Annotated in this window: 50 protein-coding genes, 1 tRNA gene and 1 riboswitch (1 of these 52 running past the window's edge); of the genes, 39 read left to right on the top strand and 12 right to left on the bottom strand. The window is 72.6% G+C overall.

Features of this window, described 5'->3' with window-relative positions:
* Positions 1-497, top strand: partial view of a hypothetical protein gene (locus QWM81_RS07445; RefSeq protein ID WP_290110842.1) — the 3' portion only. Its footprint begins 1 nt before the window's first position; the window shows 497 of its 498 coding nt (coding positions 2-498); its start codon straddles the left edge of the window (only 2 of its three bases are visible, at positions 1-2); it ends in the stop codon at positions 495-497.
* A gap of 25 nt (positions 498-522) precedes the next feature.
* Here the strand turns inward: QWM81_RS07445 and QWM81_RS07440 are convergent, their stop codons facing one another.
* Entirely contained in the window at positions 523-1,356 is an 834-nt protein-coding gene (locus QWM81_RS07440) for an aldo/keto reductase (RefSeq protein WP_290110841.1), read from the bottom strand.
* 217 nt (positions 1,357-1,573) lie between these two features.
* Between QWM81_RS07440 and pqqA the strand changes: the two genes are divergently transcribed.
* From pqqA to QWM81_RS07410, 6 genes are read left to right on the top strand one after another with little or no spacing between them, the layout of a single operon-like run.
* Complete coding sequence (gene pqqA, locus QWM81_RS07435; protein ID WP_290110839.1) at positions 1,574-1,702, top strand: pyrroloquinoline quinone precursor peptide PqqA; 129 nt, start codon at positions 1,574-1,576, stop codon at positions 1,700-1,702.
* Positions 1,703-1,713: 11 nt separating this feature from the next.
* The gene (gene pqqB / locus QWM81_RS07430; protein WP_290110838.1) at positions 1,714-2,610 is read left to right on the top strand and encodes a pyrroloquinoline quinone biosynthesis protein PqqB; all 897 of its coding nucleotides are present in this window, start codon (positions 1,714-1,716) and stop codon (positions 2,608-2,610) included.
* The gene (gene pqqC, locus QWM81_RS07425) at positions 2,607-3,296 is read left to right on the top strand and encodes a pyrroloquinoline-quinone synthase PqqC (RefSeq protein ID WP_290110837.1); all 690 of its coding nucleotides are present in this window, start codon (positions 2,607-2,609) and stop codon (positions 3,294-3,296) included. Before pqqB ends, pqqC begins: the two co-directional genes overlap by 4 nt.
* On the top strand, positions 3,293-3,559 hold the full coding sequence (pqqD, locus tag QWM81_RS07420; RefSeq protein ID WP_290110836.1) for a pyrroloquinoline quinone biosynthesis peptide chaperone PqqD: 267 nt from the start codon (positions 3,293-3,295) through the stop codon (positions 3,557-3,559). The genes pqqC and pqqD overlap by 4 nt, the downstream gene beginning before the upstream one ends.
* A complete protein-coding gene (pqqE, locus tag QWM81_RS07415) occupies positions 3,556-4,638 on the top strand; it encodes a pyrroloquinoline quinone biosynthesis protein PqqE (protein WP_290110835.1) in 1,083 nt (360 codons plus the stop codon). Before pqqD ends, pqqE begins: the two co-directional genes overlap by 4 nt.
* Complete coding sequence (locus QWM81_RS07410; protein ID WP_290110833.1) at positions 4,635-5,711, top strand: PQQ-dependent sugar dehydrogenase; 1,077 nt, start codon at positions 4,635-4,637, stop codon at positions 5,709-5,711. The genes pqqE and QWM81_RS07410 overlap by 4 nt, the downstream gene beginning before the upstream one ends.
* A 27-nt stretch (positions 5,712-5,738) precedes the next feature.
* Here the strand turns inward: QWM81_RS07410 and QWM81_RS07405 are convergent, their stop codons facing one another.
* Positions 5,739-7,538 (bottom strand): AMP-dependent synthetase/ligase, encoded by a 1,800-nt coding sequence (locus QWM81_RS07405; protein ID WP_290110832.1) that lies wholly within the window; start codon positions 7,536-7,538, stop codon positions 5,739-5,741.
* Between the two features lie 538 nt (positions 7,539-8,076).
* On the opposite strand from QWM81_RS07405, the gene QWM81_RS07400 reads away from it, so the two are divergent.
* Positions 8,077-8,463, top strand: coding sequence for a (2Fe-2S) ferredoxin domain-containing protein (locus QWM81_RS07400; protein ID WP_290110831.1), 387 nt, complete (start codon positions 8,077-8,079; stop codon positions 8,461-8,463).
* Here the strand turns inward: QWM81_RS07400 and fdhD are convergent.
* Positions 8,429-9,313: a formate dehydrogenase accessory sulfurtransferase FdhD gene (fdhD, locus tag QWM81_RS07395; protein WP_290110830.1), complete on the bottom strand. Its 885-nt coding sequence runs from the start codon at positions 9,311-9,313 to the stop codon at positions 8,429-8,431. The two genes, QWM81_RS07400 and fdhD, sit on opposite strands and share 35 nt — an antisense overlap.
* A gap of 244 nt (positions 9,314-9,557) precedes the next feature.
* Here fdhD and QWM81_RS07390 point away from each other — a divergent pair, with 244 nt between their 5' ends.
* From QWM81_RS07390 to QWM81_RS07285, 22 genes are all read left to right on the top strand, one after another.
* Positions 9,558-10,496, top strand: coding sequence for a beta-ketoacyl-ACP synthase III (locus QWM81_RS07390; RefSeq protein WP_290110829.1), 939 nt, complete (start codon positions 9,558-9,560; stop codon positions 10,494-10,496).
* 146 nt (positions 10,497-10,642) lie between these two features.
* The gene (locus tag QWM81_RS07385; protein ID WP_290110828.1) at positions 10,643-11,824 is read left to right on the top strand and encodes an ROK family transcriptional regulator; all 1,182 of its coding nucleotides are present in this window, start codon (positions 10,643-10,645) and stop codon (positions 11,822-11,824) included.
* Positions 11,825-11,921: 97 nt separating this feature from the next.
* Positions 11,922-13,448, top strand: coding sequence for a sugar ABC transporter ATP-binding protein (locus tag QWM81_RS07380; protein ID WP_290110827.1), 1,527 nt, complete (start codon positions 11,922-11,924; stop codon positions 13,446-13,448).
* Positions 13,445-14,461: an ABC transporter permease gene (locus QWM81_RS07375; protein WP_290110826.1), complete on the top strand. Its 1,017-nt coding sequence runs from the start codon at positions 13,445-13,447 to the stop codon at positions 14,459-14,461. The genes QWM81_RS07380 and QWM81_RS07375 overlap by 4 nt, the downstream gene beginning before the upstream one ends.
* 53 nt (positions 14,462-14,514) lie before the next feature.
* The gene (locus tag QWM81_RS07370; RefSeq protein WP_290110825.1) at positions 14,515-15,552 is read left to right on the top strand and encodes a substrate-binding domain-containing protein; all 1,038 of its coding nucleotides are present in this window, start codon (positions 14,515-14,517) and stop codon (positions 15,550-15,552) included.
* Positions 15,553-15,599: 47 nt separating this feature from the next.
* Positions 15,600-16,781, top strand: coding sequence for a Gfo/Idh/MocA family protein (locus QWM81_RS07365; RefSeq protein ID WP_290110824.1), 1,182 nt, complete (start codon positions 15,600-15,602; stop codon positions 16,779-16,781).
* Between the two features lie 10 nt (positions 16,782-16,791).
* The gene (locus QWM81_RS07360) at positions 16,792-17,796 is read left to right on the top strand and encodes a sugar phosphate isomerase/epimerase family protein (protein ID WP_290110822.1); all 1,005 of its coding nucleotides are present in this window, start codon (positions 16,792-16,794) and stop codon (positions 17,794-17,796) included.
* A gap of 653 nt (positions 17,797-18,449) precedes the next feature.
* Positions 18,450-22,136 (top strand): ThuA domain-containing protein, encoded by a 3,687-nt coding sequence (locus QWM81_RS07355; protein WP_290110820.1) that lies wholly within the window; start codon positions 18,450-18,452, stop codon positions 22,134-22,136.
* An 88-nt stretch (positions 22,137-22,224) separates the two neighbouring features.
* Complete coding sequence (locus tag QWM81_RS07350; RefSeq protein ID WP_290110819.1) at positions 22,225-23,343, top strand: inositol-3-phosphate synthase; 1,119 nt, start codon at positions 22,225-22,227, stop codon at positions 23,341-23,343.
* Positions 23,340-24,650, top strand: coding sequence for an SCO3242 family prenyltransferase (locus tag QWM81_RS07345; protein ID WP_290110818.1), 1,311 nt, complete (start codon positions 23,340-23,342; stop codon positions 24,648-24,650). The genes QWM81_RS07350 and QWM81_RS07345 overlap by 4 nt, the downstream gene beginning before the upstream one ends.
* On the top strand, positions 24,647-25,540 hold the full coding sequence (locus QWM81_RS07340) for a sugar phosphate isomerase/epimerase family protein (protein WP_290110817.1): 894 nt from the start codon (positions 24,647-24,649) through the stop codon (positions 25,538-25,540). The genes QWM81_RS07345 and QWM81_RS07340 overlap by 4 nt, the downstream gene beginning before the upstream one ends.
* A complete protein-coding gene (locus QWM81_RS07335) occupies positions 25,537-26,157 on the top strand; it encodes an EboA domain-containing protein (protein WP_290110816.1) in 621 nt (206 codons plus the stop codon). Before QWM81_RS07340 ends, QWM81_RS07335 begins: the two co-directional genes overlap by 4 nt.
* On the top strand, positions 26,157-27,005 hold the full coding sequence (locus tag QWM81_RS07330) for a TatD family hydrolase (RefSeq protein WP_290110815.1): 849 nt from the start codon (positions 26,157-26,159) through the stop codon (positions 27,003-27,005). The genes QWM81_RS07335 and QWM81_RS07330 overlap by 1 nt, the downstream gene beginning before the upstream one ends.
* Before the next feature lie 12 nt (positions 27,006-27,017).
* On the top strand, positions 27,018-28,187 hold the full coding sequence (gene eboE, locus QWM81_RS07325) for a metabolite traffic protein EboE (RefSeq protein ID WP_290110814.1): 1,170 nt from the start codon (positions 27,018-27,020) through the stop codon (positions 28,185-28,187).
* Positions 28,184-29,578, top strand: coding sequence for an alkaline phosphatase family protein (locus tag QWM81_RS07320; RefSeq protein WP_290110813.1), 1,395 nt, complete (start codon positions 28,184-28,186; stop codon positions 29,576-29,578). The genes eboE and QWM81_RS07320 overlap by 4 nt, the downstream gene beginning before the upstream one ends.
* 43 nt (positions 29,579-29,621) lie before the next feature.
* A complete protein-coding gene (locus QWM81_RS07315; RefSeq protein ID WP_290110811.1) occupies positions 29,622-30,674 on the top strand; it encodes a sugar phosphate isomerase/epimerase family protein in 1,053 nt (350 codons plus the stop codon).
* 210 nt (positions 30,675-30,884) lie between these two features.
* Positions 30,885-30,972 (top strand) — tRNA-Leu (locus QWM81_RS07310).
* 377 nt (positions 30,973-31,349) lie between these two features.
* Positions 31,350-31,434, top strand: a riboswitch (cobalamin riboswitch).
* Between the two features lie 195 nt (positions 31,435-31,629).
* Entirely contained in the window at positions 31,630-32,652 is a 1,023-nt protein-coding gene (locus tag QWM81_RS07305) for a FecCD family ABC transporter permease (protein ID WP_290111030.1), read from the top strand.
* On the top strand, positions 32,652-33,563 hold the full coding sequence (locus QWM81_RS07300) for an ABC transporter ATP-binding protein (protein WP_290110810.1): 912 nt from the start codon (positions 32,652-32,654) through the stop codon (positions 33,561-33,563). The genes QWM81_RS07305 and QWM81_RS07300 overlap by 1 nt, the downstream gene beginning before the upstream one ends.
* Positions 33,560-34,564: an ABC transporter substrate-binding protein gene (locus QWM81_RS07295; protein ID WP_290110809.1), complete on the top strand. Its 1,005-nt coding sequence runs from the start codon at positions 33,560-33,562 to the stop codon at positions 34,562-34,564. The genes QWM81_RS07300 and QWM81_RS07295 overlap by 4 nt, the downstream gene beginning before the upstream one ends.
* A 54-nt stretch (positions 34,565-34,618) precedes the next feature.
* Complete coding sequence (locus tag QWM81_RS07290; RefSeq protein WP_290110808.1) at positions 34,619-35,206, top strand: TetR/AcrR family transcriptional regulator; 588 nt, start codon at positions 34,619-34,621, stop codon at positions 35,204-35,206.
* Complete coding sequence (locus tag QWM81_RS07285; RefSeq protein ID WP_290110807.1) at positions 35,203-35,580, top strand: hypothetical protein; 378 nt, start codon at positions 35,203-35,205, stop codon at positions 35,578-35,580. Before QWM81_RS07290 ends, QWM81_RS07285 begins: the two co-directional genes overlap by 4 nt.
* Positions 35,581-35,625: 45 nt before the next feature.
* Here QWM81_RS07285 and QWM81_RS07280 read toward each other — a convergent pair whose 3' ends face one another.
* Positions 35,626-36,060, bottom strand: a complete 435-nt coding sequence (locus QWM81_RS07280) for an Asp23/Gls24 family envelope stress response protein (protein ID WP_290110806.1) — start codon at positions 36,058-36,060, stop codon at positions 35,626-35,628.
* A gap of 234 nt (positions 36,061-36,294) precedes the next feature.
* Between QWM81_RS07280 and QWM81_RS07275 the strand changes: the two genes are divergently transcribed.
* The 6 genes from QWM81_RS07275 (at position 36,295) to rbsD (ending at position 43,391) form a co-directional block, all read left to right on the top strand.
* Positions 36,295-37,251, top strand: coding sequence for a DUF8832 domain-containing protein (locus QWM81_RS07275; protein ID WP_290110805.1), 957 nt, complete (start codon positions 36,295-36,297; stop codon positions 37,249-37,251).
* Positions 37,252-37,461: 210 nt separating this feature from the next.
* Positions 37,462-38,553 (top strand): LacI family DNA-binding transcriptional regulator, encoded by a 1,092-nt coding sequence (locus tag QWM81_RS07270; protein WP_290110804.1) that lies wholly within the window; start codon positions 37,462-37,464, stop codon positions 38,551-38,553.
* Positions 38,550-40,073 carry a sugar ABC transporter ATP-binding protein gene (locus QWM81_RS07265; protein WP_290110803.1) on the top strand — a complete coding sequence of 508 codons (1,524 nt, stop codon included), beginning with the start codon at positions 38,550-38,552 and terminating at the stop codon, positions 40,071-40,073. The genes QWM81_RS07270 and QWM81_RS07265 overlap by 4 nt, the downstream gene beginning before the upstream one ends.
* Complete coding sequence (locus QWM81_RS07260) at positions 40,063-42,021, top strand: ABC transporter permease/substrate-binding protein (RefSeq protein ID WP_290110802.1); 1,959 nt, start codon at positions 40,063-40,065, stop codon at positions 42,019-42,021. The genes QWM81_RS07265 and QWM81_RS07260 overlap by 11 nt, the downstream gene beginning before the upstream one ends.
* Positions 42,022-42,096: 75 nt before the next feature.
* Positions 42,097-43,005 (top strand): ribokinase, encoded by a 909-nt coding sequence (locus QWM81_RS07255; protein ID WP_290110801.1) that lies wholly within the window; start codon positions 42,097-42,099, stop codon positions 43,003-43,005.
* Positions 43,002-43,391 carry a D-ribose pyranase gene (gene rbsD, locus QWM81_RS07250; RefSeq protein ID WP_290110800.1) on the top strand — a complete coding sequence of 130 codons (390 nt, stop codon included), beginning with the start codon at positions 43,002-43,004 and terminating at the stop codon, positions 43,389-43,391. Before QWM81_RS07255 ends, rbsD begins: the two co-directional genes overlap by 4 nt.
* 111 nt (positions 43,392-43,502) lie before the next feature.
* Here rbsD and QWM81_RS07245 read toward each other — a convergent pair whose 3' ends face one another.
* The 6 genes from QWM81_RS07245 to QWM81_RS07220 all read right to left on the bottom strand — a co-directional run bounded on the left by QWM81_RS07245 (position 43,503) and on the right by QWM81_RS07220 (position 52,423).
* The gene (locus QWM81_RS07245) at positions 43,503-46,436 is read right to left on the bottom strand and encodes an NHLP bacteriocin export ABC transporter permease/ATPase subunit (RefSeq protein ID WP_290110799.1); all 2,934 of its coding nucleotides are present in this window, start codon (positions 46,434-46,436) and stop codon (positions 43,503-43,505) included.
* Position 46,437: 1 nt separating this feature from the next.
* Positions 46,438-48,651 (bottom strand): NHLP family bacteriocin export ABC transporter peptidase/permease/ATPase subunit, encoded by a 2,214-nt coding sequence (locus QWM81_RS07240; protein ID WP_435372338.1) that lies wholly within the window; start codon positions 48,649-48,651, stop codon positions 46,438-46,440.
* Positions 48,648-49,454, bottom strand: coding sequence for an HlyD family efflux transporter periplasmic adaptor subunit (locus QWM81_RS07235; protein ID WP_290110798.1), 807 nt, complete (start codon positions 49,452-49,454; stop codon positions 48,648-48,650). The genes QWM81_RS07240 and QWM81_RS07235 overlap by 4 nt, the downstream gene beginning before the upstream one ends.
* Before the next feature lie 103 nt (positions 49,455-49,557).
* Entirely contained in the window at positions 49,558-49,779 is a 222-nt protein-coding gene (locus QWM81_RS07230) for a type A2 lantipeptide (protein ID WP_290110797.1), read from the bottom strand.
* 458 nt (positions 49,780-50,237) lie between these two features.
* Positions 50,238-51,377, bottom strand: a complete 1,140-nt coding sequence (locus tag QWM81_RS07225; RefSeq protein WP_290110796.1) for a polyprenyl synthetase family protein — start codon at positions 51,375-51,377, stop codon at positions 50,238-50,240.
* The gene (locus tag QWM81_RS07220) at positions 51,374-52,423 is read right to left on the bottom strand and encodes a tetratricopeptide repeat protein (RefSeq protein ID WP_290110795.1); all 1,050 of its coding nucleotides are present in this window, start codon (positions 52,421-52,423) and stop codon (positions 51,374-51,376) included. The genes QWM81_RS07225 and QWM81_RS07220 overlap by 4 nt, the downstream gene beginning before the upstream one ends.
* Before the next feature lie 330 nt (positions 52,424-52,753).
* On the opposite strand from QWM81_RS07220, the gene QWM81_RS07215 reads away from it, so the two are divergent.
* Positions 52,754-53,527, top strand: a complete 774-nt coding sequence (locus tag QWM81_RS07215; protein WP_290110794.1) for an HAD family hydrolase — start codon at positions 52,754-52,756, stop codon at positions 53,525-53,527.
* Complete coding sequence (locus tag QWM81_RS07210; RefSeq protein ID WP_290110793.1) at positions 53,524-55,929, top strand: glycoside hydrolase family 65 protein; 2,406 nt, start codon at positions 53,524-53,526, stop codon at positions 55,927-55,929. Before QWM81_RS07215 ends, QWM81_RS07210 begins: the two co-directional genes overlap by 4 nt.
* A gap of 20 nt (positions 55,930-55,949) precedes the next feature.
* On the opposite strand, the gene QWM81_RS07205 is transcribed toward QWM81_RS07210, so the two are convergent.
* Together QWM81_RS07205 and QWM81_RS07200 are read right to left on the bottom strand one after the other, a co-directional pair.
* On the bottom strand, positions 55,950-56,645 hold the full coding sequence (locus QWM81_RS07205; protein ID WP_290110792.1) for a helix-turn-helix domain-containing protein: 696 nt from the start codon (positions 56,643-56,645) through the stop codon (positions 55,950-55,952).
* A gap of 241 nt (positions 56,646-56,886) precedes the next feature.
* Positions 56,887-57,351 carry a MarR family winged helix-turn-helix transcriptional regulator gene (locus tag QWM81_RS07200; protein WP_290110791.1) on the bottom strand — a complete coding sequence of 155 codons (465 nt, stop codon included), beginning with the start codon at positions 57,349-57,351 and terminating at the stop codon, positions 56,887-56,889.
* A gap of 194 nt (positions 57,352-57,545) precedes the next feature.
* Between QWM81_RS07200 and QWM81_RS07195 the strand changes: the two genes are divergently transcribed.
* A partial coding sequence (locus tag QWM81_RS07195) for a CoA-transferase (protein ID WP_290111028.1) occupies positions 57,546-57,671 on the top strand: 126 nt, incomplete at its 3' end.

The raw sequence follows: 57,671 nt of genomic DNA, 5'->3' as shown, positions 1-57,671 counted from the left end.
TGCAACGCGAGGACATACCCGAACCCGGCGAGAGCGGCCTGTCCACCGAGGACATCGCCCAGCCGGGCGGCGCGGGCGAAGCCGCCGGCGAGCGGCCCGGCGCCCCCGCCTTCCCGTACGAGAGCCAGGAGAGTGAGGAGCGCCGGGAGGGCACCGCGGAGCCGGCCGAATCGGCCCCGCCCACGTCCCCGGAAGTCGCCGTCCCCGCCGGGCGCGACGAGGACGAGACACCGCAGCTCCTGGCCCCCGAGGACGAGGAGGGCTTCCGGGACCGCTGGCAGGGCATCCAGGCCAAGTTCGTCGACGACCCCCGCGAGGCCGTGCACGAGGCCGACGCCCTCGTCGCCGACGTCATGCAGCAACTGGCCTCGACCTTCGCCGACCACAAGCGGGAGCTGGAGGGCCAGTGGAACCGCGGCGAGGAGGTGGACACCGAGGAGCTTCGCAAGGCACTGCGTCAGTACCGGTCGTTCTTCAACCGGCTCCTGACCACCTGATCCGCCCCCGCGGCCGGCCGGAGGTTCAGGCGTAGTCGAAGGTGGCCGGGTCCGGGCCCAGGCGCTTGCCCTCGTCGAGGGCGGCGAGGGCCGCCATGTCGTCGGTGTCGAGCTCGAAGTCGAAGACGTCGATGTTCTCCCGGATCCGCGACGGGGTCACGGACTTGGGGATGACCACGTTGCCGAGCTGGAGGTGCCAGCGCAGGACCACCTGCGCGGGGGTGCGGTCGTGCTTGCGGGCGATCGCGACGACCGCCGGGGCTTCCAGCAGGCCCTTGCCCTGGCCGAGCGGTGACCAGGCCTCGGTGACGATGTCGTGGCGGGCGTGGAACGCGCGGGACTCGGCCTGCTGGAGCTGCGGGTGCAGCTCGATCTGATTGAGCACCGGCACGACGGAGGTCTCGCCGAGCAGGCGTTCCAGGTGCTCGGGCAGGAAGTTGGAGACGCCGATGGCCTTGGCGCGGCCGTCCGCGTAGATCTTCTCGAAGGCCTTGTACGTGTCGACGTAGGCGTCCTTCGACGGCAGCGGCCAGTGGATCAGGTACAGGTCGACGTAGTCGAGGCCGAGCCTGGCCAGCGAGTCGTCGAAGGCGCGCAGCGTCGAGTCGAAGCCCTGTTCGCTGTTCCACAGCTTGGTGGTGACGAAGACCTCTTCGCGGGGGAGGCCGGAGGCGGCGATGGCCTGGCCGGTGCCCTTCTCGTTCTCGTAGATCGCCGCGGTGTCGATGCTGCGGTACCCGGCCTCCAGGGCCGTGCCCACCGCCTTCGCCGCCTCGTCGTCGGGCACCTGCCAGACGCCGAAGCCGAGCTGCGGCATGGAGACGCCATTGTTGAGGGTGATGGAGGGGACCTTGCTCACGAGCGATCGATCCTTACGTGGTTCGGTTGATACTCCAGTGTTCAACGATCGCATACCCGGACCGTGTTCCTGGATGCAGGCATTGACCGCGTCCCGTCAACGCGGGCACTCTGTTGCACGTCGCTGAACGCGATGCACGCATCTGAACGGTTGAATAGCCCTGTTCGGCACTCCTGAACCCCCACCTCTCAGGAAAGCAGGTCCGGTCATGCGTGAAATGTCCGTATCCTACCCCCACGAGAACGCCGAGGAGACGGCCGCCGCCCCGGTTGTCTGGCAGACCCCCGCATACACGGTCGTCGAGACCGGCCTCGAAGTCACCGCCTATTTCCTCGCCGACCGGTAGACCCCGCCGCCATGCTGCTGCAGGTGCTCGGCACCGCGGCGGGCGGCGGACTGCCCCAGTGGAACTGCGCGTGCCCCGGCTGTGCCGGGGCACGCGCCCACCCCGAACGGCGCCGCCGTCACGCCTCGCTCGCCCTCCGCGCCGACGAGGGCTCCTGGTACCTCGTCAACGCCACTCCCGACCTCGGCGAACAGATCGAGGGCTGCCGCGAGTTGTGGCCCGGGCCCGGCCCCCGGGACACGCCCCTGGCGGGGGTCGTCCTCACCGACGCCGAACTCGACCACACCCTCGGCATCGCCCGCCTCCGCGAGGCCGACGGCTTCGAGATCCTCGCCACCCCGCCCGTACGTACCGCGCTCCTCGGCCTGATCCGCCTCGGCGACACCCTCGGCCCGTACACCCGCGTCACCTGGCGCGAACTCGGCGGCAAACCCCAGCCGCTCACCGCCGGCGGAACCGTCGAGATCCAGGCGGTACCCGTTTCGGCCAAACGGCCCCGCTACGCCGCCGGAACGGGTGAGGACGACCCCGCCTGGGTCGTCGCCCTCCGGCTGCGCGAGACGGCCACCGGCCGCACCCTCGTCTACGCGCCCGCGCTCGCCGCCTGGACCGAGGAGTTCCAGTACGCCGTCGAGGACGCCGACCGCGTCATCGTCGACGGCACCTTCTGGGACGACGACGAGCCCGTACGCACCGGGATCTCCGCCAAGACCGCCACCGGTATGGGACACCTGCCCATCACCGGACCCCACGGCACCGCCGGCCGGCTCGCCGCTCTGCGCGCCCGCTGCCTCTACACCCACCTCAACAACACCAACCCCCTCACCGACCCCGACGCCCCCCAGCACGCCGTGCTCGCCGGCCAGGGCCTCGGTGTCGCCGCCGACCGGATGGTGATCGAACTGTGAACCCCTGGAGCCGGGAGGAGTTCGCGGCACGGCTGCGCGCCGTCGCCACCGACCGCTACCACGACCGCCACCCCTTCAACGTACGCATGCACCAAGGCGCCCTCAGCCCCGACGAGGTACGCCGCTGGATCCTCAACCGCTTCCACTACCAGCGCCACATCCCCGTCAAGGACGCCCTGATCCTCGCCAAGCTCGACACACCCGCGCTGCGCCGGGCCTGGCTGCGGCGCATCCAGGACCACGACGGCGAAAAGGACGGCGGGGGAGGCATCGAGCGCTGGCTACGGCTCGGGGAGGCCGCCGGGATCGACCGCGCCCGGCTCGAAGGGGGCGAGGAGGTGCTGCCCGGCGTACGGCTGGCCGTCGACGGCTACGTCAACTTCTGCCGGCTGCGGCCCCGCCTGGAAGCCGTCGCCGCCTCCCTCACCGAACTGTCCGCGCCCACCATCATGCGCACCCGCATCCAGGCGTTCGAAACCCACTACTCCTGGATCGAGGCGGACGGACTGGCGTACTTCCAGGGCCGCATCGGACAGGGCGGCCGTGACAGCACCGAAGCGCTCGGCCTGGTCCTCGACTGGGCCCGCACCCGCGAGGAGCAGGAGCGGGCCGTGGCGGCGCTCGCCTTCAAGTGCGATGTGCTGTGGTCGCTGCTCGACGCCATCGAGGCGGGAGGCCGGCCATGAGCGGCGGCGGTCCGTGGCGGCCGGCACTGCGCCGGTCCGTGATGCTCCGTCACGATCCGGTGCGCGACGCCGACCTGCTTCTGCTGCCCGAACGCGTCGTCGTGCTGCACGGCAGCGCCGGGTCCGTCGTCCGGCTCTGCGACGGCGAGCGGGACGTCGACGCCATCGTGGCCGAACTGGCGGCGCTCCACCCGGGTGCGCCGGTCGCGGAGGAGGTGCCGGCCTTCCTCGGACGGCTGCGGGCGGAGGGCTGGCTCACATGACAGCGCCTCCATGGGCTCTGCTGGCCGAACTGACGCACGGCTGCCCGCTGCGCTGCCCCTACTGCTCCAATCCGCTGGAACTGACGGCGAGGTCGGCGGAGCTGACGGCCGGGCAGTGGGCGGACGTCTTCCGGCAGGCCGCCGCCCTCGGCGTCGTCCAGACGCATCTGTCGGGCGGCGAGCCGCTGCTGCGCCGTGACCTCGACGCGATCGTGGCCGCCGCCGACGGGGCCGCCATCCACACCCAGCTCGTCACCAGCGGCGTCGGCCTGAGCGCCGGAAGGCTGCGCGGCCTGGTGGCGGCCGGGCTGCGCAGTGTCCAGCTGTCCGTACAGCACGCGGACGCGGCCGCCTCCGAACGGATCGCGGGCGCCCGGTCGTTCACCGCCAAGGAGCGCGCCGCCCGCCTCGTACGCGAGGCGCGGCTGCCCCTGGGCCTCAACGTCGTCCTGCACCGGGCCAACCTCGACGCCCTCGACGCCCTCGTCGAACTCGCCCTCGCGTGGGGCGCCGAGCGGGTCGAACTGGCCAACACCCAGTTCTACGGCTGGGCGCTGCGCAACCGCGACGCCCTCCTGCCCGACCGGGCCCAGGTCGCCCGCGCGCACGCCGCCGTGGAGCGGTGGCGCGAACGCCTGGCCGGGCGCCTGGATCTCGTCTGGGTGGTGCCCGATTACGTGGACGGCACCCCCAAGCCCTGCATGGGCGGCTGGGGCGCCGTGTCGATGACCGTCGCACCGGACGGCACGGTGCTGCCCTGCCCGGCCGCCGCCGCCCTGCCGGGGCTCGGCGCGCCCAACGTCAAGGACCACGCCCTGGAGTGGATCTGGCGCGAGTCGCCGGCCTTCAACGCCTACCGGGGCGAGGAATGGATGCGCGAGCCGTGCCGCGGCTGCGCCCTGCGCGCCACCGACTTCGGCGGCTGCCGCTGCCAGGCGTACGCACTGACCGGCGACGCCACCCGCACCGACCCCGTCTGCCCCAAGTCCCCCGACCACGGGCTCGTCACCGCCCTCGTGGACGCGGCACGCCCGGATCCCCGGCCCGGCTACTCCTACCGCACGGAAGGACCCCGATGACCCCCACACGCAGGACCGTTCTCGCGGCCGCCCTCGGCACCGCCGCGCTGCTCACCGGACTGGTACAGCCCTCGTCCGCGACGCCGCTCGCGAGCGAGCCCACCGGCGTGGCCACCCTCTCCACCGGCTGGACCATCCCCTGGGGCACCCACTGGCTGCCCGACGGCTCGGCCGCACTGGTCACCGAACGCGACACCTTCACGGTCTACAAGGTCACCCCGTCCGGCGCCCGCACCCAGGTCGGCAGCGTGCCCCACTCCCAGACCACCGGCGGCGAAGGCGGCCTGATGGGCATCGCCGTCGACCCCGACTGGGCCACCAGCAAGCGCGTGTACGTCATGCACACCTCCTCCGAGGGCAACCGCATCGCCCGTATGACCTTCGACGGCACCCGCCTCTCCGGCTACACCTCCCTCGTGCAGGGCATCAGGAAGGCCCGCTACCACAACGGCGGCCGGCTCGCCTTCGGCCCGGACGGCTTCCTGTACGCGTCGACCGGCGACGCCCAGAACACCGCGCTCGCCCAGGACCGCGCCTCCCTCAACGGCAAGATCCTCCGCATGACCAAGGACGGCAGGCCCGCCCCGGGCAACCCCTTCGGCACGCTGGTCTACAGCCTCGGCCACCGCAACCCGCAGGGCCTCGCCTTCGATCCGCAGGGGCGGCTGTGGGAGGCCGAACTCGGCCAGAGCTCACGCGACGAGCTCAACCTCATCAAGCCCGGCGCCAACTACGGCTGGCCGGCCTGCGAAGGCACCTGCACCGTGGCCGGCATGACCAACCCCAAGAAGACCTGGAGTGTCGCCGAAGCCTCCCCGAGCGGCATCGCCGTCGCGGACGGCGCCGTCTACATGGCCTCCCTGCGCGGCGAACGGCTGTGGCGCATCCCCATCTCCGCCGACAACGAGAACGTCGGCACCGCGACGGCGTACTACGTCGGTACGTACGGCAGGCTCCGCACCGTCACCAAAGTGCCGGGTGCCCCTCAGCTGTGGGTCACCACGACCAACGCGGACGGCAACGGCGGGCAGCCGGCCGGCTCCGACCGGATTCTCAAGGTCACGATCGGCTAGCGGGCACTGCGGCGGCGCGGCGGGCGGTCACCGGTACAGCGCGTCGACCTCCGCCGCGTACGCCGCCTCGATGGCCTTCCGCTTGAGCTTCAGCGACGGCGTCAGCAGCCCGTGCTCCTCGGTGAACGGGTGCGCGAGGATGCGGAAGGTGCGGATCGACTCGGCCTGCGACACCAGTGTGTTCGCGGCCACCACGGCCCGCCGGATCTCCGTCTCCAGCGACGGGTCCCGCACCAGTTCGGCGGGCGGCAGCGGCGGCCGGTTCTGCAGGGCCAGCCAGTGGTCCACGGCCTCCAGGTCGAGGGTCACCAGCGCCGCGATGTACGGCCGGTCGTTGCCGACCACGACGCACTGCGCCACCAGCGGATGCGCCCGTACCCGTTCCTCCAGGCCGCCCGGCGACACGCTCTTGCCGCCTGACGTCACCAGGATCTCCTTCTTCCGCCCCGTGATCGTCAGATAGCCGTCCTCGTCCAGCGCGCCCAGGTCACCGGTCGCCAGCCAGCCGTCCTTGAGGACGGCGGCGGTCGCCACCGGGTCGCCCAGGTACCCGGCGAAGATGTGCGGGCCGCGCAGCCACACCTCGCCGTCATCCGCGATGTGCACGGTCGTCCCGGGGATCGGCGGGCCGACCGTGCCGTACTTCGTCCGCTCCGGCGGGTTGGCCGTGGCCGCGGACGCCGACTCGGTCAGGCCGTACCCCTCGTACACGGTCACGCCCGCGCCCTCGAAGAACAGCCCGAGCCGCCGGGCCATCCCCGACCCGCCCGACATGGCGTGCCGTACCCGCCCGCCCAGCGCGTCGCGCACCTTGCCGTACACGACCTTGTCGAAGAACTGGTGCCGCACCCGCAGCCCCGCCGACGGGCCGGGCCCCAGCCCGAACGCCTTGGTCTCCAGCGCCTCCGCGTACCGCACCGCCACCTCGACGGCCCGGTCGAAGGCGCCCGCCCTGCCCTCCGCCTCCGCCTTGCGCCGTGCCGCCTGGTAGACCTTCTCGAAGATGTACGGGACGGCCAGCACGAACGTCGGCCGGAACGCCGCCAGGTCCGGCAGCAGCGTGCTCGCCGCGAGCACCGGCTGGTGCCCGAGCTTCACGCGTCTGCGGACCGCCGCGACCTCCACCATCCGCCCGAAGACATGCGCGAGCGGCAGGAACAGCAGCGTCGACGCCTCGTCCCCGGGCTTGGAGCGGAACACCGTCTGCCAGCGGCTCACCAGGGTGTCCGCCTCGAACATGAAGTTCCCGTGGGTCAGTACGCAGCCCTTGGGACGGCCCGTCGTGCCCGAGGTGTAGATCACCGTGGCGATCGACTCGGGCGTCACCGCCCGCCGGTGGCGCTGCACGACTTCCTCGTCGATGTGCGTGCCCGCCTCCACCAGCTCGGCGACCGCGCCGGCGTCCAGCTGCCACAGCCGCTTCAGCCGGGGCAGCCGGTCGACCACCGAGCCGATGGTCATGGCGTGGTCCTCGTGCTCCAGCACGCACGCGGTCACCCCGGCGTCGTGCAGCATCCAGTGGACCTGCTCGGCGGAGGAGGTGGGGTAGACGGGCACGGACTGGGCGCCGACCGTCCACAGGGCGAAGTCGAAGAGGGTCCACTCGTAGCGGGTACGCGCCATGATGGCGACCCGGTCCCCGAACCGTACGCCGTGCGCGATGAGCCCCTTGGCCAGGGCCAGCACCTCGTCCCGGAACTCCGCGGCCGTGACATCGGCCCACCGGCCTGCCGCGTCCTTGCGGCCGAACGCCACCCGGTGCGGATCGTCCGCGGCGTGCTCGAACACGGAGTCGGCCAGTCCGCCGACCAGGGGAGCCGCCGCCATGGGGGGGACACTGAATTCGCGCAATGGCCTGCTCCTTGAGGGGTGGCGATCGCACCGCGGGGGGTGACGGTACCCCACCCGGAAGTCGGGCGGCAGGCCCTTCGGCCACCCCGCCCGGCACCCTGGCTCACACGGCATCGCCACAGGTCAGAGGCAAGGTCGCCGCCCCGGGGCAGGTGGCCGTCCACGTTCCTGACGCGCGAGTAAGGAGCGGGCGCCGAAATCTCCACCGAATCTGTACGCCGCGCTCACGAGAAGCGGCGGGGGAGGGCCGGCCGGGACGCGGGTTTCCCCGTCGACCCGGTCGCGTGGACGATGGACAGCCGTTCGGCCCGTACCGAGCAAGCGGAGCACTGGAGCCCGCCGACCCCGCGCCCGCCGATCGGTCCCCTCGTCCACGCCGCAGCCCGCCCGCCGCTGACCGCCGCTGACCCGGCTTCCTGCGCGGGGGCCCTCGAAGTGAAGATCATCCCGGCCGGTAACGTGACGCCATGCCCGCTCCCGCCGCCCACGCCCGCCCCACCCCGGACGCCGCCCCGTGACCCGTACCTGGATACGCCCCGGCGCCAGCCGCCCCTGCTCGCTCGTCGTCTGCCGCGGCTGCTGCTGCGGCGACGCCCGCAAGCACCCCGGCACCGACCACGCCGGTCAGCTGGCCCGCCTCCGTGCGGCCGCGGCTGCCTCCGGCGGGCGGCTCGCCGTCCGCACCAGCGACTGCCTCGGCCCGTGCGGCCAGGCCAACATCGTGGTCGTCCAGCCCTCCACCGAGGGCCGCAGGCGCGGCGCCCGCGCCGCCTGGATCGGCTGGGCGCTGGACGACGACTGCCTGGACGACATCCTCGCGTGGGTCGACGCGGGCGGCCCCGGCATCGCCGAGCCCCCGGACACGCTCACGCTCCAGATGGTCGACCCGCCCCGGAGGTAGGGGCGCCCTGCCAGGCCCCCGCCGCCAGGGCGATACGGTGCTCACCCGCGTACACGTTCATGTTCTCGCCGCGCAGGAAACCGACCAGCGTCAGACCCGTCTCGGCGGCCAGGTCCACGGCGAGCGACGACGGCGCGGACACCGCCGCCAGCACCGGGATGCCCGCCATCACCGCCTTCTGGGCCAGCTCGAACGACGCCCGGCCCGACACCAGCAGCACCGTCCGGTCCAGCGGCAGCCGATCCTCGCGCAGCGCGCGGCCGACCAGCTTGTCCACCGCGTTGTGACGGCCCACGTCCTCCCGTACGTCCAGCAGTTCGCCGGTCTCCGAGAACAGCGCCGCCGCGTGCAGGCCGCCCGTCCGGTCGAACACCCGCTGCGCCGCCCGCAGCCGGTCGGGCAGCCGCGCGAGCAGCCCGGGCTCGATCCGCAGCGGGGGAGCGTCGGCGATCGGGAAGCGGGCGGTGGTGCGCACGGCGTCCAGGCTCGCCTTGCCGCACAGCCCGCACGACGACGTCGTGTAGACGTTGCGCTCCAGCGTGATGTCCGGCACCGGGACCCCGGGCGCCAGCCGCACGTCCACCACGTTGTACGTATTGGTGCCGTCGTCCTTGGCCCCGGCGCAGTACACGATGTTCCGTACGTCCGCCGCCGCGCCCAGGACCCCTTCGCTGACCAGGAAGCCCGCGGCGAGCGCGAAGTCGTCGCCCGGCGTACGCATGGTGATGGCGAGCGGGCGGCCGTTCAGCCGGATCTCCATCGGCTCCTCGGCGACGAGCGTGTCGGGACGGGCGGAGGCGGCCCCGTCCCGGATGCGGATGACGCGGCGGCGCTCGGTGACCCGTCCCATGGCTGATCAGTCCCGGTTCTTCAGGTGGGTGTCGCTGGCGTCCCATTGTCCTGCACACGGTCGCGGACACGCGCCGTGGCGTCCCCCGTGGCATTTCACGCACGGTCCGCCGGCCACCGGTGATGTTGCGGACTCTCCAAGAGGCGGGCGTGATTCCTGTTGGTTCACCTGACCGGTTACTCATCAGTCGCTGGCGAGACTGGAGGGCTCCTGCACACGAACCGACACCAAGGGGGTCCCGAGCATGACGGGCACTCGTATCGCCGCGCTCGGGCACTACCAGCCCGCCAAGGTGCTCACCAATGACGACGTGGCCGCCCTGGTCGACACCAGCGACGAGTGGATCACCACCCGGGTGGGCATCAAGACCCGCCATGTCGCCGGCCCCGACGAGCCGGTCGACGAGATGGCCGCCCACGCGGGCGCCAAGGCGCTCGCCTCCGCCGGGCTGACCCCGGCCGACATCGACCTGGTGCTGGTCGCCACCTCCACGGCGATCGACCGCTCCCCGAACACCGCCGCACGCGTCGCCGCCCGGCTCGGCATGGGGTCACCCGCCACCATGGACCTCAACGTCGTCTGCGCGGGCTTCACCCACGCGCTGGCCACCGCCGACCACGCCGTACGAGCCGGCTCGGCGGCCCGGGCGCTGGTGATCGGCGCCGACAAGATGACCGAGGTCACCGACTGGACCGACCGGACCACCTGCGTCCTGGTCGGCGACGGCGCGGGCGCGGCGGTCGTCGAGGCCGCGCCCGACGCGGGCATCGGGCCCGTCCTGTGGGGTTCGGTCCCCGAGATGGGCCACGCCGTCCGCATCGAGGGCACCCCGCCGCGCTTCGCCCAGGAGGGCCAGGCGGTCTACCGGTGGGCCACCACCCAGCTGCCGCCCATCGCCCGCACGGTGTGCGAGCGGGCGGGCGTCGCGCCCGAGGAGCTGGCCGCGGTCGTGCTCCACCAGGCCAACCTGCGCATCATCGAGCCGGTCGCCCGGAAGATCGGCGCGGTCAACGCGGTGATCGCGCGCGATGTGACCGAGTCGGGCAACACCTCCGCCGCCTCGATCCCCCTGGCGCTCAGCAAGCTGGTCGAGCGCGGCGAGGTCGCGTCGGGCGCGCCCGCCCTGCTCTTCGGCTTCGGAGGCAACCTCTCGTACGCCGGGCAGGTCGTCCGCGTCCCCTGACGCGCCGGGCTTTGTCCTGGCTGTGGAGAAAGTTGGCACGGATTGCCGCGCAACTTCTTCCCCCTGTGGGAAAGCGCTGCTACGTTCCCCCTCGACAGCAGGACGCCAAGGCCGGACACGACGGCGGGGAGGGGCGCGTGAGACGTATGACGGCTCGACCCGCCAACGCGCACCAGGCGCGGCTGCTGCGGCTGTTGCGCGACGGCGGCCCCAACTCCCGCGCGCAACTGGGCGATCAGGTCGACCTGTCCCGCTCCAAGCTGGCCGTCGAGGTCGACCGGCTGCTGGAGACCGGCCTGGTGGTGGCGGACGGGCTCGCCGCCTCGCGCGGCGGACGGCGCTCGCACAACATCCGCCTCGCGCCCCAACTCCGCTTCCTGGGCATCGACATCGGCGCCACCTCGATCGACGTGGCCGTCACCAACGCCGAACTGGAGGTCCTGGGACACCTCAACCACCCCATGGACGTACGCGAGGGCCCGGTCGCCGTCTTCGAGCAGGTGCTCACCATGGCGGCCAAGCTCAGGGCCTCGGGCCTGGCGGAAGGCTTCGACGGCGCCGGGATCGGCGTACCGGGGCCGGTCCGCTTCCCCGAGGGCGTGCCCGTCGCCCCGCCGATCATGCCCGGCTGGGACGGCTTCCCGGTCCGCGAGGCGCTCAGCCAGGAACTGGGCTGCCCCGTCATGGTCGACAACGACGTGAACCTGATGGCCATGGGGGAGCAGCACGCGGGCGTCGCCCGCTCCGCGCGCGACTTCCTCTGCGTCAAGATCGGTACGGGCATAGGCTGCGGCATCGTCGTCGGCGGCGAGGTCTACCGCGGTACGACCGGCAGCGCCGGCGACATCGGCCACATCCAGGTCGTACCCGAAGGCCGCCCCTGCGCCTGCGGCAACCACGGCTGCCTGGAGGCCCACTTCAGCGGCGCCGCGCTCGCCCGGGACGCCGCGGACGCGGCCCGCGCCGGACGGTCCGAGGAACTGGCCCGGCGCCTGGAGGCGGCCGGGAGGCTCACCGCGGCCGACGTCGCCGCCGGCGCGGCGGCCGGGGACGCCACCTCGCTCGACCTCATCCGGGCGGGCGGCAACCACGTCGGCCAGGTCATCGCGGGACTCGTCAGCTTCTTCAACCCGGGCCTGGTGGTGATCGGCGGCGGGGTGACCGGCCTCGGGCACAACCTGCTCGCCAGCGTCCGCACCCAGGTCTACCGCACGTCGCTGCCCCTGGCGACCGGCAACCTGCCCATCGTGCTCGGGGAGTTGGGGGCGATCGCCGGGGTCATCGGCGCCGCCCGGCTCATCAGCGACCACCTGTTCTCCCCGGCCTGACCCCCAGGCACGGGACCGCACCACCCCTTCCGTACACCGCACACCCTGGTACCTCGCCCTGCCCGCTCACCGGCCGCACCCGCCGAGGGGATTCGTCATGGCAACACCGGAACCACCGCTCCTCACCATGTCCGGCATCACCAAGTCGTTCCCCGGCGTACGCGCCCTCGACGGCGTCGACCTGGAGGTACGGGCCGGCGAAGTGCACTGCCTCCTCGGCCAGAACGGCGCCGGGAAGTCCACGCTCATCAAGGTCCTCGCCGGCGCCCACCAGCCCGACGACGGCACCATCACCTGGCGCGGCGAACAGGTCACCCTCACGTCGCCCGTCGCCGCCATGCGGCTGGGCATCGCCACCATCTACCAGGAACTCGACCTGGTGGCAGGGCTGTCGGTGGCCGAGAACGTCTTCCTCGGCCACGAGCCCACCACCGCCGGATTCGTCGTACGCCGCACAAGCGCGCGCACCGCCACCGCCGCCCTGCTGCGCCGCCTGGGCCACCCCGAGATCGACCCGGCCCGGGCGGTCGGCGAGCTGCCCGCCGCCCAGCGGCAGATCGTCTCCATGGCCCGCGCGCTCTCCCACGACGTACGCCTCATCGTGATGGACGAGCCGTCCGCCGCGCTGGACCCCGACGAGACCGCCAACCTCTTCCGGATCGTCACCGACCTGACCGCGGACGGCGTCGCCGTCGTCCACATCTCCCACCGCCTGGAGGAGATCCGGCGCATCGGCGACCGGGTGACGGTCCTCAAGGACGGGCGGGCCGTCGCCGGCGGGCTGCCGGCCAAGGACACCCCGACACGCGACATCGTCGCCATGATGACGGGCCGGAACGTCGAGTACGTCTTCCCCGAACGGCCCTCGGTGCCCGCCGCCCCCACCCGACCGCCCGTACTGAGAGTGGAAGGCCTCACGCGGCAGGGCGAGTTCGCGCCGGTCGACCTGAAACTGCGGCCCGGCGAGATCGTCGGCCTGGCGGGACTCGTCGGCTCGGGGCGCTCGGAGATCCTGGAGACCATCTACGGGGCGCGCAGGCCGACCGCCGGGCGGGTCCTCGTCGACGGCCGTCCGCTGCGACCCGGCAGCGTCCGCGCCGCCGTACGCGCCGGACTCGGCCTCGCCCCCGAGGAACGCAAGGCCCAGGGCCTGCTGCTGCTGGAATCCGTCACCCGCAACGTCTCGGTGTCGTCCCTGTCCCGCTTCTCGCGCGGCGGCTGGCTCGACCGCACCGCCGAACGCGCCGCCGCCCGCACGGCCACCCGTGAGCTGTCCCTGCGGCCCGACAACCCGGACGCCCGTATCCGCACCCTCTCCGGCGGCAACCAGCAGAAGGCCGTGCTCGCCCGCTGGCTGCTGCGGGGCTGCCGCGTCCTGCTCCTCGACGAACCGACCCGGGGTGTGGACGTCGGCGCCCGCGCCGAGCTGTACGCCGTGATCCGGCGGCTCGCCGACGACGGGCTCGCCGTCCTGCTCGTCTCCAGCGAGGTCCCCGAAGTGCTGGGCCTGGCCGACCGGGTGCTGGTGCTCCGGGAGGGGCACGTGGTGCACACGGCGCCCGCCCGGGAGCTCGACGAACACCGCGTACTCGACCTTGTGATGGAAGGGAGCCCGACGCCATGACGCAGCCCGCTCCGGTCACGACCGCCGAACCACCCGTCGGCGAAGCCGCCGGCCGGCCGCCCCTGGGGCTGCGGGCCGACGTCCGCAACCTCTCCCTGCTCGGTGTGCTCGCCGTACTGATCGCGGTCGGCGGCATCACCAGGCCCGACCAGTTCCTCGACACCTCCAACCTCCAACTGGTCCTCACCCAGGCCTCCGTCATCGGTGTCGTCACCGTCGGCATGACCTTCGTCATCACCAGCGGCGGCATCGACCTGTCGGTCGGCGCCATCGTCGCGCTGGCGTCCGTGTGGGCGACCACCGTCGCCACCCAGGAGTACGGCTTCGCCGGCATCCTGTTCACGGCGGTGGTGGTGGGCCTGGGCTGCGGACTGGTGAACGGGCTGCTCATCGCGTACGGGGGGATGGTGCCGTTCATCGCCACCCTCGCCATGCTCGCCTCGGCGCGCGGCCTGGCCCTCCAGATCACCGACGGCAAAACCCAGATCGTCACCGTGCAGTCGGTCCTCGACCTCGGCGTCCCGGACGCGTACATCCTCGGCATACCCCCGCTGGTGCTCGTCTTCGCCGCCGTCACCGTCATCGGCTGGCTGCTGCTGAACCGGACCACCTTCGGCCGGCGCACCGTCGCGGTCGGCGGCAACGCGGAGGCGGCCCGGCTCGCCGGCATCGACGTACGCCGCCAGCGCCTCTACCTCTACCTCCTGTCCGGGCTGTGCTGCGGCATCGCGGCCTTCCTGCTGATCGTCCTGGCGGGCTCCGGCCAGAACACCAACGGCAACCTCTACGAACTCGACGCGATCGCCGCCGCGATCATCGGCGGCACGCTGCTGAGCGGCGGGCGCGGCACCATCGTGGGCTCCGTGCTCGGCGTCCTCGTCTTCACCACGATCACCAACATCTTCGCCCTCAACAACCTCCAGAGCGACGTCCAGCAGATCGCCAAGGGCGCGATCATCGTCGCCGCCGTCCTGGTCCAGCGCCGCACCGCGCGCGGCGCCGCCGAAGCCTGACACTCCAGCCCAGCCCGTCCGCCCATCCCCCCGACCGGAAGGGTCCCACCGCCATGCCCCCAACCAGCCGCAGAGGACTGCTGTTCGGTACCGCCGCCGTCTCCGCCGGCGCGCTGCTGACCGCCTGCACCAGCAACGAGCCCAAGAACTCCGCCCCCGCCACCGACAACGTCCCGGCCGCCGCCGACAAGCCCGGTACCCCCGTGACCATCGGCTTCGCCGGGCCGCAGGCCGACCACGGCTGGCTCAACGCGATCAACGAGAACGCCAAGGCACGGGCGGCGAAGTACGCGGAGGTGACGCTGGAGATCACCGAGGGCTCCAACGACACCGCCGCCCAGATCGGCCAGATCCAGACCCTGATCAACAAGAAGGTCGACGTCCTGGTCATCCTGCCGGCCGACGGCAAGGCCCTGACCCAGGTCGGCCTCCAGGCCATGAAGGCCGGCATCCCGGTGATCAACCTCGACCGGGTCTTCGCCTCCCCGCAGGCGTACCGCTGCTGGATCGGCGGCGACAACTACGGCATGGGCCTCAACGCCGGCCGCTACATCGGCGAACAGCTCAAGGACAAGCCGAACGCCAAGGTCGTCGAGCTGGCCGGCATGGACAACCTGGAACTCACCAAGCAGCGCACCCAGGGCTTCGACGACGCGCTGAAGAACTACCCCAACATCAGAAAGGTGGCGCGGCAGGCCGCCGAGTTCACCGTCGAGTCCGGCCAGGCCAAGATGGCCCAGCTCCTCCAGGCGCAGCAGCAGTTCGACGCGCTGTGGAACCACGACGACGACCAGGGCGTCGGCGCGCTGCGCGCCATCCAGCAGGCGGGCCGCGACGACTTCCTGATGGTCGGCGGAGCGGGCGCGAAGTCGGCGATGGACGCCATCAAGGCCGGCAACAGCGTCCTCAAGGCGACCGTGCTCTACCCGCCGACCATGGCCGCCTCCGCCATCGACCTGGCCCGCGCACTGGGCCAGAAGAAGGGCGTCAGCGGAATGTCGGAACTGGAGATCCCGGCGTCGATCACCCTGTACTCGGCCGTGGTGACCAAGGAGAACGTCGACGACTACCTGCCCACGGGCTTCAGCTGACCCGGCTCTGCCCGCCCCCACCGAGCAACCGACGAGGAGGACCCCGTATGGCGCAGCACGAACGGACAATCGGCATCGGCATGGTCGGATACGCCTTCATGGGCGCCGCCCACTCACAGGGCTGGCGCTCCGTGGGCCGGGTCTTCGACCTGCCGCTGCGGCCGCGGCTCGCGGCGGTCTGCGGCCGGGACGCGGCCGCCGTGCGGGCCGCCGCCGACAGACACGGCTGGGCCGCCGCCGAAACCGACTGGCGGGACCTCGTCGCGCGCGACGACGTGGACGTCGTGGACATCTGCACCCCGGGTGACAGCCATGCGGAGATCGCCGTCGCCGCCCTGGAGGCGGGCAAGCACGTGCTGTGCGAGAAGCCCCTCGCCAACACCGTCACCGAGGCCGAGGCCATGGTCGCGGCGGCCGAGCGGGCGCGCGGGCGCGGCCAGGCCGCCATGGTCGGCTTCAACTACCGGCGGGTGCCCGCCATGACGTACGCGCGCGGGCTCATCGCCGACGGGCGGCTGGGCGCGCTGCGCCACGTACGGGTGACCTACCTTCAGGACTGGCTGGTCGACCCCGACTTCCCGCTGACCTGGCGGCTGGAGCGCAAGCACGCCGGGTCCGGGGCGCTGGGCGACCTCGGGGCGCACGCCGTGGACCTCGCGCAGTACCTGGCGGGGGAGCGGCTGGTGGGCGTGTCGGCGCTCACCGAGACCTTCGTACGGGAGCGGCCGCTGCTCGCGGGCGCGTCCGCCGGGCTCTCGGCGCCGGGGGGCGCCGAGCGCGGGGCGGTGACGGTGGACGACGCGGCGCTGTTCACGGGGCGGCTGGCGTCGGGGGCGCTCGTGTCGCTGGAGGCGACCCGGATGGCGGCGGGCCGCAAGAACGCGCTGCGCCTGGAGATCAACGGTGAGCGGGGGTCGCTCGCCTTCGACCTGGAACGGCTGAACGAACTCTCCTTCTATGACGGGGACGACCCCGCCGAGTCGGCCGGCTTCCGCCGCATCCTGGTCACCGAGCCGGGTCACCCCTACCTGGAGGCGTGGTGGCCCCCGGGCCATGCCCTCGGCTACGAGCACACCTTCGCCCACCAGGCCCGTGACCTGGTGCACGCCATCGCGTCGGGCACCGAGCCCGCACCGTCGTTCGCGGACGGCCTCCAGGTGCAGCGCGTGCTGGCGGCCGTGGAGGAGAGCGCCGAGAAGAACGCCGTCTACACCCCCGTATCGCTGTAGGAGGTTCGCCGTGCCACGTCCCTTCACCCTCTTCACCGGCCAGTGGGCCGATCTGCCGCTGGAGGAGGTCTGCCGGCTGGCCCGCGACTTCGGCTACGACGGGCTGGAACTCGCCTGCTGGGGCGACCACTTCGAGGTCGACAAGGCGCTGGCCGACCCCTCGTACCTGGACGGGCGGCGGGCGCTGCTCGACAAGTACGGGCTGAAGTGCTGGGCCATCTCCAACCACCTGGTCGGCCAAGCCGTCTGCGACCATCCGATCGACGAGCGCCACCGGGCGATCGTGCCGGGGCGGATCTGGGGCGACGGTGACCCCGAGGGCGTACGGCAGCGGGCGGCGCGCGAGCTCGCGGACACCGCGCGGGCGGCCGCGGCTTTCGGCGTACGGACCGTCGTCGGGTTCACCGGGTCGTCCATCTGGCACCTGGTGGCGATGTTCCCGCCGGTGCCGGAGCGGATGATCGAGCGCGGTTACGAGGACTTCGCCGAGCGGTGGAACCCGATCCTGGACGTGTTCGACGCCGAGGGTGTGCGGTTCGCCCATGAGGTGCACCCCAGTGAGATCGCCTACGACTACTGGACCACGCAGCGGGCGCTGGAGGCGGTGGACCGGCGCCCGGCCTTCGGGCTCAACTTCGACCCGAGCCACTTCGTGTGGCAGGACCTGGACCCGGTCGGTTTCCTGTACGACTTCCGCGACCGGATCTACCACGTGGACTGCAAGGAGGCCCGGCGGCGGCTGGACGGCCGCAACGGCCGGCTCGGCTCCCACCTGCCGTGGGGCGACCCGCGGCGCGGCTGGGACTTCGTGTCGGCCGGGCACGGGGACGTGCCGTGGGAGGACGTGTTCCGGATGCTGCGGTCCATCGGGTACGACGGGCCGGTGTCGGTGGAGTGGGAGGACGCCGGGATGGACCGGCTGACCGGCGCTCCGGAAGCGCTCGCCACGCTGAAGCGGTACGACTTCGACCCGCCGGCGGCATCCTTCGACGCGGCCTTCGGCGGCGCGGACTAGGTCGTGTCGTCAAAGTCCCGTCTGACCGGCGACGCCTGGCACGCGCTCCCCCAGAGCTTCGCCTGGGGGTACCCCCAGCTGCGTTGTCGTCAGTCGCCACTGTCCCCCGTAGCCCTTCGGGCACGGGAGGTGCCCCCACCGCAGTGGCTCCTTCCTCCGCCTTGCATCTGCACGCACCAGACGCCGCCGGCCCCGCCCTTCGGGCGGACGACGCTACTTTGACGACACTCCCTAGGACACCGGGGGAGGCACCGGGCCGGTGGCGGTCGCCGCCACCGGACGGTCCGGCCTGCCCGCCCCCCGCTTTGTCCAGCGCCGGGAAAAAGTTCAACCCGAGTCGTGCACAAGGGCTTTCGGGCCAGGACCAACCCGGCTAACGTCCCTCCCGTGTACGTCCCTGAGGTGTACAGGACACCGACTTCGGGACACCGGCTTCAGGACTTCAGGACACCACTCAGGCTGTGGACCCGACCAGCGTGACGGCGCACGCCGGTCCCCGGACATCCCGGCGCGGCACCCCTGGGAGCCGCCCGCTCAAGGCACCCGCCCTTACCACCGGCCTTCTCCGGAGGACATCCGTGCACAGAAATCGCAGCACAGATCGGAACACAGATCGCAGCACAGATCGGAACGGACATCGGAACGGGCATCGGATGGGAGCGCGACGCGCACTCGCGCTCCTCACCGGCGGCCTGCTCGCCGTGACGTCGTTCACCCTCGGCGCACCCCCGGTCGTGGCCGCCGACGACGGCGCCGCCGTCGAAGAGCAGTTCCAGCAAGTCACCCTCGCCAAGGGCGGCGAGGAGGTCGGTGAACCGATGTCGCTGGCCGTGATGCCCGACCGCAGCGTGCTGCACACCTCGCGCCGCGGCGAGCTGCGCCGTACCGACGCGGTCGGCAACACCAAGGTCATCGGCAGCGTCCCGGTCTACTCCCACGACGAGGAGGGCCTCCAAGGCGTCGCCCTCGACCCGGACTTCGCCCGCAACCGGGCCGTCTACCTCTACTACGCGCCCCCGCTCGACACCCCGGCCGGCGACGCGCCCAGCGACGGCACCGCCGCCGACTTCGCCAGGTACGAAGGCGTCAACCGGCTCTCGCGCTTCGTACTGAAGGCCGACGGCACCCTGGACAACTCCAGCGAGAAGAAGGTCATCGACATCCCGGCGACGCGCGGCATCTGCTGCCACGTCGGCGGTGACATCGACTTCGACGCGCAGGGCAACCTGTACCTGTCGACGGGTGACGACTCCAACCCGTTCGCCTCGGACGGCTACACCCCGATCGACGACCGGCCGGGCCGCAACCCCGCCTACGACGCCCGCCGCACCTCCGGCAACACCAATGACCTGCGCGGCAAGATCCTCCGCATCAAGGTCGCCGACGACGGCTCGTACACCATTCCGGACGGCAACCTCTTCGCGCCGGGCACCGCCAGGACGCGGCCCGAGATCTACGCGATGGGCTTTCGCAACCCGTTCCGGTTCAGCGTCGACAAGAAGACCGGTGTGCTGTACGTCGGCGACTACGGCCCCGACGCGGGCGCCGCCGACCCCCGGCGCGGCCCGGCCGGACAGGTCGAGTTCGCCCGCGTGACCAAGCCGGGCAACTTCGGCTGGCCGTTCTGCACGGGCGACAACGACCCGTACGTCGACTACGACTTCGCCACCAGGACCTCCGGCGCCACCTTCGACTGCGCGGCGCTGAAGAACGACTCGCCGCACAACACCGGCCTGACCGACCTGCCGCCGGCCGAGCCCGCGTGGATCCCCTACGACGGCGGCTCGCTGCCCGAGTTCGGCTCCGGCTCGGAGTCGCCGATGGGCGGGCCGGTGTACCGCTACGACGCCGCTTCCACCTCTCCGGTGAAGTTCCCCGAGGCCTACGACGGGGACTTCTTCGCGGGCGAGTTCGGACGCCGCTGGATCAAGCGCATCGAGCACGACGCCGAAGGCACCGGCGCCGTCCGGTCCATCAACCCGGTTCCGTGGGCCGGCACCCAGGTGATGGACATGGCCTTCGGTCCCGACGGGGCGCTGTACGTCCTCGACTACGGCACCGCCTGGTTCGGGGGCGACGAGAACTCGGGCCTGTACCGGATCGAGAACGCCACCGGGGGCCGCTCGCCGGTCGCCGAGGCCTCCGCGAACAAGACCTCCGGGCAGGCGCCGCTGCGGGTCGCCTTCTCCTCGGCGGGCACGACGGACGCCGATGGTGACGCCCTGACGTACAGCTGGGACTTCGGCGACGGCGTCGGTACGTCGACGGCCGCGAACCCCACGTACACCTACCGGAAGAACGGCACCTACACCGCGACCGTCACCGCGAAGGACCCGACCGGACGGACCGGATCCGCCAGCGTCCATGTGGTCGTCGGCAACACCGCGCCCACGGTCACACTCGACCTGCCGAAGGAGGGCGCACTGTTCGACTTCGGCGACGAGATCCCCTTCAAGGTCAGGGTCACCGACCCCGAGGACGGCACGATCGACTGCGCCAAGGTGAAGGTCACATACATCCTCGGCCATGACAGCCACGGCCACCCGGTCACGTCCGCCAACGGCTGCTCCGGCACCATCAAGACGTCGGCGGACGGCGGGCACGACCCGAACGCCAACATCTTCGGGGTGTTCGACGCCGAGTACACGGACGGCGGAGGCGGCGGCCAGGCCGCGCTGACCAGCCACGACCAGGCGCAGCTCCAGCCCCGGCACCGGCAGGCCGAGCACTTCACCGCCTCCTCAGGCATCCGTACCTACGACAAGGCCGCCGCGCACGGCGGCAAGACCGTCGGCGACATCCACGACGGCGACTGGATCTCCTTCAAGCCGTACCTGCTGGCCGGCTCCACCAAGCTGACCGCCCGCGTCTCGTCCGGCGGCACGGGCGGCTTCCTGGAGGTACGGGCCGGATCGGCGACCGGCACGTTGCTGGGCTCCGCCCCGGTACCGGTGACGGGCGGCTGGGAGACCTTCCAGGACATCGACGTCCCGCTGCGGGCCGCGCCGAGGAAGACCACGGAACTGTTCCTGGTCTTCAAGGGCGGGGCGGGCGCCCTGTACGACGTGGACGACTTCACCCTGTCCCACACGCCCGTCGACCGGACCGCCAAGCGGGTGCTGGTCTTCTCCAAGACCGCCGGCTTCCGGCACGACTCCATCCCGGCCGGTATCGCGGCGCTGAAGGAACTGGGCGCGGGCAGCGACATCACCGTCGACGCGACGGAGACCGCCGCGCAGTTCACCACCCAGAACCTCGCCCGGTACGACGCCGTCGTCTTCCTGTCGACAACGGGTGATGTGCTCAACACCGACCAGCAGCAGGCCTTCGAGAACTATGTCGCCACGGGCGGCGGGTACGTCGGGGTGCACGCGGCCGCGGACACCGAGTACGACTGGGAGTTCTACGGCGGACTCGTCGGCGCGTACTTCGCCTCGCACCCGCACATCCAGCCCGCCACGGTGCGGGCCGAGGACCACGATCACCCGGCCACCGCGCATCTTCCGGCGGCCGGCTGGGAACGCACCGACGAGTGGTACAACTACCGCACCAACCCGCGCGGCCAGGCCCGTATCCTCGCCACCCTCGACGAAACCACCTATCAGGGCGGCACCATGAAGGGTGACCACCCGATCGCCTGGTGCCAGTCGTACGAGGGCGGGCGCGCCTTCTACACCGGAGGCGGCCACACCGCCGCGTCCTACGGCGAGCCCGCCTTCCGCCGGCACCTGCTGGGCGGCCTGCGCTACGCCACCGGGCAGGTGAAGGCCGACTGCACGCCACGGACCGGCTACCGGCCCCTCTTCAACGGCCACACCCTGGAGGGCTGGAAGCAGGCCGGACCGGGGAGGTTCACCGTCGTGGACGGAGAGCTGCGCACCGAGGGCGGCATGGGAATGCTCTGGTACCAGGCCAAGGAGCTGGGCTCGTACTCGCTGAAGCTGGACTGGAAGATGGCGGGCGACGACAACTCCGGTGTCTTCGTCGGGTTTCCCGCCTCCGACGACCCCTGGTCGGCCGTGAACAACGGCTACGAGGTGCAGATCGACGCGACCGACGCCCCCGACCGCACGACCGGAGCCGTGTACGGCTTCACGTCGGCGAACATCAAGGCCCGCGACCAGGTGCTGCGGCCGCCCGGTCAGTGGAACACCTACGAGATCAAGGTCCAGGGGGAGCGGCTCCAGGTCTTCCTCAACGGAGTGAAGATCAACGACTTCACCAACACCGACCCGGTCCGCAGCCTGAAGGACGGCTACATCGGCCTCCAGAACCACGGCGCCGAGGACCAGGTCTCCTTCCGCAACATCCAGCTCAAGGAGCTGCCCTCGACCGCGTAGGGCCGCGCCCGAAAAGCCGGCGGCGGGCGGGGAGGCGCCGTACCCCCCGCCCGCCGTCTCCACCGCACCACACCCAGGGAGGCTGGCCATGTTCGCTGATCGTCGTGTCGGGGTCTGGTTCATCGGAGCCCGGGGCTCCGTCGCCACCACCGCTGTCGCGGGGTGCGCGGCGGTGGCCGCCGGGCTGCACCCGCCGACGGGCATGATCACCGAAACGCCGCCGTTCGCCCCGTGCGGGCTTCCCGCCTTGCCCTCGCTCGTCTTCGGCGGCCACGACACGGCGGCGTGCCCGCTGCCCAAGCGCGCGGAGGAACTCACGGCGGCGGGCGTCCTGCCGCACGGCCTCGCCCCGGCGGTACGCGGCGAACTCACCGCGGCGGACGCGGAGATCCGCCCCGGCGGCCCGCTCCCCGGCGACACGCGCACCGATGAGGAGCTCATCACCTCCTTCGCGGCGGACATCAGGCGATTCACCGAGCGCAACCAGCTGGCCCGCACGGTCGTGATCAACGTCGCCACCACCGAACCCGCTCCCCGCGCGGACGATCCGCGCCTCCCGCCGAGCTCCCTCTACGCCGCCGCCGCGCTCCGGGCCGGCTGCCCCTACGTGAACTTCACCCCCTCCACCGGGCTGCGCACCGCCGCCCTCGCGGACGCCGCCGGGAAGTGCGCGCTTCCCCACGCGGGCCGGGACGGCAAGACCGGCCAGACGCTGCTGCGCTCCGTGCTCGCCCCCATGTTCGTCCAGCGTGCCCTGTCCGTACGGGCCTGGTCGGGCACCAACCTGCTGGGCGGCGGGGACGGGGCGGCGCTGGCCGACCCGGCCGCGGCGGCCGCGAAGAACGCCGGCAAGGAACGGGTGCTGGCGGATGTGCTGGGCCACACCCCTGAGGGCGAGGTGCACATCGACGACGTCCCCGCGCTCGGTGACTGGAAGACCGCCTGGGACCACATCGCCTTCGACGGTTTCCTCGGCTCCCGGATGGTGCTCCAGACCATCTGGCAGGGCTGCGACTCGGCGCTCGCCGCGCCGCTGGTCCTGGACCTGGCCCGCCTGGTGGCGCGCGCCCACGAGGCCGGGCTGTCCGGCCCGTTGCCCGAACTCGGCTTCTACTTCAAGGACCCGGACGGCGGCGGCCCGGCGGCGCTCCCGGACCAGTACGCCGCGCTCCTCGCCTTCGCCGCCCGCCTCCGGGACGCCCGGTGACCCGGCCTGCCGGCCGCCGGCGCGCCTGGGCGGAACTCCTGCGCGTCTCCGCCCTGTTCACGGTGCCGGGCGACGCGCTCGTGGGCGCGGCCGCCACCGGACTGGTCGCCAACCGGCGCACCGCCCTCGCCATCGGCTCCTCACTGTGCCTGTACGAGGCGGGCATGGCCCTCAACGACTGGGCCGACCGCCACGAGGACGCCATCGACCGCCCGCACCGCCCCATCCCCTCCGGCCGCGTCACACCGGCCGCCGCCCTCGCCGCGTCGGCCGCCCTGACGGCCACGGGCCTCGCCCTCGCCGCCCGTGCGGGCCGCGCCCCCCTGGCGGTCGCCGGCGCACTGGCCGCCACGGTCTGGGCGTACGACCTCCGCCTGAAGCACACCGCGGCGGCGCCCGCCGCCATGGCCACGGCCCGCGCCCTGGACCTGCTCCTCGGCGCCACGGCAACGGCCACCGTGCCCATCGCGCCCCTTCCGCCGGCCCCGGCCACCCGCCCCGGCCGCACCACTCCCACCGCCCACGGTGCACTGCCCGCCCTGCCCTCCGCCGTCCTGCTCGGCGCGCACACCTACGCGGTCACCGCCGTATCCCGCCACGAAGCACACGGCGGCTCCACCACCGCCCCCCTGGCCGCCCTCGCCACCACCACCCTCCTCGCCGCCCTCGCCGCCCACCCCCGCCCAGCCCGCGAAGCCCCGCCCACCGACCGCGCCGGGGCAACCCGCCGCGCCGGGGCGACCGGCCGCTCGGGAGCAACCTGGCGTGCTCGGGTCGCCGGGGGAGCCCGGCCGGTGGACCGAGCCGGGGCTGCCGCACGCGCCGGGGCTGCCGACCGCGCCGGGGCGGCCGGCCGCTCGGGAGCAACCCGGCGTGCTCGGGTCGCCGGGGGAGCGGGGCCGGTGGACCGAGCCGGGGCTGCCGCACGCGCCGGGGCTGCCGACCGCGCCGGGACAGTCAGGCGCCCCGGGACAGCTGGGCACACCCGGGCCACCGACCGCGCCGGGGCGACCCGCCGTGCCGGGACAGTCGGGTGGGGCCTCGCTGCCGGGGGCCCGGACGCGGGCAGCGTTGCCGCCGGGCTCGCCGCCGCGACCTACCTGCGCACCGCCGCCGTTCCCCTCCTTCACGCCGCCCTCAATCCCTCACCACCCCTCACCCAGCGTGCGGTCGGCGGCGGAATCCGCGCCATGATCCCGCTTCAGGCCGCCCTCGCCGCCCGCGGCGGAGCCCTCGGTACCGGGCTCGCCCTCATGGGTCTCGTCCCGCTCGCCCGGACGCTCGCGCGGAAGGTGAGCCCCACATGAGCGTTCCGGCCACCACCGCGCGTCTCCGCCTGGGCTACGGCACCAACGGCCTCACCGACCTCCGTCTCGATGACGCCCTCGCCCTGCTCGCCGACCTCGGGTACGACGGCGTCGGCCTGACGCTCGACCACATGCACCTGGACCCCCTCGCCCCGGACCTCGCCGCCCGCACCCGTCAGGTCGCCCGCCGCCTGGGCGAGCTCGGCCTCGGCGTCACCGTCGAGACCGGCGCCCGCTACGTACTCGACCCACGCCGCAAACACGGGCCCTCCCTCCTCGATCCGGACCCCGGCGCGCGGGCCGCCCGCGCCCGGCTGCTCGTCCGCGCCGTACAGGTCGCCGAGGACCTCGGCGCCCACGCCGTGCACTGCTTCAGCGGCATCACCCCCGAAGCCACCAGTACCGACACCGCGTGGAAGCGGCTGGCAGAGTCACTCACCCCCGTCCTGGACGCCGCGGCGACCGCCCGTGTCCCCCTTGCCATCGAACCCGAACCCGGTCACCTCCTCGCCACCCTCGAAGACTTCCACCACCTCCGCCGCACCCTCGGCGGCCCCGATCCGCACCTCCTCGGCCTCACCCTCGACATCGGCCACTGCCAGTGCCTGGAACCCGACCCCCCGGCCGACTGCGTGCGTGCCGCCGCGCCCTGGCTGCGCCACGTCCAGATCGAGGACATGCGGCGCGGCGTCCATGAACACCTGCCGTTCGGCGATGGCGAGATCGACTTCCCGCCCGTCCTGGAAGCCCTCGCCGCCACCGGCTACCAGGGCCTGACCGTCGTCGAACTGCCCCGCCACTCCCACGCGGGCCCCGAACTCGCCCGCTCCTCCATCGAGTTCCTCCGCGCGATCCGCACCATCCGCCCGAAGGGAGCGACGGCACCGTGACGCCGACCCGCAAGGAACTGGACGACCGGCTCGGCGGCGCCGCCCGCGCCTGGCTGGACGAGGCCCTCGCCGAGGCCGCCCACGCCGCCACGGCCACCCACGGCACCACCCCCTGCGCCGCGCCACCCTCCTGGGCGCTGCGGTTCGCCTCCGCCGGCCGCCACTGCGGCCAGGAACACGCCGACGCCGTGCGCACCCTCCTCCTCCATGAGGCCCGCGCGGACGTGGACACCCTCACCCGCCTGTACCACCACGGCACCGCCGCCGAGCGCCGCGCCGTCCTGCTCGCCCTCCCCTCACTCGTACCGGGCCCGCAGGCCCTGCCCCTGGTCGAGGACGCTCTGCGCACCAACGACACCCGGCTGGTCGCCGCCGCCGTCGGCCCGTACGCCGCCGCCCACCTCGCCCCCCATCCCTGGCGCCACGCCGTCCTCAAGTGCCTCTTCACGGCGGTCCCGATCGACGCCGTCGCCGACCTGCCCCGGCGCGCCCACGCCGACGCCGAACTCGCCCGCATGCTCGCCGACTACGCCGCCGAGCGCACCGCCGCCGGCCGGCCCGTCCCCGCCGACCTCCACCGCGTCCTCGCCCTTGCCGTCCCCCCGGAGGAGTCCTGATGCGCATCTTCGACCCGCACATCCATATGACCTCCCGCACCACGGACGACTACCAGGCGATGTACGACGCCGGGGTCCGCGCCCTCGTCGAACCCTCCTTCTGGCTCGGCCAGCCCCGCACCTCGCCCGCCAGCTTCTTCGACTACTTCGACGCGCTGCTCGGCTGGGAGCCCTTCCGCGCCGCCCAGTACGGCATCGCCCACCACTGCACCATCGCCCTCAACCCCAAGGAGGCCAACGACCCCCGTTGCGCCCCCGTCCTCGACGCCCTGCCCCGCTATCTCGTCAAGGACTCCGTCGTCGCCGTCGGCGAGATCGGCTACGACTCCATGACCCCCGCCGAGGACACCGCCCTCGCCGCCCAGCTCCAGCTCGCCGCCGACCACGGCCTGCCCGCCCTCGTCCACACCCCGCACCGCGACAAGCTCGCCGGCCTGCGCCGCACCCTCGACGTCGTCCGCGAATCCCACCTCCCCCCGGAGCGGGTCCTGCTCGACCACCTCAACGAAACCACCGTAAAGGAGGCCACTGACAGCGGCGCCTGGCTGGGCTTCTCCATCTACCCCGACACCAAGATGGACGAGGACCGCATGGTCGCCATCCTCAAGGCGTACGGGACAGAGCGCGTCCTTGTGAACTCCGCCGCCGACTGGGGCAAGAGCGACCCCCTCAAGACCCGCAAGGTCGGCGACGCCATGCTCGCCGCAGGATTCAGCGACGACGACGTCGACCAGGTCCTGTGGCGCAACCCCGTCGCCTTCTACGGCCTCAGCGGACGCCTCCCACTCGACCTCCCCACTCCCGGCGCCCTCCACGAGGGCAACTCCATCCTCCGCGGCGGGGAATGAGAGGAGCCGGCCATGCGCTTCCGCCACCCGGACGGCTCCACCATCCACCTCGCCTACTGCACCAACGTCCACCCCGCCGAGACCCTCGACGGCGTCCTCGCCCAGCTCGGCGACCACTGCGAACCGGTCCGCAGACGCCTCGGCCGCGACCGCCTCGGTATCGGCCTCTGGCTCGCCAGGGCCGCCGCGCGCTCCCTGACCACCGACCCCGCCGCACTGCGCCGGCTGCGTGCCGAACTCGACCGGCGCGGCCTGGAGGTGGTCACCCTCAACGGCTTCCCGTACGAGGGCTTCGGCGCGCAAGAGGTCAAGTACCGCGTCTACCAGCCGGACTGGACCCGCCCCGAACGGCTCGCGCACACCACCGACCTGGCCCGCCTCCTCGCCGCGCTCCTCCCGGCCGACGTCACCGAAGGGTCCGTCTCCACACTCCCGATCGCCTGGCGCACCCCCTTCGACACCGCCGCCGCCCACACCGCCCGCACCGCGCTGACCACCCTCGCAGAGCGCCTGGACGCCCTGGAGGAACTGACCGGCAAGTCCCTCCGCGTCGCCCTCGAACCGGAGCCCGGCTGCACCATCGAGACCACCGCCGACGCGATCGGCCCGCTCACCGACGTATCAAGCCCGCGCATCGGCATCTGTATCGACACCTGCCACCTCGCCACCTCCTTCGAAGATCCGCACACCGCCCTGGACGCGCTCACCGCCGCCGCCATCCCCATCCCCAAGGCGCAGCTGTCCGCGGCCCTCCACGCCGAACACCCTCACCTCCCCGACGTACGCAAGGCCCTCGCCGCCTTCGCCGAGCCCCGCTTCCTCCACCAGACCCGCACCCGGACCGCCGCCGGCCTGCGCGGGACCGACGACCTCGCCGAAGCCCTCGACGGCGAGACGCTGCCCGACGGCGCCCCCTGGCGTGCCCACTTCCACGTCCCCCTGCACAGCCCGCCCGCCGCGCCCCTCACCTCCACGCTCCCCGTCCTCCGCGACACCCTCGCGCGGCTCGTCGGCGGCCCGGCCCCGCTCACCCGCCACCTCGAAGTCGAGACCTACACCTGGCAGGCCCTCCCGTCCGAACTGCGCCCCCGCACCCGGGGCCGGCTCACCGACGGCATCGCCGCCGAACTCGCCCTCGCCCGCGGCCTCCTCACCGACCTCGGCCTCAAGGAACTTCCATGAGCGACACCGCCCACCCCACCCCCCTGCTGGTCCTGGACGTCGTCGGCCTCACCCCCCAGCTCCTCGACCACATGCCGCACCTCAAGCGGCTCGCCCAGTCCGGCTCGCACGCCCCGCTCGGCACCGTCCTCCCCGCCGTCACCTGCGCCGCCCAGTCCACCTTCCTCACCGGTACCCTCCCCTCCGAACACGGCATCGTCGGCAACGGCTGGTACTTCCGCGAACTCGGCGACGTCCTGCTGTGGCGCCAGCACAACGGACTGGTCTCCGGCGACAGACTCTGGGACGCCGCCCGCCGCGCCCACCCCGGCTACACCGTCGCCAATATCTGCTGGTGGTACGCCATGGGCGCGGACACCGACATCACCGTCACCCCCCGTCCCATCTACTACGCCGACGGCCGCAAGGAACCCGACTGCTACACCAGGCCCCCGGCGCTGCACGACGAACTCACCGAGAAGCTCGGTACGTTCCCCCTCTTCCACTTCTGGGGCCCGGGCGCCGACCTCGTGTCCAGCCAGTGGATCGTGGACGCGACCCGCCACATCATCCGCACCCGCGCCCCCGACCTCGCCCTGTGCTACCTCCCGCACCTCGACTACGACCTCCAGCGCTACGGCCCCGACGACCCCCGCTCCCACCGGGCCGCCGCCGACCTGGACACGGCCATGGCACCCCTCCTCGCCGACGCGAACGCCGAAGGCCGCACCGTCGTCGCCCTGTCCGAATACGGCATCACCCGCGTGAACCGGCACGTCGACATCAACCGCGTCCTGCGCCGCGCGGGTCTGCTGGAAATCCACACCCAGGACGGCATGGAGTACCTCGACCCCATGGCCTCCCGGGCCTTCGCCGTCGCCGACCACCAGATCGCCCACGTCTACGTCCGCCGGCCCGAAGACCTCGATGCCACCCGGGCCGCCCTCACCGGCGTACCCGGCATCGAGCAGCTCCTGGACGACGAGGGCAAGAAGGCCCACGGCCTGGATCACCCCCGCTCCGGCGAACTCGTCGCCGTCGCCGAGCCCGACGCCTGGTTCACGTACTACTACTGGCTCGACGACGCACGCGCCCCGGACTTCGCCCAGCTCGTCGACATCCACCGCAAACCGGGCTACGACCCCGCCGAGCTGTTCATGGACCCACTCGACCCCTATGTGCGCCTCAAGGCGGCCACGGCGATCGCCCGCAAAAAGCTCGGCATGCGCTATCGCCTGGCGGTGGTGCCCCTCGACCCCTCACCTATTCGCGGCAGCCATGGCCGCCTTCCCACGAGCGATGACACCGACACCGGGCCGCTCATCGTGTGCTCCACCCCCCGCGCAGTATCGGGGCGCGTCGCGGCCACCGATGTGAAGTCCCTGCTGCTCCGGCTCGCCGGTCTTCACTGACCTCCACTGAAGCAGACGCCACTGACAACGAGGAGTTATCCACATGAGCCGCACGACCAGGAACACCGACCCCGAGCTCGCGCGTACACTCAGCAGACGCGACATGCTCGGCGTCGCCGCCGGCGCCACCGCCGCCGCCCTCCTCGGTGGCACCACCACCGCCTCAGCCGCCTCAGCCGCGTCAGCTGCGGAACCGGCGGGCCAGGGCCGCGGCCGTCCCGTCCTGCCACCGGGCCGCCTCGGCATCCAGCTCTACTCGCTGCGCGACAAGGTCTCCACGCTCGGCTTCGCCAGGGTCTTCGAGGAGCTGAGGCGCTTCGGCTACGACGAGGTCGAGTACGCCGGCTACAGCCAGGGCTCCGCCGGACCCATCACACTCGCCCAGCTCAAGCGGCTCACCCGCGACCACGGCCTTCGGGCCATCGGCAGCCACGTCGGCTACTACTCCTCCGACCCGAAGGCGTACACCTTCGCCCAGAACCTCACCAAGGTCCTCGACGACGCCCAGGCCCTCGGCCTCAAGCACATCGGCACCGCCTCCGGCCCCTGGCGCTACGGCGCCACCGTCGACGGCTGGAAGCGCTGCGCCGAGGAGTTCAACCACTTCGGCGCCGAGGCGAAGAAGCGCGGCATGAAGTTCTACCAGCACAACCACGCCGAGGAGTTCTCCTTCGCCACCGACCGGCCCGGCGTCCGGCTCTACGACGTCCTCCTCGCAGAGACCGACCCCGGCCTCGTCTACCTCGAAATGGACATCTACTGGGCATACGCCGGCCAGTTCCGCTTCGGCAAGCGCCCCGACGGCACGCCCGCGCCCTTCGACCCCCTCGCCTACGTACTGAAGCAGCCCGACCGCTACCCCCTCTTCCACGTCAAGGACGGCGAACGCGACGACTCCGCCCGCGACGGCTACCGCATGGTGGACGTCGGGGACGGAGACATCGACTACCAGCGCTTCATCTCAGCGGTGACCCGCACGCACGGCGGCCGCCGCGACCACCACTGGCAAGCCGAGCACGACAACCCGGCCGAGTCCTTCACCTTCGCCCGCAAGTCCAGCGCCCATCTCCACGCGCTGCGTGAGAAGGACTGCTAGACGTCCCGGCTGACCGGCCCCACGGCAGTTCCGTACCGTACGCGCATACGAGGCGACGCTCCGCGAGCGGTCGCGGTACGGGACCACCGGTGGCACCCGCCAAGCCGCTCTCAGGCCACCTGACCACGGGATATGCAGGTGAAGGGCACCTCGAACCCCTGGTAGAGTTGTCGACGTCGCCGCGGGGAAACCCGGAGCGGCGAACACCTTGTCCGGGTGGCGGAATGGCAGACGCGCTAGCTTGAGGTGCTAGTGCCCTTTATCGGGCGTGGGGGTTCAAGTCCCCCCTCGGACACCACATGATCAAGGAAATGCTGGTCGAGAGTGATCTCGGCCGGCATTTCGCGTTCCCGGGGCTCGTCGACATGCGGTGGCGGCACCACACATGGCACGGCTCCACAGGTGGCGGCGCCACCGTCGGCGCTCCCTGGACCGCGTCACACCGCCCCCTCGCGCCGCTCCCCTTCCCAGAAGCCGGCCGCGTGCCGGACAGCGCCTTGGGCCAGGTGGGTGCGGAGATCTTCGCGCCGCTGCCGCGCAGCGACCAGCGCCGCAAGGGCGAGAAATGGCGTCGCTGCGCAGCCGGACGTCCCGGACGCCCCCCGCCACCCCTCGGTCCCGCGGGGGCCCGCCGGCGCTCCTGGGGCGGCTTGCTACGCTGCGGGGGCGTCCCAGGGGGAAGTCCGGTGAGAGTCCGGCGCTGACCCGCAACGGTAAGCGCGAGCGCCCGACATGGGCGGTCGCGCAAGCCCGATCACCCATGGGGCGGCATTGATCCCGACCACTCGCCGCGGACTGCGAGAGGGGATGTCGCACGGGCCCGTCGCACGACAGGGCGCTACGGCCGCTCCTCGCGCACGCATCCGGACGCGGCCCGACGCGTGAGGACCCGCCTGTGACGACGAGCGCGGCCGTGGACGCCGACGCCGCTTCGGCCGCGCCGCGCCGCGTTGCGCTGGTGCCCCTGACCGCCGTGCTGGGTGGCGTCCTGCTGGTGTCGCTGGTCTGCGGGGTGGGCCTGGGCGCGTCCGGTGTGCCGTGGGGGGACGTGCTGCACCTTCTGCGGGCCGGCCTGACCGGCGGCACCCTCAGCCAGGACGAGGCCGCCGCGTACACCATCGTGTGGCAGATCCGGCTGCCGCGCACCGTGCTGGCGGCGGTCGTCGGGGCAGGGCTCGCGGTGACCGGCGTCGCCGTGCAGGCCATGGTGCGCAATGCGCTGGCCGATCCGTTTGTGCTGGGAATCTCCTCCGGCGCGGCGGTCGGGGCGAACGCGGTGATCCTGCTGGGCGCGTTCTCGGCGCTGGGTGTGTGGGCGCTGTCGGTATCGGCGTTCGGCTCGGCGCTCGCCGCGATGGTGCTGGTCTACGCGGCCGCCCGGTCCGCGCACGGGCTGACGCCGCTGCGGCTGGTGCTGACCGGGACGGCGATGAGTTACGGATTCTCGGCGGTCACCACGCTCATGGTGTTCAGCGCGGACCGCGGCGAGGCGGCCCGGGCGGCGATGATGTGGCTGCTGGGCAGCCTCGGCGGCGCGACATGGGGCTCGGTGCCGCTCGCGGCCGCTGCCGTGCTCGGCGGGACGGCCCATCTCGCCCGGTCGGCGCGGCGGCTGGACGTGCTGGCCATGGGGGACGAGACGGCAGCCGCGCTGGGCGTGGACGCCGGGCGGCTGCGCGGGGAGTTGTTCGTGGTCACGGCCGCTGTCACCGGAGCGGTGGTGGCGGTCAGCGGGGCCATCGGTTTCGTCGGCCTGATGGTGCCGCATCTCGTACGGATGGTGGTGGGCGCGGACCACCGGCGCGTGCTGGCGGTGGCGCCCCTGGTGGGCGCGGTGCTGCTGGTCTGGGTGGACGTCCTGTCCCGGGTCCTGCTCGCACCGGCCGAGCTGCCGGTGGGGGTGATCACCGCGGTGGTGGGCGTGCCGTGCTTCCTGCTGCTGATGCGCCGGCGCGGCTACGCGTTCGGGGGCCGCTGATGCGGGTCGACATCAACGACCTGTCGGTCGAGATCGCGGGCAACCGGCTGGTCCACGACATCACGCTCGCCGCCGAGGAGGGCCAGGTCGTGGGCCTGGTGGGGCCCAACGGCAGCGGCAAGTCCACCGTGTTGCGCTGCGCCTACCGGGCGCTGCGCCCGGCGGCCGGCACGGTCCTGCTGGGCGGTGAGGACCTGCACGCCATGGCCGCGCGGGCCGGCGCGCGGCGGCTGGCCGCGCTGCCCCAGGAGTCGTCGGCCGAGTTCGACTTCACGGTCGCCGAGGTGGTGGCGATGGGCCGGCTGCCGCACCAGCGCGGCCCGGGCCCGGGCGGCGGCGGCCTGTGGGGCAAGGCATTGCGGGGCGCGGGCGGTTCGCGGGGCTCGGGCCGTTCGCGGGGCGCGGGCTCGGGCGGCACCGGCTCGGGGAGCCTCGGCCATGCGTCCCTCGACGCCCGCCGGATCTGCGCGGACGCGCTCGCCAGAGTGGGCGCGGCCCATCTCGCGAACCAAGGCTTCCTCACCCTCTCCGGCGGCGAGAGGCAGCGCGTGCTCATCGCCCGCGCCCTCGCCCAGCAGCCCCGGGTGCTCGTCCTGGACGAGCCCACCAACCACCTCGACATCGCCCACCAGTTGGACGTCCTCGCGCTCGTGCGGGACGCCGGCCTGACCGTGCTGGCCGCGCTGCACGACCTGAACCTCGCCGCCGGCCACTGCGACGTGCTGTACGTCATCGCGCGCGGCCGCATCGTCGCCTCCGGCGCTCCGCACGACGTACTCACCCCACAGCTGCTGGCCGACGTCTTCGGGGTCCGCGCGCACCGCGTACGGCATCCGGAGACCGGCGCCGTACACCTCCTCTTCGACCGACTCGACCGACACGACCACCAGGAACGGGGAACTCAGCCATGACTCGCCCGCGTTGGGCCGCTGCCACAGCCGCCACGCTCGCGCTCACCCTCACGGGGTGCGGCGCCCACGTCTCGTCGTCCAGTGAGAAGAACGACGGTTCCGCCGCCGTCACCATCGACAACTGCGGGCAGAAGGTGACGTACGACAAGCGGCCCGAACGGGTGGTCACCAACGACGTCGGCATCACCGAGATCATGTTCGCGCTCGGCCTGGAGGACCGGATGGCCGGTTTCGTGATGCCGGACGACAAGGGCGAACTGTCCGGCGTGCCCTGGAGGGACGGCTACGAGAAGGTGACGTGGCTCTCCAAGAAAGAGATCACCAAGGAGGTCGCCCTCGACGCCCGCGCCGACCTGGTCTTCGCGGGCTGGAACTACGGCTTCGGCGAGGACAACGGCGTCACCCCGGACGCCCTGCGCGAGCTGGGCATCGCCTCGTACGTCCTGACCGAGTCCTGCCGGAACGGCCGGGGCAACGCGCGCGGGATCGTGCCGCCCCTCGAAGCCCTGTACACCGACCTCACCAACCTCGGGAAGCTCTTCGGCGTGGAGGACCGGGCGGCACGGCTGATCGCCGATTTCCGTAAGCAGGTCGCCGACGTCCGGGCGAAGGCTCCCAGGGGCGCGGACCGGCCGACCGTCTTCCTCTACGACAGTGGCCAGGACAAGCCCTACACCTCCGGGCGCTTCGCCGCGCCGCACGACATCATCACCATGGCCGGCGGCGACCACATCATGCGGGACCTCGGCGACAGCTGGACGGCGGTCGGCTGGGAGAGCGTGGTCGAGCGTGACCCGGACGTCATCGTCATCAATGACTACGGGGACACCAGCGCCGAGCAGAAGAAGAAGTTCCTGCTGTCCTACCCGCCCCTGGCAGGGGTGTCCGCGATCAAGCACAGGCGGATCTTCGTGCTCGACTACGTGGACCTGGTGGAAAGCCCGCGCAATCCAGCAGCCATCGCCGCTCTCGCCGCCTACCTGCGGACCGTGAAGCGCTGACCCGGCACGCGGTGAGGGGTATTAATCAAACGAGGCGTCCCGTATGGTTATCCCATGACACTCCCTGAAGCCCCGCGCGGGCGTCCGAGAGATACGCGCGCCCATCAGGCGATCCTGACCGCCACGGCCGAGCTGGTGGCCGAGGCGGGATACGCCGCCACCTCCATCGGAGCGGTGGCGGCTCGCGCCGGCACCGGCAAGGACACCATTTACCGGCGCTGGTCCGGCAAGGCGGAGCTGGTGTACGAGGCGGTCTTCACCGAGACCGAGTCGGGCCCCGTCCCGGACACGGGCAGCCTGACCGGCGACCTGACGGCGCTGGTGGAAGCCCTGGTCCAGGAGTTCAGCGCCCCGGCCGCCGCTGCCGCTCTGCCCGGCCTGCTCGCCGACTTCGCGGCCAATCCCGGCTTGCGGTCCCGTATCCGTGGCCACTTCCTGGCCCCGGCCAGGACCCGGCTGGCCGAGGTGTTCGAGCGGGCCGTCCGGCGCGGGGAGGCCGACTCCGCCGTCCCGGTGGACCTGGTCCTGGACACGCTGGCCGGAGCTGTCTTCTTCCACGTCGGGCTGGTCGGCGAACCGGCCGGCCCGCGGTTGGCCGGCCAACTGGCTGGCCTCGTCGGCCGCGGAATCGAGGCCCGGTGAACGGCTGGCTCCTCGCCGCGGGCATCACCAGCGCCGGTGTCGCCGCGATCCACGCCGTCGCGGGCGGCCGCGATGTCGTCCGCCCCTTGCTGACCGGCAACCTGCCGGACGAGCCGCGGCGGGTCCTGCACGCCGTCTGGCACATGGTCACCGCCGACCTGGCCCTGGCCGCCGTCGCGCTGATCTGGCTGGCCCTGGCCGAGCCGGTCGGCGGCGCCATGGTGGCCTGGTTGCTCGCCGCCCACTTCCTGGCCTACACGGGGGTGTTCCTCGCCGTGACGATGGCAGCAGACTGGTCCAAGCCGTGGCTGCGGCTACCGCAGTGGATGCTGCTGCTGCCCGTAGCGGCACTGGCCGCCGCCGGAGCCGCCTGACCACGGGCCCCGCGCCGGCGAGTCCCTGGTGCGCGGGCGCGGGGCCTACGCGACGCGCCGCTCCGGCTGTTCCTGCTCTTCTTCTTCCTCGGGCAGTTTCACATCGGTCACGGCGATGTTGACCTCGACGACCTCCAGGCCGGTCATCCGCTCGATCGCGCTGATCACGTTCTCCCGTACATTGCCCGCGACGTCGGTGATCGCCTCGCCGTACACCACGATGATCTCCAGGTCGATCGCGGTCTGTTTCTCACCGACCTCGGCCTTGACTCCCGTGGTGACAGCCCTGCCGGCGCCGGGCATGCGCTCGCGCATGACCCCCATGCCACGGGCCAGCCCGCCGCCCATCGCATGGACACCCGGCACCTCCCGGGCCGCCATGCCGGCGATCTTGGCGACCACGCCGTCGGCGATCGTTGTCCTGCCCCGCGAGCCCGGATCGCTCATCCTCGGCCGGCCTCGCTCTTCGACATCGGTCATCACGTCACCCCATTTTCGCGGAGGAAGACGACCCACCCCTCTCCTTCACGCTAACGCCGACTGCCCGTTGTCGCTCATGGAGCGGGATCGTTGAAAGCCTTACTGTTCAGGTCGCGTCCGGGAGTTGCAGCCGGTAGCCCGCTTGATGGGGCCGCCCGCGCCTTTTCGGAATATACCCCAGGGGGGTATGCTGCTGGTGTCGCTGCAGGAGTGACCGCGAAACAGGAGTGGGTCATGAACACCGGTCTCAAGATCACCGCCTTTGCCGCCGTGCTCGCCGCGACCTTCGGTACCGCCTACGGGGTGCGCCGAGCGGTGCACCCCGTGGTCGCGGAAGCCCAGCCGTCCGAGCGCGGCAGTCACGACTCCGCCGCCCACGCGACGGCGGGCGGCGCGGAGGCGGAGGAAGCGCAAGCGCCGGGGGGCCCGCACGTCTCCGAAGGTGGCTACACGCTGGACCTGAAGACGCCCAGCGTCGCGGCGGGCAAGGCCTCGCAGCTGCGCTTCGCCGTGGTGGACGAGCGCGCGGGCCGCAACGTCACCGTGTTCCGGCGCGAGCACGGCAAGCAGCTGCATCTGATCGTCGTGTCACGGGACCTGACGACCTATCGGCACCTGCATCCGGTCATGGCCGCCGACGGCACCTGGTCCACGCCGGTCCGGCTGCCGAAGGCCGGTGGCTACCGTGTCTTCGCCGACTTCACCCCGGAGGCGAAGAACGCCGGCAACCTCACGCTCGGCGCGGACCTCGCGGTCTCCGGACCGTCCACGCCCCAGCCGCTGCCGCCGCACAGCACGACGGCCACGGTCGACGGCTACCAGGTCGCCCTGGCCGGCGAGTTGAGCCCGGGGGCGGGCAGCGAGCTGAAGCTCCATGTCGCCAAGGCGGGCAAGCCGGTGACCGACCTGGAGCCCTATCTCGGCGCGTACGGCCACCTCGTCGCCCTGCGCGCCGGTGACCTCGCCTACCTGCACGTGCACCCGAACGGCGAACCCGGTGACGGCACGACCGAGCCGGGGCCGGAGATCTCCTTCACGGCGACGGCTCCGAGCAAGGGGGCCTACCGGCTGTTCCTGGACTTCCAGCACGAAGGAAAGGTGCGCACCGCCGCCTTTACGGTCCACGCCGGTGCGCCGGCCGCCGGCCGGCCGGAGGAGAAGCGCGAAGAGCCCACGGGGCACACGCACTGACGTGATGACCGGCTCGTACGGCACCGTGCCGTACGAGCCGGTCGTGTGCGAGGGTCGCGGGCCGCCCCGCCCCCGGCGTATGCGCGTGGAGTGGGGCGGCCCTCTTCGTCACGATCCGGTCTCGCTGTGCTGTCAGGGTCTTGCACGGGGGGCGTGTAATCGATTCCAATCCTCCTTGTAATCGATTCCACGAGGAGGTGGTCGGTAGCGATGGCGAGCATCAAGGACGTCGCGGCCCAGGCCGGCGTATCCGTCGCCACGGTCTCGCGCGTGCTCAACAGCCACCCGTCCGTCAGCCCCGACGCGCGGGCCCGGGTCATCGCCGCCGTCGAGACGCTCGGCTACCGGCCCAACGCCGTCGCCCGGTCGCTGCGGACGGACCAGACGCGCACCCTCGGCCTGGTCATCAGTGACGTGCTGAACCCGTACTTCACCGAACTGGCCCGGTTCGTCGAGGAAGAGGCCCGCGCGCTCGGCTACAGCGTGATCATCGGCAACGCCGACGAGCGGCCCGAGCTCCAGGACCACCACGTCCGCACGCTCCTCGACCGCCGGATCGACGGGCTGCTCGTCTCGCCCGCCGACGGGCGCTCCCCGCTGACGCTGGACGCCGCGCGCGGCGGCACCCCCATGGTCTTCGTGGACCGCTGGGTCCCGGGCGTGGACGTCCCCGTCGTGCGCGCCGACGGGCGCGAGGCCGTACGCGACCTGGTCGCCCATCTGCACGGCCTCGGCCACCGGAGGCTGGCCATCATCGCGGGCCCGGCGGCCACCACCACCGGGCACGAGCGCGTCGAGGCATTCCGCGAGGCGCTGCGCGAACACGGGCTGGCGCTGCCCGACGCGTACATCGGCCAGGGCGACTTCCAGGCGGACAGCGGCCGCCGCGCCACCGAGCGGTTCCTGTCGTTGCCCGAGCCGCCCGAGGCCGTCTTCGCCGCCGACAACCTGATGGCCCTCGGCGCGCTGGACGCCATCCGCGCCCGCGGCCTGCGCGTCCCGGACGACATCGGGTTCGCCGCCTTCGACGACATCCCGTGGTTCGTGCACACCGATCCGCCGATCACCGCGATCGCCCAGCCCACCGCCGAACTGGCCCGGGCCGCCGTACGGGCACTGGCCGACCTCATCGAGGGCCGCCCCCCGCAGTCCGTCACCCTGCCGGCCCGCCTCGTCGTACGCCGCTCCTGCGGCGAGCCGCACGACGAGCCGCACGACGAGCCGCGTGGCGAGTCCCGCGGCGCGCCCCGCGGCGAACCCCACGCGGACCGCGGCCGCGAGCAGAGGAGGAGCACCCCATGAACGACCCCGACGAGTTGCTGCGCGTCGAAGGCGTGCGCAAGACCTTCCCCGGCGTGCTGGCGCTCGACGCCGTCGACTTCGACCTGCGCCGCGGCGAGGTGCACGTCCTGCTGGGCGAGAACGGAGCCGGCAAGAGCACCCTGATCAAAATGCTGTCCGGCGCCCATCGCCCCGACCGCGGCCGCATCCTGGTCGACGGCCGGGAGGTACGCATCCACAGCGCCCAGGACGCCGAACGGCTCGGCATCGCCACCATCCACCAGGAGTTCAACCTGGTGCCCGACCTGACCGTCGCGGAGAACATCTTCCTCGGCCGCCAGCCGCGCCGCTTCGGGATGATCGACCGCAAACGGATGGAGGCGGACGCCGAGGAGCTGCTGCGCCGGGTCGGCGTGCGCGTCTCGCCCCGGGCCAGGGTGCGCGAACTGGGCATCGCCCGGCTCCAGATGGTGGAGATCGCCAAGGCGCTCAGCCTCGACGCCCGCGTCCTGATCATGGACGAGCCGACCGCCGTGCTCACCTCCGGGGAGGTCGACAAGCTGTTCACCATCGTCCGGCAGCTGCGCCAGGACGGCGTGGGCATCGTCTTCATCACCCACCACCTCGACGAGATCGCCGCACTCGGCGACCGCGTCACCGTCCTGCGTGACGGCCGCAGCATCGACCAGGTGCCCGCCTCGACGCCCGAGGACGCACTCGTACGGCTGATGGTGGGCCGCGACATCGAGCAGCAGTATCCGCGTCAGCGGCCCGAGACCGGCGAGCCCCTGCTGTCCGTGCGCGGGCTGACCCGCGACGGCGTCTTCCACGACGTCAGCTTCGAGGTACGGGCCGGTGAGGTCGTCGGCCTCGCCGGACTCGTCGGCGCGGGCCGTACCGAGGTCGCCCGCGCCCTCTTCGGCGCCGACCCGTACGACGCGGGCACGGTCCACGTGCGCGGCGAGCGGCTGGCGGCCAACGACGTGAGCGCCGCCATGGGCGCCGGGATCGGCCTCGTGCCCGAGGACCGCAAGGGCCAGGGGCTCGTCCTGGACGCTTCCGTACAGGAGAACCTCGGCCTGGTCACCCTGCGCTCGGCGACCCGCGCCGGGTTCGTGGACCTCGCCGGCCGGCGGGCCGCCGCCGCCCGGATCGCCGAGCAGCTGGGCGTACGCATGGCGGGGCTCGGCCAGCAGGTGCGGACCCTGTCCGGCGGCAACCAGCAGAAGGTCGTCATCGGCAAGTGGCTCCTCGCCGACACCAAGGTGCTGATCCTCGACGAGCCCACCCGGGGCATCGACGTCGGCGCCAAGGTCGAGATCTACCAGCTCATCAACGAGCTGACCGCCTCCGGGCACGCCGTCCTGATGATCTCCAGCGACCTGCCCGAGGTGCTCGGGATGAGCGACCGGGTCCTCGTCATGGCGCAGGGCCGGATCGCCGGCGAACTCCCCGCCCGGCAGGCGACGCAGGACGCCGTCATGGCACTCGCGGTATCCGCACCAACGATGAACGAAGTGGAGGGCTCCCGTGGCCACTGAAACGCTCACGAGCAACACGGGCGCGGGTGGCGCCGCAGGACGGACGGGTCGCCGCATCCTGCTCGACAACGGCGCGCTGAGCGCCCTGATCGTCCTGATGGTGGCGATGTCGCTGCTCTCCGGCGACTTCCTGACCACGCAGAACCTGCTCAACGTCGGCGTCCAGGCCGCCGTGACCGCCATCCTGGCCTTCGGCGTCACCTTCGTCATCGTCTCGGCCGGCATCGACCTGTCGGTCGGCTCGGTCGCCGCGCTCTCCGCGACCGTCCTCGCCTGGACGGCGACCAGCGAAGGCGTGCCGGTGTGGCTCGCGGTGATCCTCGCCGTCGCGACGGGCATCGCGTGCGGTCTCGTCAACGGCGCGCTCATCTCGTACGGCAAACTGCCGCCGTTCATCGCCACGCTCGCGATGCTGTCCGTTGGCCGCGGCCTGTCCCTGGTCATCTCGCAGGGCAGCCCGATCGCCTTCCCCGACTCCGTCTCCGTCCTGGGCGACACGCTCGGCGGCCGGCTGCCCGTCCCGGTCCTCGTGATGATCGCGATGGGGCTCGTGACCGCGCTCATCCTCTCCCGTACGTACATCGGCCGCTCCATGTACGCGATCGGCGGCAACGAGGAGGCCGCCCGGCTGTCCGGGCTGCGCGTCAAGCGGCAGAAGCTCGCCATCTACGCGCTGTCCGGCCTCTTCGCCGCCGTCGCGGGCATCGTCCTCGCCTCGCGGCTGGTGTCCGCGCAGCCGCAAGCCGCGCAGGGGTACGAACTCGACGCGATCGCCGCGGTCGTCATCGGCGGCGCGAGCCTCGCGGGCGGCGTCGGCAAGGCGTCCGGCACACTGATCGGCGCGCTCATCCTCGCCGTGCTGCGCAACGGCCTCAACCTGCTGTCGGTGTCCGCGTTCTGGCAGCAGGTCGTCATCGGTGTCGTCATCGCGCTCGCCGTCCTGCTGGACACGCTGCGCCGCCGCGCCGGCGTCTCGCCCGCGTCCGCCGCCTCACCCTCAGGAACCCCGGGCCGTTTCAGGCCCACGGGGCAACTCGCGGTCGCGGCCGTGTGCGTGGCGGCGGTCGTGGGCGCGGTGTCCTTCCTGAACCCCGGTTCGTCGGGTACGACGACGAGGGTGGGCATGTCGCTGTCCACCCTCAACAACCCCTTCTTCGTCCAGATGAAGGCGGGCGCGCAGGCGGAGGCCAAGGCCGCCGGAATCGACCTCACGGTCACCGACGCGCAGAACGACGCCTCCCAGCAGGCCAACCAGCTCCAGAACTTCACCAGCTCCGGCGTGAAGTCCGTCATCGTCAACCCGGTCGACTCGGACGCGGTGGGCCCCGCCGTGCGGGCCGCCAATAAGGCGGACACACCGGTGATCGCCGCCGACCGCGGCGTCAACAAGGCCACGACCGCGACGCTCGTCGCCTCCGACAACGCCGCGGGCGGCAGGCTCGCCGCCAGGACCCTCGCCGACAGGCTCGGCGGCACGGGCAGGATCGTGATCCTCCAGGGAACGGCCGGCACGTCCGCCAGCCGCGAGCGCGGCGCGGGCTTCGCCGAGGGCCTGAAGGCGTACCCCGGAATCGAGATCGTCGCCAAGCAGCCCGCCGACTTCGACCGCACCAAGGGACTGGACGTCATGACCAACCTCCTCCAGGCCCACCCCGGCATCACGGGTGTCTTCGCCGAGAACGACGAGATGGCGCTCGGCGCGGTCAAGGCGCTCGGCGCCAAGGCCGGCCGCTCCGTCGCGGTGGTGGGCTTCGACGGGACGCCGGACGGCCTGAAGGCGGTGGCGGCGGGCACGCTGTACGCCTCGATCGCCCAGCAGCCCAGGGAACTGGGCGCGATCGCCGTCCGCAACGCGGTGAAGGCCGCGCGGGGCGAGAAGATCGACGCCATGGTGAAGGTGCCGGTCAAGGTCGTCACCAAGAACAACGTCGCCGCCTTCTCGTCGTAGGCCTCCTCGTAGGCCTAGGCGTGGGCGTACGCCTGGCGTACGCCCACGCCGCAGCTCCGAAAGCAGGAACCACAGATGCAGTACGACTACGACCTGCTCGTCGTGGGGTCGGCCAACGCCGACCTGGTCATCGGCGTCGAGCGCCGCCCCGCCGCCGGTGAGACGGTGCTCGGCTCCGACCTCGCCGTCCACCCGGGCGGCAAGGGCGCCAACCAGGCCGTCGCCGCCGCCCGCCTCGGTGCCCGCACCGCCCTGCTGGCCAGGGTCGGCGACGACGCCCACGGGCGGCTGCTGCTGGCCTCGCAGGACGCGGCCGGCGTCGACACGGATGGGGTCCTCGTCGGCGGGGCGCCCACCGGCGTCGCGCTGATCACCGTGGACCCGTCGGGCGACAACAGCATCGTGGTCTCGCCGGGCGCCAACGCCCGGCTGACCCCCGAGGACGTCCGGGCCGCCGGGGACCTGATCTCCCGCTCCCGGGTGGTCTCGGCGCAGCTGGAGATCCCCCTGGAGACGGTCACCGAAGTGGTCCGTACGCTGCCGGCCGGCACCCGGTTCGTCCTCAACCCCTCGCCGCCCGCGCCCCTGCCGGCCGAGGTGCTGGCGGCGTGCGACCCCCTGGTCCTCAACGAACACGAGGCCGCGTTCATCCTCGGGGACACACCGGGGGACGCACCCGAGGACTGGTCGCGCGCCCTCCTGCGCCTCGGCCCCCGGTCGGTCGTGATCACCCTCGGCGCGCAGGGCGCGCTCGTCGCCGAAGGCCGTACGGACACGGTGGTACGGGTGCCGAGCCCACGGGTCGACGCCGTCGACACGACCGGCGCGGGAGACGCGTTCACCGCCGCCCTGGCCTGGCGGCTCGGCCTGGGCGACGAGCTCCCGGCGGCCGCCGCGTTCGCCGTCCGCGTGGGCGCGGTGGCCGTCACCAGAAGGGGCGCCCAGGACTCCTTCCCGACCGCCGAGGAGGTGGGCGCCCCGTGAAGAGGTCCGGCATCCTCAACCGCCACCTCTCCGGAGCCCTCGCCGAACTGGGCCACGGCCACGACGTCCTGGTCTGCGACGCGGGCATGCCCATCCCCCGCGGGCCCCGCGTCGTGGACCTGGCCTTCCGGGCGGGCGTCCCCTCCTTCGCCGAGGTACTCGACGGGCTGCTGGCCGAACTGGTCGTGGCATCGGCGACGGCCGCCCACGAGACCCGCACCGCCAACCCCCCGGCCGCCCGGCTCCTCCAGGACCGCCTCCCCGCCCTGACCCTGGTCCCGCACGACGACCTCAAGACCCTGTCCACCGCCGCCCACCTGGTCGTCCGCACCGGCGAAGCCCGCCCGTACGCGAACGTGCTGCTGCGCTGCGGGGTCTTCTTCTGAAGGGCCGGCCCGCCCGGTCCGTCCGGGCGGGGTTCGGAGTGAGGGGTTCGCGGGTTTGCGGGGATCGGCGCGCGCCGGAGGGCGAAGCCCACCCTTTCGAGGGGTGCCCGGTCAGTGCATTTGGCGGCGTACGAGCTCGTGCAGGTGCCCGTGCGGGTCGGCCAGGAGGGTGGCCGGGGGGCCCTGTTCGACGATGCGGCCGGCCGACATGACCACGACCCGGTCGGCGTCCATCACCGTGGACAGGCGGTGGGCGATCACCAGGCGGGTGGCGTTCAGGCGGCGGGTGGAGTCGATCACGATGCGCTGCGTCTCGTTGTCCAGCGCGCTCGTCGCCTCGTCGAGGAACAGGATCCGGGGGCGGCGGATCAGCGCCTGGGCGATCATCAGGCGCTGGCGCTGACCGCCGGAGACGGCCCCACCGCCCGCGATCATCGTGTGCAGCCCCATCGGCATGCGCTTGATGTCCTCCGCCAGGCCCGCCATCTCCGCGGCCGCCCACACCTCCTCCTGCGAGAAGGACTCCGCGCCGCTGATGCAGTCCATGATCGAGCCGGTGAGGGGCTGGGCGTTCTGCAGGACGACACCGCACTGGCGCCGCACCGCCGCCTGGTCGAGGGCGGCCAGGTCCTGGCCGTCGTACAGGACGCTGCCCGAGACCGGCCGGTCGAAGCCGATCAGCAGGCGCAGCAGCGTCGACTTGCCGCAGCCGCTGGGCCCGACGACCGCGACGAACTCGCCGGGACGAATGTCGAGGCAGACGTCGTCGAGGACGAGAGGGGCGTCGTCGGCGTACCGGAAGGAGAGGTTACGGGCCTCGATGGCACCGGAGAGGACGCCGGGCTGCGTGGTGGAGCCACGGACCTCCGGGGCCTCGTCAAGAACCGGCTTGATCTGTTCGAACATCGGCAGCGCCGCCGCTGCCGAGACCAGCGCCCCGGTGAGCTGGGTGACCGAGGTCAGCAGCATCGTCACCGACGTACTGAAGGTGAGGAACGCGCCCGCCGACATGCTGCCGCGCGCCGGCCCCGCCAGAAGCATGAACATGATGAGCGAGCAGAGCGGGAGATACACGGCGTCGAGGACCGTGGTGGCGTTGCGGATCCGGCCCGCCCGCTGCTGGAGTTCCCGCGAGCGGGCGAACTCCCGCGCCCACGCGGCGTACGCGAAGCTCTCCGCCGCCGCGACGCGCAGCTTGGGCAGTCCCCGCAGGGTCTGGAACGCCTGGTTGTTCAGCTTGTTGCCGAGCTCCACGAGCCGCCGCTGCCAGCGCACCTGCCACAGTCCGAGGCCGAGGAAGACGGCCGCGATCACCAGCAGCATGGCGAGGGCCACCAGCGCCAGCGGGACGCTGTAGCAGAGCAGCAGCACCACGTTCACCACGCCCACCGTGCTCGCCTGCACGGCCACCGGCCCCACCCCGGTCAGTACGCGGCGGATCGCGCTGATCCCCATGGCCGCGCCGGCCAGCTCCCCGGTGGAGCGCTCGGCGAAGAACTTCGTCGGCAGCCGCAGCAGCCGGTCCCACACGGCCGGCTGGAGGACGCTCTCGATACGTCCCTCCATCCGCAGCAGCGTGAGGTTCTGCATCAGCATGAAAGCCGCCGACACCACACTCGCGATCATGATGGCGACGGCGACCTGGACGATCAGGCTCTTCTCGGCCGCCGGTACGTACACGCCGAGGACCTGGCCCGTCGCGACCGGCACCAGCGCGCCCAGCACCACCGTCACCAGACCGGCCACGGCCAGATTGCGTACGTCGCCGGCGGCGCCGCGCAGGCTGAACCGCAGCAGCCGCCCCACGCTCATCGGCCGGTCGGGCAGCGGGCGGTAGAACATCACCGCCCGCGGCTCCAGCTCGGCCGCCTTCTCCTCGCCGATCCGCATGCGCAGACCCGACGCCGGGTTCACCGCCTCGTACCGGCCGCGCCGCCACAGCAGCGCCACCGGCGCGCCGGACTTCGCCCAGTGGCCCACCAGGGGGCCGGAGTCCGTGCGCCACCAGCGCCCGGCGAGCCGCACCTCCCGGGTGCGCACCCGGGAGGCGACCGCGACGCGCTCCACCGCGCTCATCCGCTCCTCGGTCACCCCGGTCCCCGACGGCTCGGTCAGCGTGATCCCGGCCGCCCGGGCGACCCGGCGGCACACGGCGAACGTGGCGTCGTCGGCCGCCGTGCCGCCCGGCCCCCGTCCCCCGCGCTCCGGCCCGCCGATGGACGCCAGCAGCGCCTGGTCCGCCCGCGCGCGGACCGTCTCGCCCGCCTTGATGCCGGCCGCCGCCCGGTCCTCGTGGGCGCGCTCCACCTGCTCGATCCAGCGGTCCACGGCCGACAGCAGCCGGAACTGCTGGTTGACCATCCGCTGCCACAGCGCGCCGTCCACCAGCAGATCGGCCGCCGCCTGCGCGCCGTACGCGGCGCCGTACTGGACGCTGCCCGACGGGACCGGCATCCACAGCATGTCGTCGTCGGCCACGGCCTCGTCCGCCATGGGCCGCCCGTCCAGCGGCGCTTCGAACAGCACGCCCAGGCTGCGTGCCGTGCCGAGCGCGAAGGCGTGCTCCAAAGGGGTGGCTTCGCCCTGTGCCTCATACGCGTGTGTCTGATACGGGTGGTAGGCGGCGTACGGGTCGTAGCCCGCGTGAGCGATCCCGTACCCGCCGGACGTGTCGTACCCGCCGGACATGTTGTATCCGCCCGAGGTGGCGTAACCACCCGACGTGTCGTATCCGGCGTACAGCTCCCTCAGCGGGATCCGCCGCAGCGCGCAGTCCTGCGTCGGCCTGCCCACCAGGGTGTGCTGCGGGCCCTGGACCGGGCCCAGCAGCAGGCTCCCCGCCTCCAGCCGGCCCAGGAAGTGCCAGTGCCCCCGCTCGACGGCGTCGACCGCGAACAGGTCCAGGCCGCCGGTGACGACCAGCCACAGCACCTGCGGGCCCTCCAGCGGTACGTTGCGCAGGCCCGCGCAGTCGACGGGGAAGCCGAGCGAACCCAGGGCGTGGATCACCGGGTCGGCGGCGGCCACCTCGGGGTGGACGGACATGTCAGCGCTCCTTGACCAGCTCGGCGTACGCGCCCGAGGCGGCGATCAGCTCCTCGTGGCGGCCGCGTTCGACGACCGTGCCGTGGTCCAGGACCACGATCTCGTCGCTGTCGCGGACCGTGGACAGCCGGTGGGCGATGACCACGCACGCGCAGCCGCGGCGCCGCAGGTTGTCGATGATGACCTGCTCGGTCCGCGCGTCCAGGGCGCTCGTCACCTCGTCGAGGACGAGGATGCTGGGCCGCCGCACCAGCGCCCGGGCGATCTCCAGCCGCTGGCGCTGCCCACCGGAGAAGTTGCGGCCGTCCTGCTCGACCCGGCTGTGGATGCCACCGGGGCGGCGCGCGATGACGTCGTCGTACACGGCGGCGTCGCGCAGCGCGGCGACGACCGCGTCGTCCGGAATGGACGGGTCCCACAGGGCGACGTTGTCCCGCACCGTTCCCTCGAAGAGGAACACGTCCTGGTCGACAAAGGACACGGAGGCGGCCAGTGCGCCGCGCGAGATGTCCTCCAGGCGCTGCCCGTCGATGCGGATCGTGCCCTCCCAGGGCGTATAGAGCCCCGAGATCAGCCGGGAGACGGTCGACTTGCCGCTGCCCGACCCGCCGACGAGCGCCACCTGCTGCCCGGGGCCGACGGTCAGTGAGAAGCCGCTCAGCAGCGGCTTGTCCAGGGGGCTGTAGCCGAATGTGATGTTCTCCAGCTCCACGTGGCCCTTGAGGCGGCGCGTGCTGGTATCCGGCTCCACGCGCGCGTACAGCGCGTCGACGGGGAAGCTCTCGACGTCCTTCAGCCGTGCCACGTCGGCCGCGAAGTCCTGGATGCGGCCCGCCACGCCGTTCAGCCGGGTGATGGGCGCGGTGAACCGGGTCACCAGCGCCTGGAAGGCGACGAGCAGACCGATCGAGATATGGCCCTCCACGGCACGCAGGCCGCCGATCCACAGGATGAGCGCGCTGTTCAGTGTGGCCAGCGTGGGCGCGACGACGGCCAGGGCCGCGCTCGGCACCCCGAGGCGCTGCTGCACCTCCAGCGTGGTCGCGTGCTGCCCGGCCCAGCGGCGGAAGTAGCCGTTCTCCCCGCCGGTCGCCTTCATGGTCTCGATCAGCTGGAGACCGGTGTACGAGGTGTTCGTCAGGCGCGCGCTGTCGGCCCGCAGCTTCTGGGTGTGCGTCGCGCGCAACCGGATCACCACCCGCATCGCGACCACGTTCAGCAGCGCGATCAGCACGCCGACGACGGTCAGCTGGGGGTCGTACGTCCACAGCAGCAGCGCGTACAGGACGACGACCACACCGTCCACGCCGGCGGCGGCCAGGTCCCGCGCCAGCGTCTCGGCCACCGCGTCGTTGGACTGCAGGCGCTGCACCAGGTCGGCCGGGCTGCGCTGGGCGAAGAACGTGACCGGCAGCCTCATCAGATGCCGCAGGAAGCGGGCGCTGCTGAGCGTGGAGGAGATGATGCGCCCCCGCAGCAGGTTCGCCTGTTGCAGGCCGGTCAGTACGGCGGTGAGGGCGACCATCGCGGCCATGGACGCGAACAGCGGGCCCAGGACCGAGGTCTGCTCGCCGATCAGGAACATGTCGATGTACGTACGGCTCAGCGCGGGCACCGCCGCGCCGACCGCGACCAGCAGGAGGCTGGCGAGCAGCGCCGCCAGCAGGGTGCCCGTCGTCCCGCGCAGCCGGGCGGGCACGGCGCTGAGCACTCCCGGCTTGCGGCCGCCCTTGCGGAAGCCGGGGCCGGGCTCGAAGACCAGGGCCACACCGGTGAAGCTGGTGTCGAAGTCCTCCATCGACATGAAACGGCGGCCCTTGTCGGGGTCGTTGACGTGGACGCCCCGGCGGCCGAAACGGCGGCCCATCCCGTCGTAGACGACGTAGTGGTTGAACTCCCAGAACAGGATGGCCGGTGCCCGCACTTCGGCGAGCGCCGCGGGCTCCATCTGCATGCCCTTGGCCTGGAGGCCGTAACCACGGGCGGCCTTCAGGACGTTGCTGGCGCGCGAGCCGTCGCGGGAGACACCGCACGCGATGCGCAGCTCCTCCAGCGGCACATGCTTGCCGTAGTGGGCGAGCACCATGGCCAGGCACGCGGCCCCGCACTCCACGGCCTCCATCTGGAGCACGGTGGGGGTGCGGACGGCCTTGGGCCGCTTGCCCTTCGGGGCGGGCGCGTGCCGGCTGCGGCGCCGCCCGGCCGGCGCGCTCACGGCAGCAGCCAATCGATCGGGTGCTCTTCGGCGAGGTGGATAGAGGCGTTCACGAGCGTCATGGAGTCGATGCCGTACGCGGGGCCCTTCGACGTCGACCACGCGTAGCCGGTGGGGGTCGAGGACGAGCGCTCCAGCTGGACCAGGACCGCCACCGGCTGGCCCTGGCGCGAGAACTGCTCGGCCAACTGGCTGTTGCCGAGGAAGGCGCTGATCCGCTGGCGGGTCTGGGCGGTGCGGCCCACGGCCTTCACCCGGCCGCGCAGCACGCCGTACTGCTGGGTGGGCACCGACTGGACGGTGAGGTCCACCGAGGCACCCACGGGCACGGTGGCTCCGTGGTCGGCCGGTACGTAGACCATCGCCACCAAGGGCGCGTCCTCGGTGGCGACCCGCTCGACGGCCGCCACGTCCGAGCCCGCCCTGACCACGGAGCCGATCGTGGCGACGAGGGCCGTCACCCGGCCCGCGGCGACGGTGCGGACGACCGTGTCGCCCTGAGCGGTACGGACCTTCACCAGGGGCGCGTCGGCGGCGAGATGGTCGCCCTCCTGGGCGAGTACGCCGGTGACCTGGCCGGCGACGGGGCTCTGCAGGACGTAACTGCCCTGACCGTGGGTCAGGATGCCGGGAGCCGCGAGCGTCGAGGAGACGGAGCCGGTCACGGCCCAGACGGCCGCGGCGGCCATGGCGAGGACCGTGACGGTGAGGACGAGCAGGCCCTGCGGCCGGGCGAAGCGCACCGGCAGGTCGATTTCCTCGGGGGATTGCAGCTTGGAAAGGGCCTTTTGGCGGAACTGCACGTAAGTCTTCCCTCGACTGCAATGTCCGGTTCAGGAAGCAATGAGAAGCCAATAGCGCGGTGAGCCCCGGAACAGGGGAGCTCCGGGGCTCACCGATGCGGTCTCAGAGACCCGCGACGAAGCCCGTGAGCGCCGAGGAGTTCAGGCCGGCGAAGGACTCGACGGCACCGACGGCCGAGGTCGCCACACCGGAGACCGGGGCGACCGAGTCGAGCGTGGCGGTGGCGTTGGCGGTGACACCGCTGGCGACGGCGCTGTGGAGGCCACCCGACACGTTGTCGAGGTCGGCGTCGGAGATTTCCTGGGTCTGGATCTGGGGGTTCATGTTGTGAGGTTCCCTTCACACGAATAACTCGGAATGACTACGGACCGAGCCTTTGTGCGGCCGCCGCAGTGCGAAGGATCAAAGCACGTCGGCGCGTTGCTCAGCCAATCGGGCGAGTGCCGGTAACGGCCTTTTCCCGACACGGAATTACGTCGATGTGCGTGCGCGTCCATGACTTGGTGCCAGCTTCTTCACACGGCTCGCCGTTTTCCTTCTTCCGGCTCGCCGCGCGGATGTTTCGGAACGGGACATTCCGGTATCAAGGGCGGGGTCCTCCGGCCGGCGACATGACCGTCCGCGGGAGGCGATGTGACGCCTGTACATTCGGTGTGCAGATTCCCTGGAGGGCCCCGCCGGTCGTGCGTGATCCACGTGAAGGCCCCCTCCACGCAACGGACGTGCGCGCGGCGCAAAGGAGTTGGCGGCGCCTCACCCGCCGTGCCTCACCCGCCCGTGCCTCACACGACGCGCCCCACCACGTACGGCAGAAGCGCCAGGAGCTCCGCGGTCGGTTCCGGGGCCAGGGGGACACCGAGCAGGCAGGCCCTGGCCCGGTCCAGGCGGGCGCGCGCCTCCGCGAGCGCCGCCTCCCGGCCGCCCGCCTCCTCGACCAGCGCGGCCGCCCGCCGCAGCCCGGCCTCGTCCAGTGGCCCGCACCCCGTCAGGAGTGCGGCCAGCCGGCGGGAGGCCGGCGTATCCGCCGCCAGCGCGGCGAGCACGGGCAGCGTCTTCTTGCGGCGCCGCAGGTCGCCGTGGACCGGCTTGCCCGTCGCCGCCGGATCGCCCCACAGGCCCAGGACGTCGTCCACCGCCTGGAAGGCGACACCGAGCTGCCGCCCGGCCGTGGACAGCGCCTCCACCGTCGCCTCCGGCGCGCCCGCGAGCAGGGCGCCCAGCCCCGCCGCGCAGCCCAGCAGCGCCCCGGTCTTGTGCTCGGCCATCCTCAGATACGCCTCGACCGGCACCGCCCCGGGGCCCGTCCACGGCCGGCCCTCGAAGAGCAGGTCCTCGGCCTGCCCGTCGACCAGATCGGTCAGGTCACCGGACAGGCGCCGCACGGCCGCCCCGCCGTACGGGCCCGGCGACTCGGCGAGGACCTGGAAGGCCAGCGCGAACAGCGCGTCCCCGGCCAGGACGGCGGGCCCGGTGCCGTACGCCTTCCACACCGCCGGGCGCTGCCTGCGGGTCTCGTCGCCGTCCATGATGTCGTCGTGCAGCAGCGTGAACGTGTGGACCAGCTCCACGGCGACAGCCCCCTCGACGGCGGTTCGCGCGGGCGCCCCCGCCGCCTCGGCGCACAGGACGGCGAGTGCCTGCCGTACGCCTTTGCCGGATGAGCCGGATGAGCCGGATGAGCCGGACGAGCCGGACGAGCCGGACGAGCCGGACGCCCCGGCTGTCCCGGCGGCTGCCGGCGAACCGGTACGGGTCTCGCCGCCCGCCTCGCGCCAGCCGAAGGCGTATCCGGCCATCTCGGCCGGCCAGGCGTGCAGCCCGGCGACCCGGTCGCGCAGCGCGGGCCCCACCAGCGCACGGCACCGGGCCAGGGTGTCCGCCACGGCGGCGCCGGCCGTGGTCGTGGCCTGCGCGGCGGTCATCGCCGTACCTCCCCGGCGACGCTCAGGCCCAGCTCGGCATGGGCCTTGTCGACCATGGCGCGGGCGTGGCGCAGGCCCATCCGGTCCAGTACGACGCCCAGGTCGGCGAGTTCGGCGGCGGTACGCGCGGGCTCCGCCGCCCCGAGGCGGGCGCGGGCCTTGACCGCGCCGAGCCGGGACAGCGCCTCGCCACGCGGCTCGTCCATCTCGCGGAACTCGGCCAGCGCCTGTTGGTACCTCTCCAGCGCCTCCGCGTACCGCCCGGCCCGGTACAGCACGTTGGCCCGCATCTTGTGGTTGTAGGCCAGCGCGCTCGACAGGTTCATCTCGCGGCACCCGGCCTCCGCGCGGCTGAGCAGCTCCAGCGCGCGGGCGGTGTCACCGTCGCGTACGGAGACGATGTCGGCCAGCCCGCGCAGTGCCCAGGCGTGACCGCGCCGGTCGTCGGCGGCCTCGGCGATACCGGCGGCCTCCTCGAACAGCGCGTACGCCGTGTCGTACCGGCCGCTGTTGCGGTGCATCTGCGCGATGCCCTCCAGGGCCCACACCGTGTGCCGGGCCTCGCCGCGCTCGCGCGCCTCGGCCAGCAGCTCGTCGTGCAGGGCGCCGACCGCCTCGTAGTCGCCCTGTATGCGGCCGGTCTCGGCGAGCCCGGCGAGCGAGTAGCCGTGGACGACGACGTCCCCGCCGCGCTTGCCCATGTCGGCCGCGAGCCGCAGCAGCCGGAAGGCGAGCGGGAGGGCGCCGCGCTGGCGGGCGAGGGTGCCGCCGCTCCACAGGGCCCACGCCATGGCCGGGACGTCCCCGGCGGAACGGGCCGTGCGGTAGCTCGCCTTCCACGCCCGGTCGGCGTCCTCGACATGCCCGAGCCTGCGGTGCGCCTCGGCGACCGCGAGCGCGGCCCGTGCCGTCTCCTGCGCGTCCCCCGCCCGTTCGGCGGCGGTCATCTGCTCGGTCGCCGCGGCGAGGACATCGGTGAGGGAGGAGTTCACCGACAGCGCGCTGAGCGCCCCTTGGTACTCGGGCGCGAGAGCCTTGCTGAACATTGCTGCCTTTCCGCCAGGGGCGGCCGCGCTCCGTACGGCATGACGCGGTGCCCCCTTGTCTCTGTGGTTTCTTCAGCTGACTGCGCGCGCTTCACGAGAGAAGAGGATCAAGGGACGGCGGAGGTTCCCTTTTCACGTAGCAGCTTGTGACGCCCGCGCCCTGCGGACCCCTGGGCCCTGCGGACCCCTGCCCTGCGGACCCGCGCCCGGCGGACCCGCGCCCGACCACACCGCCCCGCCCCACGCCGCGTACGGCGGGCGTAGCCGGGAACTCGGCGAGAGCGCCGGGAGCCCGTCGCGCGGCGACCGGCGAGGGAAGGAGGAGCCGCCATGACCGTACGAGCCGCCCAAGGGGCCCACGGGCTCCGCGGGCCGCTGGCGGCGCGTGCCGTGGTCCTCGACACCGACGGGGTCATCACCGACTCGGCGGGGCTGCACGCCACGGCCTGGAAGGCGGCCTTCGACGCCTACCTGCGCGACCATCCGCCCCCCGACCCCGCCCGGCGCGGGCCCTTCGACGCCACCGAGGAGTACCTGCGGTACGTGGACGGCAGGTCCCGCCTCGACGGGGCGGCGGCTTTCCTCGCCTCGCGGGGGCTGCGCCCGTCCCCCGCCACGGCCGAGGCGGTCGCCGCCGAGAAGGAACGGGTGTTCACCCAGCGGCTCGGCGACCAGGGGGTCGCCGCCCACCCGGACGCCGTCCGGCTGCTGCACGCCCTGCGCCGCGCCGCCATCCCCGTCGCCGCCGCCTCCGCCTCCCGCCACGCCCGCGAACTGCTGACGTCCGCGCACGTCCTGCACCTGTTCGACGCCCTCGTGGACGGCGTCGAGGCCCACCGGCTCGGGCTGCCCGGCAAACCCGACCCCGCCCTGTTCCTGGAGGCCGCCCGCCGGCTCGGCACGCCACCCGGCGGCTGCGCGGTCGTCGAGGACTCCCTCGCCGGCGTCGAGGCCGCCCGGCGCGGCGGCTTCGGCCTTGTCATCGGCGTGGACCGCGGGGGCGGCCCCGGCACCGGGGACGCGCTGCGCCGCCACGGCGCCGACATCGTCGTACACGACCTCGCGGAACTGCTCGCCGACAGCCACGAAGGAGCGCCGTCGTGACGGACTGGACCTGGGAGTACGAGGGCTACGCGCCCGAGAAGGAGAGCCTCCGCGAGTCCCTGTGCACGCTCGGCAACGGCTACTTCGCCACCCGAGGCGCCGCCAGCGAGTGCTCCGCCGACTCCATCCACTACCCGGGTACGTATGTGGCGGGCATCTACAACCGCCTGGTCTCCGACGTGGCCGGCCGCCGGGTGGAGAACGAGGACATGGTCAACCAGCCCAACTGGCTGCCCCTGCGCTACCGCCTCCGGGACGGCGACACCCCCGGGCCCTGGCTGAGCCCCGACAGCGAGGAGATGACCGAGCACCGCCAGACGCTCGATCTGCGCGCCGGCACCCTGGAGCGCGTCACCCGGTACGAGGACCACGAGGGCAGGCGGCTGACCGTACGGCAGACCCGGCTCGTCCACATGGCGGACCCGCACCTGGCGGCGCTGCGCACCGAGTTCACCGCCGAGAACTGGGTGGGGACCCTGGACGTCGAGGCCACCGTCGACGGCGACGTCACCAACGCCGGAGTGGCCCGCTACCGGCAGCTCGCCTCACGCCACCTCACCCACGTCCACACCGGGGACGCCGCCGCCGACACGGTCTGGCTGCGCTGCCGTACCAGCACCTCCGACATCCGTACCGGCATCGCCGCCCGCGCCACCACCTCCATGTCGGGGACCGGCATCGCCTGGCTCCCCGAGAGCCACCACACCGACCGCCGTGTCACCCAGAGCTTCCGGCCCGCCCTGCGCCCCGGGTACACGGTCGTCGTCGACAAGACCGTCGCCCTGCACACCTCCCGCGACCAGGCGATCAGCGACCCGCTGCACGCCGCCGTGGACCGGGTGCGGCGCGCCTCCGGTTTCGAGACGCTGCTGGCCTCCCACCGCGCCGCGTGGCGCCAGCTGTGGCGCCGGGCCGAACTGGAGGTACCGGACCACGCCGGCCGCATCCTGCGCCTGCACCTCTTCCACGTCCTGCAGACCCTCTCCCCGCACACCGCCGACCTCGACGTCGGCGTCCCGGCCCGCGGCCTGCACGGCGAGGCCTACCGCGGTCACGTCTTCTGGGACGAACTGTTCGTGCTGCCCTACCTGAACCTGCACTTCCCCGAGGTCTCCCGGGCCCTGCTCACCTACCGCCACCGCAGGCTGGAACGCGCCCGCTTCACCGCCCTCGACGCGGGCTGCACCGGGGCGATGTACCCGTGGCAGAGCGGCAGCGACGGCCGTGAGGAGACCCAGCTGCTCCACCTCAACCCGCGCTCGGGGCGGTGGCTGCCCGACCACTCCCACCTCCAGTACCACGTCGGCTCGGCCATCGCCTACAACGTGTGGCAGTACTGCGAGGCCAGCGGCGACACCGAGTTCCTGCACACCAAGGGCGCCGAGATGCTGTTGCAGATCGCCCGCTTCTGGGCCTGCCGGGCCACCTACGACGCCCCCCTCGGCCGCTACCGCATCCGCGGCGTGCTCGGCCCCGACGAGTACCACGACGCCTACCCGGGCGCCGACCGGCCGGGCCTCGACGACAACGCGTACACCAACGTCACGGCCGCCTGGGTGCTCGCCCACACCCTCGACCTGCTGCGCGAGCTCCCCGAGCCGCGCCGCCAGGAACTGATCGAGCGCACCGAGCTGCACCACAGCGAGCTGGAGCTGTGGGAGGACGTCTCACGGGGCCTGCACGTGCCGTTCCACGACGGGGTCATCAGCCAGTTCGACGGCTTCGGCGAGCTGGAGGAGCTCGACTGGGAGGGCCTGCGCCGCCGCTACGGCGACATCCGGCGGCTCGACCGGATCATGGAGGCCGAGGGGGACTCCGTCAACCGCTACAAGGCGTCCAAGCAGGCCGACGTGCTGATGCTGGGCTACCTCTTCTCGCCCGCCGAGCTGGGCGCGCTGCTGCGCCGCCTCGGCCACTCGCTGGACGACGAGACCTGGCGGCGAACGGTCGACTACTACATGCACCGCACCAGTCACGGCTCGACGCTCAGCGGCCTGGTGCACGGCTGGATCCTGGCCCGGGTACGGCGCTCGGAGGCGTGGCGGTTCTGCCAGGAGGCGCTCGAAGGGGACATCGCCGACCTCCAGGGCGGCACCACGGGCGAGGGCATCCACCTGGGAGCGATGGCGGGCACCCTCGACCTGGTACAGCGCGGCCTGACCGGGCTGGAGACGCGCGGCGGGGTGCTGCGGCTGGACCCGGTGCCGCTGCCGGAACTGTCCGAGTACGACTTCACGCTGCGCTACCGGGGCCACTGGGGCGTACGGCTCAGGATGACACCGGGCAACCTGCACATCGCCGTGCCCGGCTCGGGCCGCTCACCGATCGGCATCGAACTGGCCCGGGGCATGGCGGTCACGGTCGAGCCGGGGGAGACGTGCGACCTGCCGCTGCCCGCCTGAGGCCCACACGGGAGCGGCGCCTACGCGTGCGAGTACCGCACGTTCACCCTGCGCCCGGTGATCCGGGTCGGTGTCAGGGTCACCCAATGCGCCCCGTCACCGTCGGCCCACGGGGTGCTGTAGGCCAGCTCGTCCAGCTCGCGGAGCGTCTCGGGGTCGGTGACCGTACAGGCCGTGCCGACGACCAGGACGCTCCAGCCCCGGCACAGCGCGTCATCGATGTGGTCCACCTCGAACGCCATCTCGCTGCCCGGCGCCATCGGCGGCAGCGCGTCCGGCGGCGTACGGAACGCGACCTCACCGCCCGTGACCGCGTAGTTGACCGGCAGGATGGCGGGGCCGTCGTACGTCGCCACGGCCACATGACCCACGCCGTGCGTGCCGAGCAGCGTGCGGCACTCCTCGACGTCCAGTTCCACCAGTTCCGCCTGCGGGGCCGGGCCGGTACCGGGCGGCAGGTCGGCCGTACCGCCGGTGAGCTCCATGACGCTGGTCTCCAGGGCGTCCGCCAGCCGCAGCAGGAAGCCGATGCCGGGCGTGGCCGGCTGCTCCTCCAGGTACTGGATGTACCCGGGCGCCGAGCCCGCCCGTACGGCGACCTCCTCGCGGGTCAGCCCCAGCTGCTCCCGGCGCGCGGCCACCCGCCGGCCGATGTCCCCCCGGCACGATCCGTGGACGTGCGTGCCGAGTCCCTGCAAGAGCGGTTTGTCGGGCATGGGAGACACCGTCCCTTCCTCGTGCGCGCCACCGCAGGCATGCCTATCTGCCCACCGTACGCCTCGACACGCTTGACCACCCGTACGGGCGAGCGAGCCGCCGCGCGCCGTATCGCCGCGAGTACGCACCGTCGCCGTTGCGTGCTCGCGACGGCTCCGGCACCTTTGCGCGTCTCACCTTTGCGTCTCTCACCTTTACGCCTCCGCGCGCCCCTCGCCGATCAGGCTCACGCCCAGCCGTTCAGGCGCCGAGCGCCGCCGGGGGAGACGGGTTGCGCAGGCCCTCGGCGGCGTCGGAGACGCGGCGCAGCAGATCGAGGAACAGGTCCTGCTCCCGCGGTGCCAGCGGGGCGAGGAAGACCTGGTTCATCCGGGCCGTGCGCAGCGCCAGCTTCTTGTGGACGCGTACGCCCTCCTCGGTGGCGTGCAGCACGGAGCGCCGGCCGTCGCGCGGGTCGCGGACCTTGTCGATCAGGCCCCGGTCGGCCAGCCGGCGAATCACCTCGGCGATGGTGGAGCGGTCCAGGCCGACCCGCTCGCCCACGGTGCGCTGGTCCAGGCCGTCCTCGCCGACCAGGGTGTTGAGCACGGCGAACTGCGGAGAGGTGACCTCCTCCGAGACGGTCGTGTTCCACAGCAGTGTGTGGGCCTGCTGCAACCGCCGGGCCAGATGGCCGGGATGAGTGCTGAGGTCGAGCGCGGGCACGGTGGGTCCTCTTTCCCCGTGTGAGCCTGTGCCGGTCAGTGTCTCATGCGCATCCGAGGTGCACGGAGGGTCTTGACCGGGGACAACCGCAGTGCCACGCTGCTTCCTCGACAGCAGATAGTCAGTGCACTGAGCATATTCGGGGCCGGTGGTGCCCGGTGACGGCCGGTGACGGCGGAGGAGGAAGCGGGCGGATGGACAAGGTGGTGGGGTCGGCTGCGGAGGCTGTGGCTGATGTGGGGGAGGGGGTGTCGTTGGCGGTGGGTGGTTTTGGTCTCAGTGGTGTGCCGAGTGTGTTGATCGGGGCGGTGTACGAGAGG

Origin of the sequence: Streptomyces ficellus, assembly GCF_030406405.1 — a bacterium.
In the GTDB taxonomy this organism is placed as follows: domain Bacteria; phylum Actinomycetota; class Actinomycetes; order Streptomycetales; family Streptomycetaceae; genus Streptomyces; species Streptomyces ficellus_B.
This window is presented reverse-complemented; position numbering and strand designations above follow the sequence as displayed.

Excerpts from the sequence above, each read along its gene's own strand:
- pqqA (WP_290110839.1), top strand. The coding sequence starts at position 1,574 with ATGTCCGTATCCTACCCCCACGAGAACGCCGAGGAGACGGCCGCCGCC.
- pqqB (WP_290110838.1), top strand. The coding sequence starts at position 1,714 with ATGCTGCTGCAGGTGCTCGGCACCGCGGCGGGCGGCGGACTGCCCCAG.
- pqqD (WP_290110836.1), top strand. The coding sequence starts at position 3,293 with ATGAGCGGCGGCGGTCCGTGGCGGCCGGCACTGCGCCGGTCCGTGATG.
- pqqE (WP_290110835.1), top strand. The coding sequence starts at position 3,556 with ATGACAGCGCCTCCATGGGCTCTGCTGGCCGAACTGACGCACGGCTGC.
- QWM81_RS07410 (WP_290110833.1), top strand. The coding sequence starts at position 4,635 with ATGACCCCCACACGCAGGACCGTTCTCGCGGCCGCCCTCGGCACCGCC.
- QWM81_RS07405 (WP_290110832.1), bottom strand. The coding sequence starts at position 7,538 with ATGGCGGCGGCTCCCCTGGTCGGCGGACTGGCCGACTCCGTGTTCGAG.
- fdhD (WP_290110830.1), bottom strand. The coding sequence starts at position 9,313 with ATGGGACGGGTCACCGAGCGCCGCCGCGTCATCCGCATCCGGGACGGG.
- QWM81_RS07390 (WP_290110829.1), top strand. The coding sequence starts at position 9,558 with ATGACGGGCACTCGTATCGCCGCGCTCGGGCACTACCAGCCCGCCAAG.
- QWM81_RS07385 (WP_290110828.1), top strand. The coding sequence starts at position 10,643 with ATGACGGCTCGACCCGCCAACGCGCACCAGGCGCGGCTGCTGCGGCTG.
- QWM81_RS07380 (WP_290110827.1), top strand. The coding sequence starts at position 11,922 with ATGGCAACACCGGAACCACCGCTCCTCACCATGTCCGGCATCACCAAG.
- QWM81_RS07375 (WP_290110826.1), top strand. The coding sequence starts at position 13,445 with ATGACGCAGCCCGCTCCGGTCACGACCGCCGAACCACCCGTCGGCGAA.
- QWM81_RS07370 (WP_290110825.1), top strand. The coding sequence starts at position 14,515 with ATGCCCCCAACCAGCCGCAGAGGACTGCTGTTCGGTACCGCCGCCGTC.
- QWM81_RS07365 (WP_290110824.1), top strand. The coding sequence starts at position 15,600 with ATGGCGCAGCACGAACGGACAATCGGCATCGGCATGGTCGGATACGCC.
- QWM81_RS07355 (WP_290110820.1), top strand. The coding sequence starts at position 18,450 with ATGGGAGCGCGACGCGCACTCGCGCTCCTCACCGGCGGCCTGCTCGCC.
- QWM81_RS07350 (WP_290110819.1), top strand. The coding sequence starts at position 22,225 with ATGTTCGCTGATCGTCGTGTCGGGGTCTGGTTCATCGGAGCCCGGGGC.
- QWM81_RS07340 (WP_290110817.1), top strand. The coding sequence starts at position 24,647 with ATGAGCGTTCCGGCCACCACCGCGCGTCTCCGCCTGGGCTACGGCACC.
- QWM81_RS07330 (WP_290110815.1), top strand. The coding sequence starts at position 26,157 with ATGCGCATCTTCGACCCGCACATCCATATGACCTCCCGCACCACGGAC.
- eboE (WP_290110814.1), top strand. The coding sequence starts at position 27,018 with ATGCGCTTCCGCCACCCGGACGGCTCCACCATCCACCTCGCCTACTGC.
- QWM81_RS07320 (WP_290110813.1), top strand. The coding sequence starts at position 28,184 with ATGAGCGACACCGCCCACCCCACCCCCCTGCTGGTCCTGGACGTCGTC.
- QWM81_RS07315 (WP_290110811.1), top strand. The coding sequence starts at position 29,622 with ATGAGCCGCACGACCAGGAACACCGACCCCGAGCTCGCGCGTACACTC.
- QWM81_RS07300 (WP_290110810.1), top strand. The coding sequence starts at position 32,652 with ATGCGGGTCGACATCAACGACCTGTCGGTCGAGATCGCGGGCAACCGG.
- QWM81_RS07295 (WP_290110809.1), top strand. The coding sequence starts at position 33,560 with ATGACTCGCCCGCGTTGGGCCGCTGCCACAGCCGCCACGCTCGCGCTC.
- QWM81_RS07290 (WP_290110808.1), top strand. The coding sequence starts at position 34,619 with ATGACACTCCCTGAAGCCCCGCGCGGGCGTCCGAGAGATACGCGCGCC.
- QWM81_RS07280 (WP_290110806.1), bottom strand. The coding sequence starts at position 36,060 with ATGACCGATGTCGAAGAGCGAGGCCGGCCGAGGATGAGCGATCCGGGC.
- QWM81_RS07275 (WP_290110805.1), top strand. The coding sequence starts at position 36,295 with ATGAACACCGGTCTCAAGATCACCGCCTTTGCCGCCGTGCTCGCCGCG.
- QWM81_RS07270 (WP_290110804.1), top strand. The coding sequence starts at position 37,462 with ATGGCGAGCATCAAGGACGTCGCGGCCCAGGCCGGCGTATCCGTCGCC.
- QWM81_RS07265 (WP_290110803.1), top strand. The coding sequence starts at position 38,550 with ATGAACGACCCCGACGAGTTGCTGCGCGTCGAAGGCGTGCGCAAGACC.
- QWM81_RS07255 (WP_290110801.1), top strand. The coding sequence starts at position 42,097 with ATGCAGTACGACTACGACCTGCTCGTCGTGGGGTCGGCCAACGCCGAC.
- QWM81_RS07245 (WP_290110799.1), bottom strand. The coding sequence starts at position 46,436 with ATGTCCGTCCACCCCGAGGTGGCCGCCGCCGACCCGGTGATCCACGCC.
- QWM81_RS07230 (WP_290110797.1), bottom strand. The coding sequence starts at position 49,779 with ATGAACCCCCAGATCCAGACCCAGGAAATCTCCGACGCCGACCTCGAC.
- QWM81_RS07225 (WP_290110796.1), bottom strand. The coding sequence starts at position 51,377 with ATGACCGCCGCGCAGGCCACGACCACGGCCGGCGCCGCCGTGGCGGAC.
- QWM81_RS07220 (WP_290110795.1), bottom strand. The coding sequence starts at position 52,423 with ATGTTCAGCAAGGCTCTCGCGCCCGAGTACCAAGGGGCGCTCAGCGCG.
- QWM81_RS07215 (WP_290110794.1), top strand. The coding sequence starts at position 52,754 with ATGACCGTACGAGCCGCCCAAGGGGCCCACGGGCTCCGCGGGCCGCTG.
- QWM81_RS07205 (WP_290110792.1), bottom strand. The coding sequence starts at position 56,645 with ATGCCCGACAAACCGCTCTTGCAGGGACTCGGCACGCACGTCCACGGA.